We start from the raw sequence: 56,255 nt of genomic DNA on the forward strand, positions 1-56,255 counted from the left end.
CCTCGCGATCACGATGAATGACGAGGTGCCTCGGGCCTTCATCACCCGGGGAAAACGCCGCAAGGGCGTGAAGTACTTCGGTCCCTTCGCTCAGGTGTGGGCGATCAAGGACACCCTCGACCTGCTGCTCAAGGCCTTCCCGATGCGCACCTGCACAGCAGGGGTCTACCGGCGGGCCGAACGCAGCGGCAGGCCCTGCCTGCTCGGCTATATCGACAAATGCGCTGCTCCCTGCGTCGGTCAGATCAGCAAGGACGATCACAAGGACTTGGCCCGCAGCATCTCCGACTTCATGTCCGGAAACACCGGCCGGTTCATCAGCCACCGGCAGAAGGAGATGGCCAAAGCCGCGGCCGAACTCGACTACGAACGCGCGGCCGGTCTGCGCGACGAGATCTCCGCCCTGCAGAAGGTCCTCGACAAATCCGCCGTCGTCCTGTCGGTGAGCGCCGACTGCGATATCTTCGCCCTCGTCACCGAGGAGCTCGAAGCCTCCGTCCAGGTCTTCCATGTGCGCCAGGGTCGTATCCGCGGCCAACGCGGCTGGATCATCGAACGCTCCGATGATCACGCGCCCGCGGAACTGACCACCGACTACCTGCGACAGGCCTACTCCGGGCTCGACGCCGATGCCATTCCGAAGGAGATCCTCGTCGACACACTGCCGGCGGATCTGGAGTCCCTGGAGGCCTGGCTGAGCGAGCAGCGCGGTTCGCGGGTGACCGTGCGGGTACCCGAGCGCGGGGAGAAGAAGGCGGCCCTGGAGACCGTGGGGAAGAACGCGAAGGAAGCGCTCATCCAGCACAAGCTCAAACGCTCGTCCGACCTGACGACCCGCAGCCAGGCTCTCAAGGAGATCCAGGAGCACCTCGACCTGCCGGAAGCACCGCTGCGCATCGAATGCATCGACATCTCCCATACCCAGGGATCGAACGTCGTCGCCTCCCTCGTCGTGTTCGAAGACGGAATGGCGAAGAAGCGCGACTACCGACACTTCGCCATCCACGGTGAAGCCGCGGCCGACGACACGGCTTCGATGTACGACGTCGTCTCCCGTCGCTTCAGCCGCTACCTCGAACAGATGACCTCCGAGGAGCCCGATGAGCGCTTCGGCTATCGACCCAGCCTTCTCGTCGTCGACGGTGCCGGCCCGCAGGTTGCGGCAGCGACGCGGGCACTGACGGATCTCGGCATCGTCGACATCTCCGTCGTCGGTCTGGCCAAACGGCTCGAAGAGATCTGGATACCGGACGATCCGTTCCCGGTCATCCTCCCACGCAACTCCGAGGGGCTCTTCCTCATGCAGCGCTTGCGTGATGAGGCCCACCGCTTCGCCATCACCTATCACCGGTCGAAACGTGCGAAGGCGATGACGAGTTCCGTGCTCGACGACATTCCGGGTCTCGGAGAGTCGAAGCGCACCGCTCTGCTGCGCCATTTCGGATCTGTGAAGAAGGTCCGTGCTGCCACCGCCGAGGAGATCTGCGAGGTCAAGGGAATCGGTCCCTCCCTCGCCGCGAAGATCGTCACGGCTCTGGCCGACTGAGCTCTGCGATTCTGCCCTAGAGTAGTGCCGAGAGGTACAGTGCCCACCGACCGATCGGGCACGGACAGAGGAGGACGAGTGAGCGTGCAGGCCGAATCGAACGGATCCGACCACCCCATCGAGGTTGTGCTCGTCACCGGCATGTCCGGAGCAGGCCGCACCACCGTGGCCAATGTGCTCGAAGACATGGACTGGTATGTCGTCGACAACCTTCCGCCGCAGATGATGCGTCCGCTCGTCGAACTCGTCGCCCGTGCCGACGGCGCCCTGCCGAAGATCGCCATCGTCATCGACGCCAAAGGGCGCACCAAATACACCGAACTGCAGGAGACGATCAGCGATTTCGTCGATCAGGGTCTGTCCCTGCGCATCGTCTTCCTCGACGCCTCCGACGAAGTCCTCGTCCGACGTTTCGAATCGACCAGGCGGCCCCACCCACTGCAAGGGGAGGGGACCCTGCTCGACGGCATCGAAGCCGAACGTGCCGAACTCGAGTCCCTCAAACACCGCGCCGATATCATCGTCGACACCTCCGACCTCAACGTGCACCAGCTCTCCGCGGAGGTGCGCAAACGCTTCAGCGACGACGACACCCCGCCGCTGCGGCTGACGGTGATGAGCTTCGGCTTCAAATACGGCCTGCCCAAGGACGCCGACCACGTCGCCGACGTCCGCTTCCTGCCGAATCCGTACTGGATTCCCCATCTGCGCGGACACAACGGACTCGACTCCGATGTCGCAGCCTACGTCCTCGAGCAGAACGGCGCCGAGGAATTCATCGAACGCTATGCCGCAACCCTGTCCACCGTCGCCGAGGGATATCTGCACGAGGGCCGCGGCTACGCGATGATCGGAATCGGCTGCACGGGCGGCAAACACCGTTCCGTGGCGATCAGCGAAAGGGTCGGACGACTGCTGTCGGCCCAGACCGGGATCCCAGTGGCCGTGCGTCACCGCGATCTGGGAAGAGAATGACATGGAGACCGAAGATCTGCCCGTCATCTCCACGGGCGCACAGAAGGACGGTCCCAATATCGTCTCGTTCGGCGGAGGCCACGGACTCTACGCGGCGCTGAGGGCGTTCCGTCTGCTCACCGAAGACCTCACCGCGGTCGTCACAGTCGCCGACGATGGCGGATCATCCGGACGACTGCGCGACGAACTCGGCGGACTGCCTCCCGGCGATCTGCGGATGGCTCTGGCCGCACTCTGCGACGACGGCACATGGGGCCAGACCTGGCGTGATGTCATCCAGCACCGGTTCGAATCGACAGGTGAGCTGCACGGTCACGCGGTGGGCAATCTGCTCATCGCAGCACTGTGGCAGATCCACGGCGACCATGTGGCCGGCCTGGACTGGATGGCCCGGCTGCTGCGCGCTCACGGTCGAGTGCTGCCGATGTCTTCGGTGCCGCTGACGATCGAAGCCGATGTGAAGTTCCCGGGCTCCTTCCAGGTCGTGCGCGGACAGTCCGTGCTCGCCTCCACGATCGGCCACGTCGAGACCGTGCGCCTCGACCCGGCGGCTCCACCGGCCCGCTACGAGACGATCGAAGCCGTGGAGGAGGCCGAGGTTCTCAACCTCGGCCCCGGCTCCTGGTACACCTCGGTGATGCCGCACTTGCTCGTGCCTTCGCTGGCCGAGGCGATCGTGGCCTCGACAGCGGTGAAATCCCTCACGCTCAACCTCAGTTCCACTGACGGTGAGACGAAGGACCTGAGCCTCGGCGAACACCTCGTCTCCCTCCACCGTCATGCCCGCTCACTGACCTTGGACTATGTTCTCGTCGACGAGGCGGCCACCGAACTCGAACCCGACCTGCCGCAGCGGGCCGAGGACATGTTCGGAGCGAAACTCTGGGAACGTCCCCTGCGCTCACGGAGGCAGGGACAGCATGACAGCCTCAAGCTGGCGGCATGCTACCGTGACATGTTGTTGGACGCCGGGATCGGCGTCGCCGAGCAGTGGTAGAACTTCAGGTGCAGGAGGACGAGCTATGGCACTGACCGCTCAGGTCAAGGACGAGTTGGCGCGAGTGAAGATCACTCGCACCTCCGCCCGCAAGGCCGAGGTGTCCTCGATCTTCCGCTTCTCCTCCGCCCTCCACCTCGTCAACGGCTCGATCGTCCTCGAAGCCGAACTCGACACTGCCCAGGCCGCCAAACGGCTGCGAGCGGAGATCAAGGATCTCTACGGTCAGCATGCCGACATCGTCGTCATCAATGCCGCCGGAATCCGCCGCTCCAACCGCTACCTGCTGCGCGTCACCCGTGACGGGGGAGCACTGGCCCGCCAGACCGGACTCGTCGACAACCGCGGCCGTCCCGTGCGCGGACTGCCCTCGGCCATCGTCAACGGCTCCGTCGCCGATGCCGAAGCCGCCTGGCGCGGAGCCTTCCTCGCCCACGGATCACTGACCGAGCCGGGGCGTTCCTCGGCGTTGGAAGTCACCTGCCCCGGCCCCGAGGCGGCTCTTGCCCTCGTCGGCGCAGCCCGCCGACTCGGACTGAGTGCGAAAGCCCGCGAGGTCCGGGGAGTCGACCGCGTCGTCATCCGCGACGGCGACGATATCGCCGCGCTGCTCACCCGCATGGGCTCCCACAGCGCCGTGCTGGTCTGGGAGGAACGGCGGATGCGCAGGGAGGTCCGCGCGACCGCGAACCGCCTGGCGAACTTCGACGATGCGAACCTGCGTCGCTCGGCACGGGCCGCCGTGGCCGCCGGTGCCCGGGTCGAACGCGCCCTGGAGATCCTCGGCGACGACGTCCCCGAACACCTCCGCTACGCCGGTCAGCTTCGCGTGACACACAAACAGGCGTCCCTCGAAGAGCTCGGTCAGCTCGCCGACCCGCCGATGACGAAGGACGCGGTGGCCGGCCGGATCCGCAGGCTGCTGTCCACTGCGGACAAGCATGCGGAAGAACTGGGAATTCCCGGCACCGAAGCCAGTCTGACCCCGGAAATGCTCGAGGATCGCTAAGATCGAGGCATGAGACGAATCGCCATCAACGGCTTCGGCCGCATCGGCCGTGCCCTGTTCCGTCTGTCCCTCGAACCCGATGCTGATTTCGAGGTCGTGGCCATCAACGATCTCACCGATACGACGACCCTGGCTCATCTGCTCTCCCACGACTCCGTGTGGCCTCGCTTCGACCATGATGTCGACGCCGCCGAGGAGGCGATCATCGTCGACGGACGAGAGATCGCGGTGACGAGCCAAGCCGACCCGTCCGCCATCGACTGGAGTTCGCACAAGGTCGAACTCGTCGTCGAATCCACCGGACGCTTCACCCGGCAGGACCAGGCCGAGGCCCACCTCGGCGGCACCGTGCAGACCGTCGTACTCTCCGCCCCCGGAAAGGACGTCGACGCGACCCTCGTCATGGGCGTGAACGAAGACACCTTCGATCCGTCCGCGCACTCCGTCGTCTCGAACGCCTCGTGCACGACGAACTGCATGGCCACCGTCGTCAAGGCGCTCGACGACGCCCTCGGCGTCGAATCCGGTCTGCTCAACACCGTTCACGCCTACACAGGCGACCAGATGCTCGTCGACGGACCCCACCGGGACCTGCGTCGCGCCCGAGCCGCCGCCGTCAACATCGTGCCGACCACGACCGGAGCCGCACGCACCGTCGGCCGCGTCATGCCCCACCTCGAGGGCAAGCTCGACGGACTCGCCGTGCGTGTACCCGTGCCCGCCGGATCGATCATCGACTTCACCTTCACCACCTCCAAGAGCGCCGACCGCGACGAGGTCAACGCGATCCTCGCCTCCGCCGCGGACGGATCGCCCTACCTCGACTTCTCCACCGACGAACTCGTCTCCAGCGACATCGTCGGCACCACCGCATCGGCGATCGTCGATTCCAAGCTCACGATGGTGCTGGGCGACCAGATCAAGGTCGTGGCCTGGTACGACAACGAGTGGGGATACACGAACCGACTCAAAGACATGGTCAGCTACATTCTCAGCGAAAGGGACTCATGAGGACATTCGACGATGCGGGCATCTTCGCCGGACACACGGTGCTCGTCCGCAGCGATCTCAACGTGCCGATGGACGACGGCACGATCACCGACCGCGGTCGCATCCTGGCCTCGGCCGGAACGATCAGGTCCCTCGCTGAGGCGGGAGCCAAGGTCATCGTGATGTCGCATCTGGGCCGGCCGAAGGGAGAACCGGATCCGCAGTTCTCACTGGCCCCGATCGTCCCCGAACTCGCCGAAGCCATCGGCCGTCCGGTTGCCTTCGCCGCCGACACCGTCGGTGACGATGCGCAGACGAAGGCCGCAGCCCTGTCCGACGGTGACGTGCTGCTGCTGGAGAACCTGCGCTTCAACCCGGGCGAAACGGCGAAGTCCGATGCCGAGCGCCACGAATTCGCCACCCAGCTGGCAGCGCTGGCCGACGATTTCGTCTCCGACGGGTTCGGCGTCGTCCACCGCAAGCAGGCTTCGGTCTACGACATCGCCGGCCTCCTCCCGCACTATGCCGGCTCACTCGTGCGTGCGGAAGTCGAGGTCAGCGACAGGCTGCTCAACAACCCCGAATCCCCGTTCACCGTCGTCCTCGGCGGTTCCAAAGTCTCGGACAAACTCGGCGTCATCGACAACCTCATCGACCGCGCCGACAATCTGCTCATCGGCGGGGGAATGGTCTTCACCTTCCTCGCCGCACTCGGTCATGACATCGGGTCGAGCCTGGTCGAGAAGGACCGCATCGACGACGTCGAGGGCTACCTCGAACGCTCCCGGTCCGGTGGTGCACGCATCGTCCTGCCCACGGACATCGTCATGGCCGCCTCCTTCGCCGCCGACGCCGAGCACTGGGTCCGGCCCGTCGCCGAACTCGAAGGCACTCCGGCCGGAGGCGACGGCCTCGGCCTCGACATCGGCCCCGAATCGGCGCGCGCCTATGCCGAGATCATCGCAGGCTCGACCACTGTGTTCTGGAACGGGCCGATGGGCGTCTTCGAGTTCCCGGCCTTCGCCGCCGGCACCAAAGCCGTAGCCCAAGCTCTGGCCGACGAAGGCAGCAGCGGGGGACAGAGGCTGACCGTGGTCGGCGGCGGCGATTCCGCAGCCGCCGTGCGCAGCCTCGGCTTCGCCGATGACGCCTTCGGCCACATCTCCACCGGCGGAGGTGCCAGCCTCGAATATCTCGAAGGCAAGACCCTGCCCGGACTCGACGCACTCGGATGAGGAAGACAGACACCATGAGCGACCGCACCCTGCTGCTGGCAGGCAACTGGAAGATGAACCACGATCATCTGGAGGCGATCTCCGCTGTCCAGAAGCTCGCCTGGGCACTCGAGGACGCCAAACTCGACGACAGCGACTGCGAAGTCGTCGTCATTCCGCCGTTCACCGACATCCGTTCGGTGCAGACACTCGTCCAGGGGGACAAGCTGTGGCTGAAGTACGGTGCCCAGGACGTCTCCCAGCACGCTCCCGGAGCGCATACCGGAGAGATCGCCGCATCGTTCCTCTCCCGCCTCGGCTGCAGCTACGTGGTCATCGGCCACAGCGAACGCCGTGCCGACAACCACGAGACCAACGAGGTCGTGGCCGCGAAGATCAAGGCCGCACTTTCGGCCGAACTCACACCGATCCTCTGCGTGGGGGAGTCGCTGGAACAGCGGCAGGAGAAGAGCCACGTCGAGTTCACCCTCGGACAGCTCGACGAGTCGCTGGTCGGATTCGACGCAGGCGACCTCTCCGGCCTCGTCATCGCCTACGAACCCGTCTGGGCGATCGGCACCGGAGAGACAGCCACTGCCGCCGATGCCGCCGAGATGGCATCGGCGATCCGCGCACGCATCGGTGAGAAGTATGGCGAGGCTCTTGCCCAGACCACCCGCATTCTCTACGGCGGGTCGGTCAAGGCCGACAACGTCGCCGAAATCGTCGCCTCCGCGGACGTCGACGGCGCACTGGTCGGAGGTGCGAGCCTCAGCGGTCCGGACTTCGCCGCTTTGTGCAAGGCCGCGGTCGCGAAGTAGACTGACAGACGCATCATTCGACGAAACACTCGACGAAACATAGGTTGAATCCGACGTGGAAATCCTCAACATCATTCTCATCGCGCTGCTCGTGCTCACGAGCATCTTCCTCACCCTGCTGATCCTCATGCACAAGGGCAAGGGCGGTGGCATGTCCGACATGTTCGGCGGCGGAATGTCCTCGTCGCTGGGATCCTCGGGCGTCGCGGAGCGCAACCTCAACAGGTTCACGACGCTCATGGCGATCATCTGGGCGGCCTGCATCATCCTGCTGGGCGTCCTCACTCGGTTCAACTCCTGAGCCATCGTGGCCCGCTGATGCCGAGACCGTGAGACTCCGACACCGAGGCGACGCCCCGGTGGACGAATGAGAAGGACCCCGACCGAATCGGTCGGGGTCCTTCTCTGTTCGTGCCCTGTCCCTCGCTCCGGCGGATCAGTGCCGTTTCAGGCAGATCAGTCGTGGCCGAAGTGGTGGCGCGGGCTGATCGACCCGATCGCCTCCCGCAGCTGTTCGAGCCCACGAGAACGATCAAGCAGGTGCAGACGCACCACGGGTCGGCCTTTCTCACTCAGCACCGCCGCATCGCCGGCGGCCTGGGCGCGCTGCAGCTGAGCGAAGCCGAAGTCGCGTCCCGGCACCAGCAGGTCAGTGCGAGCCTCACCGGTGATCTGGAGGAACACTCCGTTCGGATGACCGCCCTTGTGGTACTGGCCGGTCGAATGCAGGTAGCGGGGGCCGAAGCCGAAGGTCGTCTGCACTCCGGCATGTGTGGACACGAGCGGACGCAGATCTGCAGCCTCGGCATCGGCGATCCGATCGAGGTAGGCCTGAATGCCGACATATCCGTACTCGTCGACCTGCGAGAACAGCTCCTCCAGAGCTCCGACGAGATCAGTGGCCTCGTCGACGACGTCGAGAACGTCGATGTCTCCCTCACGGAACCGCGGCTGCTCCGTCGAACCCGAGTCCGGTCCGTCGAGCAGATGCCTGGCCTGTGCCTTCGCGGCCTCCACATCAGGCTGGTCGAAGGGATTGACCCCGATGCTGTATCCGGCGATGGCCGTGGCGTATTCCCAGAACAGGAACAGCTCGCCCAACCCACCGGTGATCGTCGCTTCGAATCCGGACGGCGCACCCAGCTCCGAGTCATCGGCTGCCGGCCCGAGCAGGCACAGGAGTGCGTCTGCGCGTGCATCGGAGAACCCGATGTCGGCAGGGGAATCGACGACGACGGGAAGGATGCCCTGACCGTCCTTGCCGAGGGATTCGGCGATGAGCTGCTCGACCCAGGCCCCGAGCCCGTTCAGCTGCTCGGCGGTCTCGGCGAGGACGAGCTTCTCCGTCGTCCGGGCGTGGGCGATGCTCAGCCAAGCGCCGAACCGCAGTGCAGGATTGTCCAGACCGTCGGCAGACAGGTCGGCGGCGGCCGCGGCGGACTCTGCGACGATCCCGCGCACATCGGCACCGGCCAGACCCGCGGGGACGAGTCCGAAGGCCGAGAGAGCACTGAAGCGTCCGCCGACCGTGGGGTCGACGAGGAAGGTCGCAAGGAAGCCCTGATCGGCGGCCAGCGTCTCGAGTTCGGTTCCCGGATCGGTGATCGCGATCATCCGGGACGCCGGATCGACGCCGATCGATTCGAAGGCCGCGGCGAAGCTGCGGCGGATCGAATCCGTCTCCACCGTGGTTCCGGACTTCGACGCGATGATGAGGACCGTGTGTTCGAGATCGGTGCCGATCGCCTCGGCGACCTGATTGGGATCCGTCGAGTCGATGATCTCGAGTCGGACACCGGCCGTCTGAGCCATCACCTCGGGAGCGAGCGATGATCCGCCCATTCCGGCCAAGCTGATCGTGCGCAGACCCTGCTCCTGCAGACGCAACCGCAGGGATTCGATCTTATCGAGCAGATCTGCGGCGTTCTGCGGAAGATCCACCCAGCCCATCCGGTCCGCGGCGTCGGCGGCCCCGTCGAACAGTTCCGCATCCTTGGCGCTCAGCCGGGAAGCCAGGCCGGCCTCGATGAGACGCGCGGCCTCTGCCTCGAACTCCTCATCGACGGGAACAGAGAGTGAGAGCTTCATGAGCGGTCCAAAGCCGTACGGATCGTTTCCTGGAGTTCGGTCCAACTGACGTTGAACTTCTCCAGCCCCTGCTCTTCGAGCACGGTCATGACCTCGGCGTAGTCGATGCCCAGTCGTGCCAGAGCGTCGAAGACCTCGTCGGCGGCACGGTAGTGCTCGGACGTGATCTGGCCGGTGACCTCACCGTGGTCGGCGAACGCCTCCAGAGTGGGTTCGGGCATCGTGTTCACGGTGTTCGGTGCGATGAGCCCGGTCACGTACATCGTGTCGGCGTAGTCGGGATTCTTCACTCCGGTCGAAGCCCACAGCAGACGCTGCGGACGGGCCCCGGCGAGTTCGAGGACTCGGAAGCGTTCGGAGGTGAACAGCTGCGAGTGGATCTCATGGGCGAGCACGCAGTTCGCGATGCCCGCCTTGCCCTTGAGCTCCACGGCCTTCGGGTCGTCGATGGAGTCGAGACGGGAATCGATCTCGGAGTCCACCCGGGAGACGAACACCGAGGCCACCGACCGGATCGTCGAGAGGTCATGGCCGGCGGCGCGGGCCTTCTCCAGCCCCTGGAGGAAGGCTTCGACGACGTGGCGGTAGCGGGTCAGGGAGAACACGAGCGTGACGTTGACGCTGATCCCGGCCGCGATCGTTTCGGAGATCGCGCGGAGTCCCTCCTCGGTGGCCGGGATCTTGATCATCGCATTCGGTTCGCCGACCCGTTCCCACAGGGTCTTCGCCGAGGCGACGGTCGCTTGCGCATCATGGGCCAGCGGGGGAGCGACCTCGATCGACACGCGACCGTCTTCGCCGTTCGTGGACTCGAAGACCGGACGGAACAGGCGGGCTGCCTCGGCGACATCCGCTGTGGTCAGTGCCTCGATGGCCTCATCCACATCGGCACCGGAGGCACCGAGCTCGGCGACCGCAGCGTCGTAGTCGTCGGCTGCCGAGATCGCGTTCGCGAAGATCGTCGGGTTCGTCGTCACACCCGTGACGGAGGATTCCGCGATGAGGCGGGCGAGATCCCCGGATTCGAGTCGGGTGCGGGAGAGGTCGTCGAGCCAGATCGAGACTCCGGCCGCGCTGAGCTGCTGGAGACGTTCACTCATGCTTCCGCCTTTGCTGCGTTGATGGATTCCTTTGCTGCGTCGACGACGGCCGAGGCCGTGATGCCGAACTTCTCGTACAGGGTCTGGTAGTCCGCGGATGCACCGAAATGTTCGATGGACACGGCACGACCGGCATCGCCGAGGTACTTGTGCCAGCTCATCGCCGAGGCGGCTTCGATGCTCACGCGTGCCTTCAGCGTTCGCGGCAGCACAGTGGCCCGGTAGTCCTCCGGCTGAGCGTCGAACCATTCCTGGCACGGCATGGAGATGACGCGAGCGGCTGTGCCCGATGCCTGCAGAGCTTCGGCGGCCTCGAGAGCGATGGCGACCTCGGAACCGCTGGCGATGATGGCCACCTCGGGCTGGTCACCGGTATCGGTGAGCACATAGCCGCCGCATGCGGCCTCGGAGGCGGGGGCGTACTTCTCACGGTCGAGGACCGGCACGGCCTGTCGGGTCAGCACGAGTCCGCTGGGGCCGTCGGTGCGTTCGAGGATCTTCCGCCATGCGACCGCGGTCTCGTTCGCATCGGCCGGTCGGACGAGGTCGAGGCCGGGGATCGCCCGCAGCGCGGAGAGGTGCTCGATCGGCTGGTGGGTCGGTCCGTCCTCACCGAGGCCGATCGAATCGTGGGTCCACACGAACAGGTTCGGCAGCTGCTGGAGGGCAGCCAGGCGCACGGCCGGCCGCTGGTAGTCGCTGAAGACGAGGAACGTGCCGTTGTACGGGCGGGTTCCGCCGTGCAGGGCGATGCCGTTGCCGATGAGACCGGCGGAGAACTCGCGGACGCCGAAGTGGATATTGCGTCCGTACTCGTGGCCGGAGAATGCACCCGTGGAGCGGTGAGCGGGCAGGAAGCTCGGCTCACCCTTGATCAGAGTGTTGTTCGAGCCCGCGAGGTCGGCGGAACCGCCCCAGAGTTCGGGCATGGTCTCGGCGATCGCATTGAGAACCTGACCGGACGCCGCGCGAGTGGCGATGCCCTTCTCGCTGGCTTCGAAGACCGGGAAAGCCGCATCGAGGCCGGCGGGCAGCTCGCGCTTGGACAGACGGTCGAAGAGGGCGGCGTTGTCCGGGTTGGCGGTGCGCCATTCGGCGAAGGACTTGTCCCATTCGAGGTGGGCGGCACGACCGCGGTCCAGGGCCTGACGAGTGTGAGCGAGAACCTCGTCGTCGACGGCGAAGGTCGACTCCGGGTCGAAGCCGAGGACCTCCTTGGTCGCCCGGATCTCGTCCTCGCCGAGGGCCGCACCGTGAGACCCGCCGGTGTTCTGCGCGTTCGGGGCCGGCCAGGCGATGATCGTGGACAGGCGGATGAACGAGGGGCGGGAATCCGCGCGAGCAGCCTCGACGGCGGCGTGGAAGGCTTCGATGTCCTCGTGGTAGTCACCGCCGGCAGTGAAGTCGACGTGCTGGACGTGCCAGCCGTAGGCGGCGTACCGGGCGGCCGTGTCCTCGCCGAAGGCGATCGCGGTGTCGTCTTCGATGGAGATCTTGTTGTCGTCCCAGATCACCAGCAGGTTCGACAGCTCCTGCGTCCCGGCCAGCGATGACGCCTCACCGGACACTCCCTCTTCGAGGTCGCCGTCCGAGGCGAGCACGACGATGTTGTGGTCGAACGGTGAGCTGCCGGGAGCCGCCTCGGGGTCGAAGAGTCCGCGTTCACGGCGAGCGGCCATGGCCATGCCCACGGCCGAGGCCAGTCCGGAGCCCAGGGGCCCCGTGGTGATCTCGACGCCGGCGGTGTGGCCGACTTCCGGGTGCCCCGGGGTGAGCGAACCCCATGTGCGCAGCGCCTTGAGGTCGTCGAGCTCGAGCCCGAACCCTGCCAGGTAGAGCTGGACGTACTGCGTGAGCGAACTGTGACCGCAGGAGAGGACGAAACGATCACGGCCGACCCAAGTCGGGTCGGCCGGGTCGTGAGTGAGTCCGTGCTGATACAGGTAGTGTGCGATGGGCGCCAGGCTCATTGCGGTGCCCGGGTGCCCGTTCCCTGTCTTCTGCACCGCATCCGCGGCGAGGAGGCGGGCAGTGTCGACTGCGCGATTGTCGAGTTCAGTCCAGGACAGAGTTGTCATGTCGTCGAGCGATCCTTCGTTCGTCTGAAGAGCGTGCATTCAAACTCTACCCGTCGGATGCCTGAAGCGCCGCCCCTGTTCACCCGCCGTGCTGAGAGGGAGCGAGACATTTAGGCTACCGACGGGTAAAGTGTGGTCTCGCGCACAGTTGCGGGTTCGACATCCAATGGCTGCTGTGTGCTGCGGAGACCGAAAATGGACTGTGCCTGACTGGAGGGATGACAGGGTGAGCAAAGGTGCTGATCCCGTGATCAATGCCGCCGTCGCAGACAGCGGGGACCAGCGATCCGATCGGCCGGCGGGCAGGCGCCCCGACTTCGCCGAGGTGGCCGAACAGACGAGGGGGCTCCGTCGGCTGATCTCCCGGATCGGCACGGCGTGCCCGGTGTTCTTCGCCGTGGCTACCGTCGCCGTGTCGTCGGCGATCGCCCAGCCGCTCCGCGGCACCGTCGACGTCGGGGAGCTCGGCCTGTGGACGTTGGGCACACTCCTTCTGCTCACCCCCTTCGCGGCAGCGCTGGCCGTGATGCTCAATGCACGGCGCGGCGGACTGGTGTGGACGACCGCCCTCGTCTACTCCGTCATCACCGGATTCATCGGCCTGTGCGTCGATGCGAATCTCCTCCGCACGGATCCGCAGTCGGCCTCGCTGAGCTTCATCTCAGTGCTCATCGTGCAGGTCGTCGTGCTTGCTCCGGTGTGTGCGGCGGTGGCCTTCCTCGTCCGCATCGTCAGTGACTCGACTCGCCTGCGCGCGACTGGCAAAAACTTCGACAACAGGTAGAATCTAGGGCGTGAGCAAACTTCGTCAGAACCGGGAAGAGCAGAGTGAACGACCTCTGCAGAGGGCCATCGACGAGCAGAGCCTCGCTACCCGACCGCGTTCGATCATCAGCGCCTATATCGCGCTGACCAAGCCGCGCGTCATCGAGCTGCTCCTCGTCACGACCGCGCCCGTGATGTTCCTGGCCGCTCAGGGACTGCCGAACATCTGGCTGGTCATCAACACCCTCATCGGCGGAGCCGCTGCTGCGGCGTCGGCCTCGGTCTTCAACTGCTACGTCGACCGTGACATCGACGCGAAGATGGAACGGACGAAGGACCGTCCCCTTGTCACCGGTGAGATCAGCCCCCGTTCTGCACTCATCTTCGCTTTCGTGCTCGGCATCGGTTCGATCTTCTGGCTCGGCGGATTCACGAACTGGGTCACGGCGGGACTCACCGCCTCGGCGATTCTGCTCTACGCAGTCTTCTACACCCTCGTCCTCAAGCGCCGCACCTCACAGAACATCGTCTGGGGCGGCGCTGCAGGCTGCATGCCCGTGCTCATCGGCTGGTCGGCCGTGACCGGAGGAATCGCGTGGGAGCCCGTGCTGCTCTTCCTCGTCGTCTTCTTCTGGACCCCGCCGCACTACTGGCCGCTGGCGATCAAGTACAAGGCCGACTACGACGCCGCCGACGTGCCCATGCTGCCGTCGAAGGTTCCGCCGACATCCGTCGGCCGTCAGATGATCCTCTACACCTGGGCGATGATCGCCTGCTCACTCGCGCTCATTCCCGTCGCTCCGATGGGTCCTGTCTACACGATCGTGGCCGTCGGCGCCGGAGTCTGGTTCCTGTGGTCGTGCTACTCGCTGGTCTCCCGTGCCAAGCAGGGTAAGGACGGCACCTCGCTCAAGGCGATGAAGGTCTTCCACGGTTCGATCACCTACCTGTCACTGCTCTTCCTGGCAGTGGCCATCGACCCGTTCGTGCCCACCCTGATCCCCGGTATCTGGTGATTCGCCGAAGAACCCGCTGATCCATTCGGCCCAGTTTGAGTTGGATAGCACAGATTTGAAACAGTGCTATCCAACTCAAACTGGGCCGTTGTGCGTCTGTGCCTTGCGCTTCGGGTCGGAACGCAAATTCTCAGCCGGCGTTGACGAGGTCGTCGATGACGATCTTCTTCATCTGCATGAGCGCCTGAGTCTGTGCCGGACCGGTCATCAGCTCGCCGAAGTTCGCGGGAACGATCTGCCAGCTGACTCCGAAGCGGTCCTTGAGCCAACCGCACTGTTCGTGCTCGGGTGACGCCGACAGTTGCGACCAGTAGTGGTCGATCTCGGCCTGGCCCGCGCATTCGACGGTCAGCGAGATCGCCTCGTTGAATGTGAACACTGGTCCGCCGTCGAGGCAGATGAACTCTGTGCCGTCGAGGACGAACCGGCCGGTCAGGACCTTCCCGCTCATCCCCCTGAAGTGTTCGTCGAGGGATTCGTCGGGATAGCGTTCGATGGACAGGACGCGCGAATCGGGGAAGACGGAGCAGTAGAACTCCATGGCCTCCTCGGCGCAGTCAGGAAACCACAGACACGGAACGATCGGGACTGACATCGGTGCTCCTCGGGTATGCGCTGTCGAGGACGGCAACGCTTGCCGCAATCGTAGCCGACAGGCCGACCATGTGTAAGGCCACGAGCAGTTCGGGAACACCGAGGAAGTACTGGACGTAGCCGATGATTCCCTGGGCCACCTCGACGACGAGAAGCACGGTCAGCGGGGCGACCATCGCCGTCTGCGTCTTCTTCCGGGCGACGACGAGAGCGGAGATCGTGGTGATGACGAGCAGCCACACCGGCGCGGCGTGCAAGCGGGTGACCCAGATGTTGTCGAGGTTGTTGCGGGTCGAGATCGTCGAACCCGAATGGGGCCCGGCCCCCGTGGTGAGCACGCCGAAGACGACGATGATCGCGGTGAGACCGAGGATGATCCACCCCAGAGTCGGCAGCGGAGCCGCGGCCTTGGTGCCCAGCCGCACGCCGGTGTCATAGGTGCGGCGGACGAAGTAGGCGGCGACGCCGACAGCGACGGCCGAGGGCACGAAGTGCCCGGCGACGACCCAGGGATTGAGCTTCGTCCACACGGTGATTCCGCCGACGACGGCCTGGACGGGCACGATGGCCAGCAGGCCGATATTGAGCCAGAAGAGATCCGGGCGCTGCTTCCGGTGCCTCCACAGCATGAGCGCAATGCACACGCCGAGGATCGCCAGCGCCACAGCCAGCAGGCGGTTGCCGAACTCGATGGCGCCGTGGATGCCCATCTCGCTGGTGGCCACGAGCGAATCCGGGGTGCACTTCGGCCAGTCCGAACAGCCGAGCCCGGAGCCGGTGAGCCGGACGATTCCGCCGGTCAGGATGATCCCTGCCTGGGCGATGAGCATGGCCCAAGCGGCGATGCGGATCTTCTTGGTGACCACTTCACTCCTCATTCGAAACGGAACCACCTGCGTGCCGCAAGCGTTCCCACAAGCCCCCATACCAGGAGCACGATGATTGCTTTGATGTCTGTGCCGCCGTGTCCGATGGCGGACCGCATGGCGTCGCCGAGCGCACCGGAGGGCAGGTAGCCCACAACCGTTCCCCATTCTCCCGGATGTGCGATGACGAGGCCACCGACGCCCGCCATGAGCACCCAGATGAGGTTCGTCGACGCCAGAGTCGCCTCGGCGCGGACTGTGCCGGCCATGAGCAGACCGAGCGAGAGCAGCGCGGCGGTGCCGAACAGCGTGGCCAGGATGAGTCCGAGGATGTCGACGGGACCTCGGAAGCCGAGAATCGCCGCCGCGGCGAAGACGAGTGCGTACTGGATGAGAACGACGACGATGACGGCGCCGAGTTTGCCGAGGATGAGTCCGTTCGTCCCCAGCGGAGTCGTCGCCAGCTGCCGGAGAACCCCGTAGCGGCGGTCGAAGGCGGTTGCGATCGCCTGCCCGGTGAATGCGCTGGAGGCCAGGCTCAGGCTCAGCGCCCCGGGGACGGCGATCGACAGCGGATCGGTACCGGCCTCGATGACCCCGAGCCCGGTGAGCAGGGGAGTCTTCGCGAGGAAGACGAGCAGACCCAGCGGGAAGATGATTGAGAGCAGCAGTTGTTCGCCGTTGCGCAGAACGGACAGGGTCTCGAACTTCGCCTGCGAGACGATGCGTGTCGAGGTCATCGCAGCGGCCTCCCGGTAAGATCGAAGAAGACGTCGGACAGGGACTGCCTCTGCATGCCGATGTCCGTGATCTGCAGTCCCGCCTCGGCGACGGCAGTGCACGCAGCCGCGATCTGGCTCGCAGTCGGTGCTCCGTCGAGGGAGATGAGTGAGCCCTGCGCCGAGGCGGGACCGAGCTCGGTGAGCCGATCGACGAGGGCGGCGGGGACGGGGGAGTCGAGGCGTATCGTCAGCGACCGTGACCCGGCGGAGGCGCTGCGCAGCTCCTCTGGCGCTCCCTGAGCGATGATCCGTCCCCGATCGATGACGACGACCTCGTCGGAGAGCTCCTCGGCCTCGGCGAGGTCGTGGGTGGTGAGGACTACGGCGACTCCGCGGTCGGCGAGATCGCAGATGAAGCTGTGGACGACCTCGCGAGCCTGCGGGTCGAGACCGGCGCAGGGTTCGTCGAGGAAGACAAGGCGCGGCCGTCCGATGAGGGCCGCGGCCAGTGCGACTCGCTGCTTCTGTCCCCCGGAGAGCCTGCGCATCGTACGTCCGGCGAAGTCGTGGAGACCCAGCGGTTCGGCGAGTGCGTCGACCGGTACGGGATTCTCATAGAGGGTGGAGAGGTGCCGCAGCACCTGCAGGGGCTTCGAGCTCATCGGCAGTCCGCCGTCCTGGAGCATGACCCCGGCCAGCTGCGACGTCGTCGCGTGTTCGGCGACGGGGTCGTGCCCGAAGATCTCGACCGTGCCCGATTCGGGACGGCGGGTGCCCACGGCCAGGGAGATGGTCGTGGATTTTCCCGCGCCGTTGGGTCCGAGAACGCCGAGGACGGATCCGGACTCGGCCGTGAGGTCGATTCCGTCGACGACACGGTGGGTGCCGTAGGAGTACTGGAGACCGCGAATGGTCAGGGCCGGAGATGACACCAGGCTATTCTACGACGCGTCGAAACGGGTGTCGAAACCGCAGGTGTCCACGCGCGACGCGGGCGGTGGTTAGGCTCACCTAGTTTTACGAAACAAATTACGCAACAATATTGTTGTGTTAGTCAAGGAGGTGGATTATGGCTGCAAACGACACGGAAGATCGCCGAACCCGGCAGAAGGTCTTCCAGTCGGTGCTCGACGAAGGTCCGATCACTGCTTCGTCTTTGGCCAAAGCCCTCGAGCTGACTCCCGCGGCGATCCGTCGTCACCTGGACGCGCTGGAGAGTGAGGGCCTTCTCGAGGTCCGTGAACTCGCCGGCAAACAGGCGGGCAGGGGCCGACCGGCCCGGCACTATGTGGTCACGACGGCCGGACACGATTCGGTCAGTCATTCCTACGACGAGTTGGCCGTGAACATCCTGCGCTTCATGGAGGACAAGCACGGCAGATCGGCAGTGGAGGGCTTCACGGAAGACCTCGTGAGCCGACTGCGGGAGCGACTCGGACCGGAACTCGAAAAGCGCGGCGGCACCACAGTGGCGTCTCGCTCACGTGCACTTGCCGCCGCACTCACACGGGAAGGGTACGCCGCCTCGGCGACCCCGGTCGCGGCCGGAACCCCGTTGGAGGCGATGCAGCTGTGCCAGGGACACTGCCCGATCCAGGCCGTGGCGGCGGAGTACCCGGAGATCTGCGAAGCAGAGCTCGCGATGTTCTCCGACTACCTCGGTGTCGACGTGCGGCGGCTGTCGTCGCTGGCCCAGGGCGACCATGTGTGCACCACCCACATTCCGACTTCGGAACTGACCAGACCACTCATCCACAGCAATGATCGACCTCAAGGAGGTTCACGATGACTGACACAGGAAATCGGATCATCGATGCGAATCCCGAGCTCAAAGACCTCGGGCAGTACGCATACGGTTGGCACGACGAGAACGATGCCGGCGCGACCGCGACCCGCGGCCTCAGCGAGGAAGTCGTCCGCAACATCTCGAAGCTCAAGGACGAACCGGAGTGGATGCTCAAGCGTCGACTCAAGGCTCTGCGTCTGTTCGACAAGAAGCCGATGCCGAACTGGGGCGCCGACCTCACCGGAATCGACTTCGCGGACATCAAGTACTTCGTTCGCTCCACCGAGGGGCAGGCGACGTCCTGGGAGGACCTGCCCGAGGACATCCGCAACACCTATGACAAGCTCGGCATCCCCGAGGCCGAGAAGCAGCGCCTCGTCGCCGGTGTCGCCGCTCAGTACGAGTCCGAGGTCGTCTACCACCAGATCAACGAGGAGCTCGAGGCTCAGGGTGTCATCTTCATGGATACCGACACCGGCCTGCGCGAGCACCCGGAGATCTTCGAAGAGTACTTCGGGTCGATCATTCCGTCCGGTGACAACAAGTTCGCCGCTCTGAATACCGCTGTCTGGTCCGGCGGCTCCTTCGTCTACGTCCCCAAGGGCGTCCACGTCGAGATCCCGCTGCAGGCCTACTTCCGCATCAACACGGAGAACATGGGCCAGTTCGAGCGCACGCTCATCATCGCCGACGAGGGTTCCTCGGTCCACTACGTCGAGGGCTGCACCGCTCCGATCTACAAGACCGACTCCCTGCACTCGGCCGTCGTCGAGATCATCGCGAAGAAGGATGCGAAGGTCCGCTACACGACGATCCAGAACTGGTCGAACAACGTGTACAACCTCGTCACCAAGCGCGCCATCGCCGAAGAGGGCGCCTCCATGGAATGGGTCGACGGCAACATCGGCTCGAAGGTGACCATGAAGTACCCGGCCATCTGGCTCACCGGTGAGCACGCCCGCGGCGAGACGCTGTCCGTGGCCTTCGCCGGCGAGGGACAGCACCAGGACACCGGTGCGAAGATGGTCCACGCCGCTCCGCACACCCATTCGTCGATCGTGTCGAAGTCCGTGGCCCGCGGCGGCGGCCGCGCCGGCTACCGCGGACTCGTCCATGTCCACCCGGGCGCCGAAGGCTCGTCGAACAACGTCCTCTGCGACGCCCTGCTCGTCGACAACGTCTCCCGTTCGGACACGTACCCCTACATCGACATCCGCGAAGACGACGTCACACTCGGCCATGAGGCCACCGTGTCGAAGGTCAGTGAGGATCAGCTCTTCTACCTCATGTCCCGCGGCATGGAGGAGACCGAGGCGATGGCGATGATCGTGCGCGGCTTCGTCGAGCCGATCGCACGCGAACTCCCGATGGAGTACGCCCTCGAACTCAACCGCCTCATCGAACTGCAGATGGAAGGCGCGGTCGGCTGAGACCCGACCCGGCGCCCACTGCACTCAAAGGAGTAAATCTGTGACTGATACCACCAACCCGCTTGGCCTCTCGGAGCATTCGCACGGTTCCGAGGTCCAGGTGCCCGATTCGAAGCGCGATGCGCGCACGCGCAGCTTCGATGTCGCCGACTTCCCCGTGCCCACCGGCCGGGAGGAGGAATGGCGCTTCTCTCCCGTCCGCAAGTTCAGCGAGTTCTTCGAGGACACCGCCACCGAGGCGAAGCTGAAGTTCGAGTCGGATCTGCCCGCGGGCCTGTCCGTCGAGGAGATCTCGCTCGAGTCAGCCCAGGAACTGGGCATCCTCGAGCCCGAGGACCGCGCCGCGGCCGTCGCCGCCAACCGCGCCTCTGCGGTGACGCACTACTCGGTCCCCGCGGACACCGAACTCGAGCGGGCCGCGATCATCCACGCGGACGGCACCGGTGAGGCGCTCGGCCACGGCCATGTCGTCGTCACCGTCGGCGCGAATTCGAAGGCGACCATCGTCGTCGAACACGAGGGACTGGCCCGGTACTCCGAGCTCGTCTCCCTCGTCATCGGCGATGGTGCGGACGTGACCTTCGTATCGCTGCAGCTGTGGGACGACGGCTCCCAGCACCTCGGTCAGCACGACGCGATCGTGGGCAAGGACGCGAAGTTCAAGCACATCCACATCACCCTCGGCGGTGACGTCGTGCGCCTGAACACGAACGTGCGCTACTCGGCAGCCGGGGGAGAGGCCGAACTGCTCGGACTCTACTTCGCCGATGCCGGTCAGCACCTCGAGCACCGCACCTACATCGACCACAACACGCCGAAGGCCCAGTCGAACGTCCATTACAAGGGCGCACTGCAGGGCAAGGACGCGCGCAGCGTGTGGATCGGCGATGTGCTCATCCGTCCCGAGGCCCTCGACATCGACACCTACGAGCTCAACCGGAACCTCATCCTCACCGATGGCGCCCGGGCCGACTCGGTGCCGAACCTCGAGATCGAGACCGGAGACATCGCCGGTGCAGGCCACGCCTCCTCGGTGGGTCGCTTCGATGAGGAGCACCTGTTCTACCTCATGAGCCGCGGCATCCCCGAGGACGTCGCTCGTCAGCTCGTGGTCCGCGGATTCTTCAACGAAGTGATTCAGAAGATCCAGGTGCCCGAGATCGAAGACGTGCTCAACGAACGCATCGAAGACGAATTGTCCCGGAGTGTTCTGTGACCATGATCGACGTGGCGGCCACCGACGAGGTGGCCCCCGGCGGCACCATGCGCATCGAGGTCGGCGAGTACGAGATCTGCATCGCACGCGACTCCGACGGCACGATACACGCCATCGACGACCTGTGCACCCATGGTGAGGTGTCGCTGGCCGAAGGAGACGTCGAGGACTGCACCATCGAATGCTGGCTGCACGGCTCGCAGTTCGATCTCAACACGGGCAAGCCGGTCAATCCGCCGGCGTTCGAACCCGTCGCGGTCTATGACTGCAAAGAGATCGCCGGCCGCATCCTCGTCGACCCGAACACCACCCTGAACTGACTCAAGACCGAAGAAGAAGGATCATTATGTCCACTCTCAAGATCGAAGACCTGCACGTCGGTGTCAACACCGATACCGGTCTCAAGCCCATCCTCAACGGCATCGACCTCGTCATCAACACGAACGAGACCCATGCCATCATGGGCCCCAACGGCTCCGGCAAGTCGACCCTGGCCTACGCTCTGGCCGGTCACCCCAAGTACGAAGTGACCTCCGGTTCGGTCACCCTCGACGGAGAGGACGTCCTCGAGATGTCCGTCGACGAGCGTGCCAAGGCCGGACTGTTCCTGGCCATGCAGTACCCCGTCGAGGTTCCCGGCGTGACCGTGACGAACTTCCTCCGCTCGGCCAAGACCGCCATCGACGGTGAAGCTCCGAAGCTGCGCAACTGGACCAAGGACCTCAAGCAGGCCATGGAGAACCTCCGTGTGGATCCCGCCTTCGCCTCGCGCAACGTCAACGAAGGCTTCTCCGGCGGCGAGAAGAAGCGTCACGAGATCCTGCAGCTCGAGATGCTCAAGCCGAAGTTCGCCGTCCTCGACGAGACCGACTCCGGCCTCGACGTCGACGCGCTGCGCATCGTGTCCGAAGGCGTCAACCGCGTCAAGGACGCCACCGACGTCGGCATCATGCTCATCACCCACTACACGCGCATCCTCAACTACATCAAGCCCGATCACGTCCACGTGATCATCAAGGGCAAGGTGGCCGAGGAAGGCGGACCGGAACTGGCCGAACGCCTCGAGAACGAAGGCTACGACCGCTTCTTCACCGCCGGCGTCTGATGTTCTCACGTCTGAGGGGCGACTTCCCGATCCTCGATGTGAGGGTCGGGGAGTCGCCGCTGTCGTATCTCGACTCGGGAGCGACATCGCAGAAGCCGCAGTGCGTCATCGACACCTTCGTCGAGTACTTCCAGCAGCGCAACGCCGCCGTCCACCGAGGTGCGCACTCCCTGGCCGTCGAGGCCACGGACGCCTTCGAGAACGGTCGGATCGCCGCTGCCGGACTCGTCGGCGGGACACCGGAACAGGTGTGCTGGACGAAGAACGCGACCGAGGCGCTCAACATCATGGCCCTCGGCATGGATCGGGCCAGCCATGGCTTCGGGGGAGACGACGCAGAGCGTTTCGCCCTCGCCCCCGGTGACTCGATCGTCGTCACCGAGATGGAGCACCATGCGAATCTCGTGCCGTGGCAGCAGCTGGCTGCCTCCACGGGAGCACAGCTGCGCTGGCTGCCGGTCACTGACTCCGGTGAACTCGATCTGACCGATCTCGACACGATGGTCGACGAATCGACGAAGGTGCTCGCGTTCACGCACGTCTCCAACGTCCTCGGCACGATCAACCCGGTCGACCGCCTCGTGGACCGGGCCCGCGCCGTCGGAGCCTACGTCGTGCTCGACGCCTGCCAGTCCGTTCCGCATATGCCTGTGGACTTCGTCGACCTCGACGTCGACTTCGCCGCGTTCTCCGCTCATAAGGCACTCGGCCCCACCGGCCTGGGCGCGCTGTGGGGCAAGTCCGAACTGCTCGACGCTCTGCCGCCGGTGCTCACCGGCGGATCCATGATCACCACGGTGACCATGGAGGAGACCGAGTTCATGCCCGCTCCGCAGCGGTTCGAGGCCGGCACTCAGCCGGTCGCCGAGGTGGCGGCTTTCGCGACAGCGATCGGATACCTCACCGAGGTGGGGCTGGACAATGTTCTCGAGCATGAGAAGGAGCTCGCCCGAGTCCTCCTCGACGGGATCGGCCAGATCCCCGGAATCCGCATCCTCGGCGAGTCCGAAGACCGGATCGGAACCGTGGCCTTCGACGTCGACGGCGTGCACGCCCACGATGTCGGACAGTATCTCGACTCGCAGGGCATCGCCGTGCGGGTGGGCCACCACTGCGCTCAGCCGCTGCACCGCCGCTTCGGGGTCACCGCCTCGACGCGGGCGAGCACGTACCTGTACAACAACGTCGAAGACTGCACCCGCTTCCTCACCGCTCTGGCGGAAGTGCGGCCCTTCTTCGGAGTCGGCTGAGGAGGGGAGCGAACCGATGAGCACACAGATGCAGCAGCTCTACCAACAGGTGATCCTCGACCAGTCGCGGGCACGCATCGGCAACACCGAACTGCTCCGTGATGCCGCAGGGTCACCGCACGGATATTCGCATCAGGTGAACCCGACGTGCGGCGATGAGATCGAGCTCGAGACCGAACTGCGTGAGGACGGCACGATCGCGGTGAGGTGGATCGGCGACGGCTGTTCGATCTCGATGGCCTCGGCCTCGGTGCTGTCGGAGCTGGCCGCCGAATCCTCCGTCGCGCAGATGCTCGAGATCGAAGGCGCGTTCCACGAACTCATGCATTCACGTGGGACAATGGAGGCGGATGAGTCGATTCTCGGGGACGCCGCGGCGTTCACCGGAGTGTCGAAATTCCCGGCCAGGATCAAATGCGCTCTCCTGGCATGGATGGCGTTCAAGGACGCACTCAACCAAGCACAAGCAGCTCGTGAGGAGAAACACAATGCCTGAAGTCATTGACGCACCGCAGAATGCCAGCGTCGACGAAGTGCGCGAGGCGATGATGGACGTCGTCGATCCCGAGCTCGGTGTCAACATCGTCGATCTCGGCCTCGTGTACGGACTCTCGGTCGAAGACGACGGCACCGCCGTGATCGAGATGACCCTGACCTCGGCAGCCTGCCCGCTGACCGACGTCATCGAGGACCAGACCGCACAGTCGCTCGAGGGAATCGTGCCGGCCTACCGGATCAACTGGGTCTGGATGCCGCCATGGGGTCCGGAGAAGATCACCGAGGACGGCCGCGAACAGATGCGTGCCCTCGGCTTCAATATCTGATCCGACACCGACGACGTTCGGTTGTCTGCGTCCCCGCGGGGACGCAGACGAACACCATCGCCGAGGCGGGGCGACCTGAGAAGGTCAGCCCCTCCTCGGCGATCGTCGTCCGATCCGGCAATCGTGTCCGGGCGGGGTCGCGGAGATCACCGCCCCACGGACCGAGAACCCGAGAGCGGCGTGAAAGAATGGAATCCGACTTTCCAAGGAGAACCATTGACGATCATCGCTGCCGCCGACGGATCCGCGCTCGGCAACCCCGGACCCGCCGGGTGGGCCTGGTACATCGACGACACCTCCTGGCATGCCGGCGGGTGGAAGAACGCGACGAACAACCGCGGTGAGCTCATGGCCGTCCTCGACCTGCTCCGGTCGACCGCGGACAGCGACGACGAGCTGAAGATATACTGTGATTCGCAGTACGTCATCAACGCCCTGACCAAATGGATGCCGGGGTGGAAACGCAAAGGGTGGAAGAAGGCCGATGGAAAAGAAGTCCTCAACAAGGACCTCTTAGCGTCTCTCGATGAGGCACTGAGCGGGCGGACTGTCGAGTTCGAGTGGGTCAAAGGACACAACAACCACGAACTCAATGAGGCCGCCGATGATCGCGCACGTGCGGCTGCCACCGCCTTCCAAAAGGGCACGTCCGTGCCGGAAGGCCCAGGATACGTCCCCGCGGGGACGTCGACCGCGACGGCCGACGATGATCCGGCAGACGACCCGACGGAACCTGTTGCTCAGGACGATGTTTCCGTCGAGCCCGTGACCGCAGCGGCCGGGCCGGACACCACTGTCGTGTCCTGTCGTGTGCCGTCCTCAGTCGCAGATGAACTCGTCGCCCGGGCAGAGGCCCGCGGCATCCACCCCCAAGAATTTCTGGCCGAACTCATCGGCCGCAGTTTGGAGACAGAATGATTCAGGCCTCCGGCCTCGAAGTCGCCGTCGGCGCCCGCACCCTCATGTCCGAGGTGTCCTTCCGCGTCGACAAGGGCGACCGAGTCGGTCTCGTCGGCCGCAACGGCGCCGGCAAGACGACCCTGACCAAGGTGATCATGGGCGGACACCCGGCGCAATCCGGTTCCGTGTCGATCTCCGGCACCGTCGGCTATCTGCCGCAGGATCCGCGCAGCGGTGACCTCACCGCCACCGGAATGGAACGCATCCTCTCGGTGCGCGACCTCGACGTCCTCGTCAAGCGTCTGCGCAAGGCCGAACGGCAGATGGCCTCACCGGACGAGAAGGTGGCCACGAAGGCCATCGACCGCTACCCGCGCATCGAAGCGGAGTTCATCGCCGCCGGCGGCTATGCAGCCGAATCCGAAGCCTTCGCGATCGCCGCGAACCTCGGCCTCGACGAGGCCCTGATCAGCCAGGAGATCGGGACGCTCTCCGGCGGTCAGCGCCGCCGTGTGGAACTCGCCCGGATCCTGTTCTCGGCCCCGGACACGATGATCCTCGACGAGCCGACGAACCACCTCGACGCCGAATCCGTGCTGTGGCTGCGCGACCACCTCAAGGCCTACTCCGGTGGTCTGATCATCATCAGCCACGACCTCGATCTCATCGACGAAGTGGTCAACAAGGTCTTCTTCCTCGACGCCACCCGTCAGACCATCGACATCTACTCGATGGGCTACCGGCTCTACCTCAAACAGCGTGAGGACGATGAGCGGCGTCGCCGCCGCGAACGTGCCAATGCCGAGAAGAAGGCCGCGGCGCTCAACGCCCAGGCGAACAAGATGATGGCGAAGGCGACGAAGACCGTCGCCGCCCAGCAGATGGCCAAGCGTGCCGACCGACTGCTCGCCGGTCTCGAGGACGAACGCGCCACGGAGAAGGTCGCGAATCTGCGCTTCCCGGCCCCGGCCGACTGCGGACGTGTGCCGCTGACGGCCGAAGGACTCTCTCGCAGCTTCGGTTCGACCGAGGTGTTCACCGGTGTCGACCTCGCTATCGACAAGGGCACACGAGTCGTCGTACTCGGCTACAACGGCGCCGGAAAGACGACGCTGCTGCGTCTGCTCGCCGGACTCGACGAACCCGACTCCGGAGAAGTCGTGCCCGGACACGGCCTCAAGCTCGGCTACTACGCGCAGGAGCATGAGACCCTCGACCTCGAACGCACAGTGCTGGAGAACATGTCGCGGAACTCTCCGCATCTCGATGACACCGCGGTGCGCAATGTGCTCGGTTCGTTCCTCTTCAGTGGTGACGATGTGCACAAACCCGCCGGGGTCCTCTCCGGCGGCGAGAAGACGCGTCTGGCTCTGGCGACCCTCGTGGTCTCGAGCGCGAACGTGCTGCTGCTCGACGAGCCGACGAACAACCTCGATCCGGCCTCCCGCGAGGAGATCCTCTCGGCGATCCGCCGCTATGAAGGTGCGATCGTGCTCGTCACCCACGATGAGGGTGCGGTGTCCGCGCTCGACCCCGACCGCGTGCTGCTGCTGCCCGACGGCGACGAGGACCTGTGGAACGACACGTACCTCGATCTCGTCACGCTCGCCTGAGCAAGTTCACTTTGAGCGGAAGCGCTCCTCGAACAGGGCATCCTCATCGGCTTCGGCCTGCCCGCGCACGGTGGGCGAGGCCCAGCGGTTGCGGCCATAGCGGCTGCCGGGCTGGCTGATCTTCGCGCCCGCGTCGAGGGCGGCCTTGTCGATGACGACCATTTCGTTCTCGACAGCGCCGTGCTCGACCGCCTCGGCGGCTGCCTTGCGCTCACGTCGGGCCGAGATGACCACGGCGATGATGATCATGATTCCGAAGGCGAACCACTGGAGCATATAGGACAGGTGGTTGCCCGGATCGAGCTCGGGCATCGGCAGCGGGGTCAGCCCCTCTTCCGGGGCACCGCCTGTCTCCGCCGGTGAGGCCTCGACGTAGACATGCGAATAGGCATCGTCCATTCCCGGAATGCGCGCGGGATCGATGGCTTTGATGAGGCCCTTCGGGTTCTCATCCTCGGATCCGTCCTGAGCGGGACGCAGATGGGCGACCACGGTCTGCTGACCCCGTGGAGCGGGCGGCACGGAATCCTGTTCGGCGGTGAAGCCGCGGATGACGGCGATCGTCGATCCGCCGGTGATCTCGAACGGAGTCACCACATAGAAGCCGGGTTTGTCTTCGACCGTCCGGTTGCGTGCGAGGACGGTGTCCTCGTCGGAGAACGATCCGGTCAGCTCCACCTGGGTCCACTCATCGGTGGTCTCCAGCGTCGAATTCGGTGTCGAGAGCACCGAGGTGATGTCGACGGGTTCGGCGGAGTAGTTCGTGGTGATCGTCGCGATCTCCTGCTCCCGCTGATCGCGGCGGTCCTTCTGCCACAGGGCGAGGAACACGCAGGCGATGATGACGATGATCGCCATGGCGATGTATTTGAGCCAGCGTGCGGAGAAGAGGAAGGAATAGCGGCTCAACCTGCGTCCTCCGGAATCTCGTCGACGGAGACGTCGGTGATGAAGAAGTCGCGCAGAGTCAGGAAGTCACGCAGATAGTCGAGGTGCTCATCACAGGCCAACCACGTCTTCTTCCGCTCGGGAGTGTGGACGCGGGGATTGTTCCACAGCAGGGCGCGGGTCGCGAACGCCCGGCATTCCTTCGCGGAACACTGCAGCTGCTCGCTCAAGCCTGGTCCCTCCTGTCCTCGTCGTTGTCGTCGACGGTCTCACCTTGGACGGTGTCGCCCGGGACCGTCTCGCCCCGGATCGTTTCGTGTCGGTGATCCGCGCCTGGACCTGTCTCGTCAGGGGCGCTGCCTCGGGTATCTGAGCCGCCTCGGGGATCTGCACCGTCGACCGTCTCGTCATCGGCCGTCTCCCCTCCGAGAGTGTCGCCGGAGATCGTCTCACCGCGCGCCGGCGGCAGCTCTGTCAGCGGGGCCTGTTCGAGCAGGGCGGAACGATCATCTCGGGTGCGTTCGCGGCCCGCATTGGCGAAGATCACCGCAGGGTAGGGGAGGACGACCGCCCCTGCCACGCAGATCCACATGAGGATGTGCATATCTGCGACGAAAGCGAAATAGGCGGCCACGAAGCAGACCGTCCTGATGCCCATGGTGATCGAATACTTGATGATCCGAGACCGCATATCGTCATCAAGGGCGGTGTCTGCCGTTGTGATCTGCTGAGCGTGCCTGACCATATCCTTCTTCGATCGATGACTGCCAAACATGATACTCGTCCTTTGTGAGAGTCGTATCCATCGGCCAAAGGACAGGATAGGTTTGTCCACGATAGATTTGAAGAACACAGTCGATCAACAGGAGACCAACGTGTCAGAACCACGCACAGTCCTCGTCACCGGCGGCAACCGCGGAATCGGTCGCACCATCGCCGAGGAATTCCTCGCCCAGGGGGACAAGGTGGCAGTCACCTCCCGCAACGGTCAGGCCCCGGAGGGAGCGCTGGCCGTGGCCGCCGATGTCACCGACAGCGAATCGATCGATCGGGCGTTCACCGAGATCGAGGAGAAGCTCGGTCCCGTCGAGGTCGTCGTGGCCAATGCCGGAATCACCGCCGACAATCTGCTCATGCGGATGAACGATGACGAATTCGAGTCCGTCATCAACACGAACCTCACCGGTGCCTTCCGCACCGTCAAGCGCGGAATCACCGGGATGATCCGCGCGAAGAAGGGCCGCATCGTCCTCATCTCCTCGGTGTCGGGTCTCTACGGCGTGCCCGGTCAGGCGAACTACTCGGCCTCGAAGGCCGGTCTCGTCGGCTTCGCCCGCTCCATCACCCGTGAGGTCGGCTCCCGCGGAATCACCGCCAATGTCGTCGCCCCGGGCTTCATCCGCACTGATATGACCGATGAGCTCAGCGAGAAGCAGCGATCAGAGTACCTCGCCACCATCCCGGCGAAGCGATTCGCCGAACCCGGTGAGGTCGCCAAGGTCGTCCGTTGGATGGCCTCCGATGAAGCCGCTTACATCTCCGGTGCCGTCATCCCCGTCGACGGCGGACTGGGCATGGGCCACTGACTCAGACGGCGCTGAGCCGGTCACAACCGGATCCTCGGCCGCAGACGATGCGGCCCCGCCGGGCCGCAGCCCGTAGACTTCGATACAGGGACACCGCCCGAAGCGGCGTCATGCACACGCAACCACCTTCCTTTCGAAAGGACCACCATGGGAATTCTTGACGGAAAGCGCATTCTCGTCACCGGCGTGCTCACCGAGGCGTCGATCGCCTTCGCCGCTGCTCGCATCGCACAGGAGCAGGGAGCCGAGGTCATTCTCTCGAGCTTCGGTCGCCAGATGAAGATCACTCAGGTGATCGCCGAACGCCTACCCGAGACTCCGCAGGTCATCGAACTCGACGCCACGAACGAAGAGGACCTCGCGGCCCTGCCCGAGCGCCTCGGCGGCAACATCGACGGAATCGTCCACGCCATCGCCTTCGCTCCGAAGGACGCCCTCGGCGGAGTCTTCCTCGACACCCCGTGGGACTCCGTGTCCGCGGCCATCCACGTCTCCGCCTACTCGCTCAAGGCCATCGCCGTGGCCGCGAAGCCCGTGCTCAACAAGGGCGCCGGAATCGTCGGACTGACCTTCGACGCGACCATCTCCTGGCCGGTCTACGACTGGATGGGTGTGGCCAAGGCCGCCTTCGAATCGACCGCCCGCTACCTCGCCAAGTACGTCGGCGAAGACGGCGTGCGCGTCAACCTCGTCTCCGCGGGACCGCTGAAGACCACCGCCGCAACTTCCATCCCCGGCTTCGGCACGCTCGAAGACATGTGGGGCGACCGCGCACCCCTGGGCTGGGACCAGAAGGACACCACTCCTGCCGGCAAGGCCATCGTCGCCCTGCTCTCCGACTGGTTCCCCGCCACTACCGGCGAGATGATCCACGTCGACGGCGGATTCCACTCCACCGGCGCCTGAGACCACTCATGCCTGTGCTCATCCTCGCCCGCCACGCCAAGGCGGAAGCGCACGGTCCGACCGACTTCGAACGGTCCCTGGATGCGAAGGGTCTGGCTCAAGCGGTCGAGGCCGGAGCCGAGATCGCCGAGCGCTGGTCACCCGATGTGGCCATCGCCTCGGCGGCCAGGCGCACCGTGCAGACCGGACAGGCTGTCGTCGAAGCCGTCAACCGCGCTCATGGAGGAACTCTCGACGAACCGGGTGACCTGACCCTGCGCGAGGATCCCTCGCTGTATTCCGGGTCCGTCCACGACTGGTTGGATGCGATCAACTCGATTCCCGCGGATGCGCAGTGCGCGTATATCGTGGGCCATCAGCCGACCGTCGCCGAGGTGGTCGGCCACCTCAATCCGGAAGGCGGGGTTCCCGATACGTTCCGTCCCTCGTCGATCGCGGTCTTCGACCTCGAGAGCTGGGACGTGGAGCCGGGACACTACCCGGCCCCGCAGATCCGGGTCTTCCACGGAGTCTGAACGCACCGTCTGACCGACGCGATCTGTCGACAAGACGGCTGTGGCGCTGACGAAACATTCGTCAGCGCCACAGGCGTCTTCGGTCAGTCAGCGCTCAACGGCGCCGGTGCCACACCCTCGGACGGATCGCTCACACGTCTGCACGCGCAGCGACCAGGTCGATGACGGCTCGCAGGTCGCGTGTCTCCACGGACGCGTCCGCTGCGGCGACGAGAGCCGGCTTCGCACAGAAGGCGACTCCGAGACCGGCGGCTTCGACCATGCCGATGTCATTGGCGCCGTCACCGATCGCCACCGAGGCGGCACGATCGTATCCGCCGGCTGCGAGCAGATCCTCGAAGATCTCGGCCTTGGCGTTCGGGTCGATGACACGGCCGTTCGTCCGCCCGGTCAGCAGCCCGTCATGGATGTCGAGTCCGTTGGCGAAGACGTCGGTGATGCCCAGCTGTGCGGCGACGGGAGCAATGATGGCGGTGAAGCCGCCCGACACCAGAGCCACCTGGCCACCCGAGGAGTGCACTGCCGCGACCAGGTCGGCGGCTCCCTCGGTGAGGGTGATCTGCTCTCGCACCTCATCGAGCACGGTCTCCGGCAGCCCGCTCAGCAGGGCGACCCGTTCGGCCAGGGATTCGGCGAAGTCGAGGTCTCCGGCCATGGCGCGTTCGGTGATGTCGGCGACCTTGTCTCCGACCCCGGCATGGGCGGCGATGAGGTCGATGACCTCTTCGTTGATGAACGTCGAGTCGACGTCCATGACGAGCAGTTGGACGGGGATCTGGGAGGCGGTGGCCTGAGGCGTCTCATTCACCCCTTCATCGTAGCCACTGCCATGATGTAGTCCGCGGCGGCGGGGTGCAGCTGAGACAGCAGCGCACCGAACTCTGGCGGGGCGACGGTCGCAGGTGCGAGCACGGTGCGCATCCGGTGGTGGATGTCGAGGGCGGCGTAGATCGCTCGGGAATCCGCCTCAGTGGGGATGAGCCGGGAGATCGGGTGCATCGTCGACAGCTCCTCTTGCCAGTCACGCCACGGCCCCTGCCGCCAGTCCTCGGGAACGTCGATGGTCTCGACGAGGCGTAAGCCCTCCATCACCAGCAGGCGCAGACGCCGCAGCGCCTCGGGGGCGGACCCGACCGTGACGGGGCGGAAGACGGTGGGCGCACAGGCGATGATCTCGACGTTCGCCTCGGCGCCGATGAGGGCGATCGCCGCCTGCTCATCGCCGCGATGGAGGACGACGGGGGCGGTGTGGCGTCCGACCTTCGTCCGGGCGGTGCGATCGACCGGGGGAGTCGCATGCGGCAGAGACGGGTGGTGCAGCGCCAAGCGCGCATGGGTGATTCCCGAGGCGGCCGCCTCAGCGATGAAGAGCAGCAGACCGGTGGGAACGACCGAGTCGAAGACCTCATCGAAGACGATGAGAGGAACATCACGATCATCGTCGAGGAACGCAGAGGTCACCTCGTCAGGGGGCAGGGTCGAGCGCAGACGGTGGTTGAGGGCCAGGGTCAGCAGCAGTGAGTCGGTCGTGAGGTCCATGTCGAACCAGGATAGACGGCTCGTCTGCGATAGAGTCTGAAGATATGAGTGAAGTCCTGAATCTGGATTCTGTGTCCGTGCGCCGGGGGACGAATTTCCTCCTCGACGATTTCTCGCTGACCGTCGCCGAAGGCGAGCACTGGGCAGTGCTCGGACCCAATGGTGCGGGCAAGACGACCCTGCTCGAAATCGCGGCCGGTCGCATGCATCCGACGACGGGTACGGTCAACATCCTCGAGGAGCAGCTCGGCCGCGTCGATGTGTTCGAGCTGCGCCCGCGCATCGGGTATGCCTCGACGATTCTGGCCAACCGCATTCCGAGTTCCGAAGCGGTCCTCGATACCGTGCTCACCGCCGCCTACGGCGTCACTGGACGTTGGGTGGAGGAGTACGAGCAGGACGATATCGAGCGTGCCCGCGATCTGCTGGCCGCGTTCCACATCACTCACTTGGCCGATCGCACCTTCGGTACGCTGTCCGAGGGCGAGCGCAAGCGTGTGCAGATCGCGCGCGCGCTCATGACCGACCCGGAGCTTCTGCTGCTTGACGAGCCGGCGTCCGGACTCGACTTCGGCGGGCGTGAGGAGCTGCTCGGCGCACTCTCGGAGATCCTGTCATCGAAGTGGGCGCCGGCCACGATCATGGTCACCCACCACGTCGAGGAGATTCCGGAGGGCATCACGCATGTGCTGCTGCTGTCCGAGGGCACCGATCTGGCCGCAGGTCCGATCGAGGAGACCCTGACGGCGGAGAACCTTGCGGCGACCTTCGGCATCGACGTCAAGCTCACCCGGGACGGTCAGCGCTACCACGCACGTTCCGCCCTCTGAGCATGGAGTTTCTGGCGAACCTGAGCCTCGAGCCGTGGCAGATCGGCCTTGTCATCGTCGCCGGAATCGCGGCAGGAGGCATCAACGCCGTCGTCGGCTCCGGAACGCTCATCACCTTCCCGGCGCTCGTCGCCTTCGGAGTGCCGCCGGTGGTGTCGACGATGAGCAACGCTGTCGGTCTCATCCCCGGCAATATCGCCTCCTCGTTCGGATACCGTGAAGAGCTGCGAGGGCAGTGGAAACGGATTCTCGGATACGTTCCCGCCTCTCTGCTCGGGTCGCTGACCGGTGCGTATCTGCTGCTGCACCTGCCCGAGGATGCTTTCGAGACGATCGTGCCGGTCCTCCTCGTCGTGGCCTTGATCATGGTGGTCGGGCAGCCGTACCTCTCCCGCTACCTGAAGAACCGGTCCCTGCGCCGGGCCGAGGCTGCCGGCGTCGAGCATCGGGCCGCCAGGGCGGGGGATCGCCTGTCCACGGGCCGGTACATCGTCGTGCTCATCGTCGTCTTCCTCACCGCGATCTACGGCGGCTACTTCGCCGCCGCCCAGGGCATCATCCTCATCGCCCTGCTCGGTCTGCTGCTGCCCGATGATTTGCAGCGACTCAACGGGCTGAAGAACGTCCTCGTCCTCGTCGTCAATACGGTCTCGGCAAGCACGTACATCATCGTCGGCCACGACCGGATCAACTGGATCGCCGTTGTCTGCATCGCCATCGGCTCACTCATCGGCGGGTACTTCGGTGCCCGAATCGGGCGGAAGTTCTCGCCCGTACTGCTGCGCGCCGTCATCGTGGCCCTCGGACTCGTCGCGATCTGGAGGATCCTCACGCTGTGAACGGAGTTCCGCTGTGAACGGGAGCACGCTGTGAACACTCCGGCCAAGGCACCCATGACCCGCCAGCAGGTCATCGATCGGTCCGCTGAGCTCGGGATCGTCGTCGAGCGTCTGCGCTTCTTCGACGAAGCGGACCTGACTTCTGGAAGCCAGGGCGATGATTCCGGCGATGCCCTGCACGGGCGCCTCGAGGGCATGCGCGACTACACGCAGCTGACCGATGTCGCCCTGCGCAGCGTGCGTGAACCCGCCGAGGGGCTGTTCATCGCCGAATCCTCGAAGATCATCCGCCGCGCTCATGCAGCCGGCCTCTCGCCACGGTCGTTCCTCACCAGCCCGAAATGGCTGTTCGACCTGGCCGACATCATCTCTGAGAGCAATGTGCCGATCTTCATCGGCACGGATGCCGCTGTGGAGTCCCTGACCGGATTCCACCTCCACCGAGGAGCTCTGGCCGCCATGGGCCGACCGGCCCTTCCCGACCCCGCGGCCTTGGTCGCCGATGCCAAGCGAATCGTCGTCATCGAAGACATCGTCGACCATACGAACGTCGGCGCCATCTTCCGTTCTGCGGCCGCATTCGGCGTCGACGCCGTGCTCGTGACCCCGCGCTGCGCGGATCCGCTCTATCGCCGGTCGATCCGTGTGTCCATGGGCACGGTGTTCCAGGTGCCGTGGACGCGCATCGACCCGTGGCCTGCCGGAATCTCTGCCCTGCACGACGCCGGCTTCCACGTGGCTGCCCTGGCACTCGACGATGATTCTGTGGGGCTGCGCGACTTCGCCGCCTCGGCACCGGAGCGCACCGCAGTCGTCTTCGGCACTGAAGGCGAAGGACTCCGGCGATCGACGATCGCCGCCTGTGACTCGACCGTGATGATCCCCATGAGCGGGGGAGTGGACTCCCTCAACGTCGCGGCCGCCTCGGCGGTCACCTGCTTCGCCCTGCAGGACGAGTGAGTCGTATCAGTGGCGCACTTTGACGTTTGATTATGAGCAATTCGATTGAGCTGTATCCGACCGCTGACGGTGACACCGCGCTCGAGGTGCGCACTGATTCCGATACCGTTTGGCTGACACGGCATCAGCTTTCGCATCTGTTCGGACGTGATGTGAAGACGATCGGCAAACATATCAACAACGCTCTGCGGGAGGAACTCGACGGTGAGCCAACTGTCGCAAAATTTGCGACAGTTCAGAAAGAAGGCGCCCGAACCGTCACACGTATGGTTGAGCACTACAGCCTCGACATGGTCCTGTCGGTGGGATTTCGAGTGAAGTCGTCGGAAGGAGTGCGATTTCGCCGTTGGGCAAACGATGTCCTTCATCGCTATGCGATCGAAGGAGCCGCCGTCAACCTACGGCGGTTGTCAGAATTGGGAAAGATTGTCAGCGTGCTGACGAGGTCGCAGGACGAATTGGTTGCGGGGGTTGCCGACGTACTGTCAACGTACCTGCCAAGTCTCACCATGCTCAGAGATTATGACGAAGGATACTTGTCGTCGAAATCGAGCTCCGTGCCTGGATGAGAATTGACCCTGGAAGCAGCATGCAGAATCATCGGCGGACTGTCATTGGCATTTCCCGACGACAAATTGCTGGGGAGGGAACGAGGCGATGCTCTAGGGGCTGTCATCGGGGCGATCTATCAGGGGTTCGGAGACCACGAACCCTATCCGACCGCCGAAGAGAAGACCACCCCCTCTCCGACGGCAACAAGCGCAGCGCCGCGGCGCTGTTCGTCACCTTCCTTGACCGCAACGGCGCGCTGATCGACCCCGATGGCAACAGGCGAGTCGACAACAATGCGCTGGCAGCGATGACGCTGCTGGTCGCGATGAGTGAACCTTCCGAGAAGGAACTGATGATCGCGCTCATCATCCGTATGATCGTCTCAGAAAGACAGTGATCATTCCCGCAGTCATGACGGAGAGGACCCCAGTGGACCGCAGCACCCTAGCCCTTGCTCTTGAAGCCGGACGGATCACCGGGGAGGTCGCCACACCGAGAGAGAACAACCTCTCGCACATCCACCGGTTCCTCGACCAGGAACGCCAATTCGACTTCGGCGTCGAACTCACCCGCGACTGGGACTATGACTCAGTGTTCGCGCTCATGGTCGAACGCTGCGGCCTGCGGCCCGATCCCGAGTTCGTCGAAGGCGTGGACACGATCTCCACCGAAGGCTGCATCGACGCTCTGGAGAAGCTCGCCGAGGCGGTCGGCCAGGTCGCCCGCGCCGGCGGCCGGATCCTCTTCGCCACCGGACATCCGGCAGGACTGCTGCCCGTGCATATGGCAATTGCCGCCGCGGCGAAAAACGCCGGCGCCGTCATCGACACCCATGATCACTTCATCCCGGTCCCGGAGATCGGCGGCGACGTCCGTCAGATCCACAATGTGTGGACCTGGCACCAGCATGGCGGCAGCCCGCACACCCACCTGGCTGAACCGATGCATGCGCTGCTCAACGACTTCGCCGCCCGCGGCGGGTCGGCCCCGGACCTCGTTGTGGCCGATCATGGTTGGGCTGGTGCTGCCTCGAGCCGGGGACTGCGAACTATCGGCTACGCCGACTGCAACGATCCCGCCCTTTTCGTCGCCGAGGCGCAGGGGCAGATCGAAGCCACCATCCCCTTGGACGATGATGTGGTGCCAAACCTCTACGCCCCGCTCATCGACTACGTCATCGAACGAGCGGGACTGAACTGACGGGCAGCATCTGGCTGACGGACGGCGCGGGACCGAGCGCCACGGTCAGCCGATCTCGTTCGCGAGATCCTCGATCACCTCGGCGCCGGGCAGGGACGCGAGTGCGGATCCGGAGAGGAGCAGCTTGGAGCCGCGGATACCGGAACCGATGATGAGTTCGTCGGCCTCCGCAACGCGGGAGTCGATGAGCACCCGATAATTCTCCGGCAGGCCGATCGGTCCGATGCCGCCGTACTCCATCCCCGATTCGTTCACGGCGCGTTCGAGCGGCAGGAACGAGGCCTTGCGGACATCGAGGAGCTTCTTGACCCGCTTGTTGACGTCGGCGCGGGTGTTCGCCAGCACCATGCAGGCGGCGATCCGCTCCTCGCCGCCCCGCGAGCCGGCGACGAGAACGCAGTTCGCCGAAGTGGCCGGAGGCAGATCCGTGGCATCGAGGAGAGCAGCGGTATCGGCGATCTGCGGATCGATATCGAAGACGTCGACATCGCCGGAGACCGTGGACAAGGCGGCGGCCGTCGATTCGGCCATGAGTTCGGTGGCGGTGGCGGCGGGTCGGAGAGTGAACTGAGTGGAGAGGCGTTCCTTCGTGGTCATGGCCACAGTTTAGGAGATCCGTGTCGAATCGCTTTGTCCGGGCCCATCAGTTAGAATCGATTGTCGCTCCGTGTCCGGTTCCTACGGTTCGGAGCGTGTCCAGCAGACGAATTCGGGCACTGGCAGATGAGTTCAACTCATATCAGGCGCCTGAAAGAATTCAGCAGAGGTAAGAAAATGAAGAAGGACATCCACCCGGAATACGCGCCGATCGTGTTCAACGATCTGGCTTCCGGCACCAAGTTCCTCACCCGCTCCACCGCTAAGAGCGAGAAGACCATCGAGTGGGAAGACGGCAACACCTACCCCGTGATCGACGTCGAGATCTCGTCCGCTTCGCACCCGTTCTACACGGGCAAGCAGCGCATCCTCGACTCCGCCGGCCGCGTGGAGAAGTTCAAGGACCGCTACAAGGGCTTCGGCAAGCGCTGATCTCGGGCGTTCCCAACAGCTTCATACAGATTGCCCCGCACACCGACCAGGTGTGCGGGGCAATCTGCTGTCTGCGGGCCGCAGTGTCCGTTACGACAGTTCTGTCCGTTACGACGGCTCCGCGGAACCGTGCCAGGGTTGCGTCCCCGCGGGGACGCAACCGAAGCACCGATGATCAGTCGACGGTGACTGAGACCTCGGAGGAGGGACTCACCCGTGCCGCCGGATGGTAGAGCGAAGCGACGCCGGTGGCATTGTCGAGGCAGTTCGCGATTCCGTGAGCGACCTTCTCCTTGGCGGAGACGACGGCGTCCTTGATGTCGAGACCGGTGGCGATTCCTGCCGCGATCGAGGAGGCGAAGGAGCATCCTGCGCCGTTGACGAGCTTGTTGTTGACCTTGCGCGAGCGCAGAGTCGTCACGGTCTCACCGTCGAAGAGGATGTCGATGGCATCGTCCCCGGCGAGACGGGCTCCGCCCTTGACGACGACGTTCTTCGCGCCCTGCCCGTGGATGATCTTCGCGGCCTCGACCATGCCCTCGACGGAGTCGATGGGGACGACCCCGGCCAAGGTCGCAGCCTCTTCGAGGTTCGGGGTGACGACGGTGGCCAGAGGCACGAGGTTCTCGACGAAGAGATCCTTGAGATCGACCATGGTGCCTGCGCCCTTGCACACGAGCACAGGATCGAAGACGTACGGCAGAACATTGGTCTTCAGCTCTTCGGCGAGGACCAGTGCCGAGTCGACGGAGCCGAGCATGCCGGACTTGATGGCGGTGAACTCGTGCACGGCCAGCGTCGATTCGAGCTGACGGGTGACGACCTCGGGCTCGATGAACTCGAGGACATGGGCGAATCCGTCATCGGGATCGAAAGTGACGATGCAGGTGACGACGGCAGTGCCGAAGGCCCCGTATTCGTCGAACATCTTCAGATCTGCTTCGAGTCCGGCTCCGCCGGAGACATCGGATCCGGCGACAGTGAGCACCTTTGCGGTCATAGTGGTCCTTTCAGGTAAAGCGTTCGCGAAGAAGTCTACGCGGGTTCAGGCCCCTGCGTAGCCGTGTTGACGCCAGGCTTCGTAGATGGCGATGGATGCCGAATTCGCCAGGTTGAGCGAACGGCGTGCCGGAAGCATCGGAATCCGCACAGTCATATCCACATGCTCGTCGTTGACGACTTCGTCGGGCAGTCCCGTCGACTCGCGTCCGAAGAGGAGGACATCACCGTCTTGGTAGTCCACCTCGGCGAAGGAATTGTCCGTATGCGTGCTGAACGCGATCACCCGACGTTCGCCGAGGTGGCCCCAGAGTTCGTCGATCGAAGGATGGACGGTGACATGGGCGAGGTCGTGATAGTCGAGACCGGCTCGGCGCAGCTTCGCGTCGGAGAGGTCGAAGCCGAGGGGCTCGACGAGATGCAGATGGGCTCCGGTGACCGCGGCGAGCCGGATGGCGTTTCCGGTGTTGCCGGGGATCTCGGGAGTGTGGAAGACGATGTCGATGTTCATATCACCCTCATCTTCTCACCTCAGAAGCCGGCCTTACGAACGAGGAGGTAACCCTGCCTGGTCGTCTCCGGGAAGCGACCGGTCCGGTCGGGTTCGCGTTCGAGGCGGGTGGCAGGAATGAAGCCGTGCGGTTCGAGCGCGGTGAGAACGTCATCGATCGAGCGGCGGTGGAAGTCGAGATCGACCTCGAAGCCGGCGAGATCGGAGAAGTGATCGACCCGGTCCCCGAGCTGGAACGCCAGCTGGAACCAACCGCCCGGACGAAGGACACGGGCCGCCTCGGCGAAGGTGAGGACAAGCTCATCGTCCGGGACGTGGATCGTCGAGTACCAGGCGGCGAGACCGGAGAAGGACTCATCGGCATAGGGCAGGGCTGTCATCGACCCGACGTCGAACTGATGCGTCGGATAGAGGCCCTGCGCGAGTTCGATCATGGCAGGGGAGAGGTCGAGTCCACGCGGTTCGAGTCCGAGGGCGGCGAGGAATGTGGTGATGCGACCGGGCCCGCAGCCCAGGTCGAGGACCTCCGTCGAGCCGGTGCCGAGGACGAGCTCGGAGAAGGCCCCGAGGACGGCGCGGTCATGCGGTTTGGCGGTGAGCTCATCGGCGACCCATTCCGTGTAGGTCCGGGCGATCGCATCATAGGAATCACGCGTGGCCGCTTCGCGGGACGAAGTGCCGTTTGTGCCGTCGGTCATGACGCCACCCTACCCTGACGCACTGACGCGAGCGCGTCGGCGGGAGCAGGTTGCGGTGGCTTCGGCAGGTGTGCAGCCATCACCAGCAGAAACGAAAACGAATCGAAGATGACCAATGAATAATCAGTTCAGCTTGTATTAGAGGAAATTCTCGTGTCAGTGCCGAGTTCTAGAGTGGGAGCACGGTCGGTGGTCATGGGGGCTGCGGGGCCGAACGGCACGAGGAGCGAAGCCATGCACAACGAAGATCAGGTCGATCCGTGGGGCGAGGACATGGAATGGGAAAGACGTGTGAGGGAAGCGGCCGTGGCCTCGGCAAGCCAGAGCGGAATTCCGTCCGCTCAGGCATGGGCAGGCTCGGGCCCGAGGGGCAAGGGACAGCAGACCACGGCTCGGTGGGATGAGACAGGAGCGAGTTCGGCTGCACAGGAATCGACCCGACCGCGCGCAGCCGAGACCGCGGAGCTCGAGGGGTTGAGCGTCGATCCGAAGGACTATGGAGGGGCTGACGCCGATGTGGACCCCAGCACCCTCACCTGTGAGCAGATCGTGACGGATATCCGGCGCAACATCTCATGCATCTCCTTCTGCCATGCCCGCGTCATCACCCTCATCGACGAGGTCGAGAGACGGGGATTGTGGGCGGAATGGGTCGGTGTGAAGACCCTGACCGAGTGGGTGATGCATGTGGCGTCGGTGAGCATGCACACGGCTCGCGAGTATGTGCGCGTGATGAAGGCTCTGCGGGAGCTGCCGAAGGTGAAGAAGAGTCTGGCGGGCGGTGATGTCAGCTTCTCAAAGGTGAGGGAAGTGACCCGGCTGGGGGAGCGGATCGGCGACGATGAGGCGCTGCGTCTGGCCACCCTCGCCACCGGCAGTCAGATCAGTCGGATCTCGCAGAACTACCAGCAGCTGGCCGACAAGATCGACAACGGCCCGTTCCCTCTGTACCTGGCTCAGGACAGTGTGAGCATGCGTCAGGTGGCACCCGGTCGGACCCGGATCACGATCGAACTCGAGGATGACGACGCCGCAGAGATCGCCGCGATGCTCGACGCCGCCCGCCAGGTTCTCGAACGTCCCGTCCATGACGGCGGTTCCGATGGGGAGGGGGCTGCGGGCGAGGGCGGCAAAGCGGACGAGGCTCCTTATGAGCCGGTCTCCCAGGTCATGTGCCTGATGGAGATCATCCACGCCTTCCCTCGTGCCGAGTCCACGGGTTCGATCGACGCCGATCGTGCCCGACTGCTCGTTCATGCCTCCGCAGAGGTGATCACCCGCAGCGGCGCCACGATGGAAGCCGCGCCCGCGTTCAAGCCCCCTCTGCTCAGCATCCCCGCAAAGCCGACCGCCGTCTGCGTCCCCGCGGGGACGGAAGGCGAACCGGACGGTCCGGCAGGAGTCGAGGCAAACGTCCCCGCGGGGACGCCGAGCGGAGGCGCGGATACGACCTGCCGGATCGAAGGGTTCGGCGGTATCACTGCGGCGACGGCGGAGCGCCTGAGCTGTGAGGCGCTGATCAGCGGGGCGATCAAGGATGCCGGAGGTGACGTCCTCATGCTCGGGCGCTCGAAGCGTCTGGTGAGCAGACGACAGCGAATGGCACTGAGCGTGCGTGATGTCTGCTGCCAATTCCCCGGCTGCCGTGCCCGCAGGCGATGCGATGCCCACCATATCCGCCCCTGGTCGCAGGGCGGGAGGACCGATATGGACAATCTCATCCTGCTCTGTCGCAGACATCACACCGTGGTACACAAATACCAGCTGCGCATCGAACGCACCGGAGCGGACTTCGCTGGAGCGATGCGCGGTCCCGCCGCCTTTGCCTTCTACTTGCCCGACGGCTCCCAGCTGCTTCCTCTGGAAAGCCGAGTGAGGGGACGGATGATGTTCAACACGGCGGTTCGCGTTGCCAAGGTCAGGCAGATCACGAAAGCGGCCGATCCCGGCACCGTCGGCGGCGGCTACGGCTTTGACCTCGGCCTCTGTATCGCATGGATGTTCGATGCCGAATGGCGACACGCCCGGGAAGGCAAAGCTGTTGTCTGAATCTTGCCAATTTAGAACACCAGTTCGATAATGGATGTCATGTCAGCAGCACCGGTCATCGAACAGCTCAGTCGGGAGACGGGGATCTCCACGGCTGCGGCACTGTTCGACAAGATCCCACCCCATCCGGTGGATCCTGTGCTCTCTCCGCTGTTCCGTCGCGGCGGTCTGCCGCGTGGGGAACTCGTCACCGTCACCGGTGAGCTGTCGCTGAGCTGCGGCCTGGCGACGATCGCTGCGGCGACCCGGGAACAGAAGTGGTGTGCCGGCATCGGGCTCGGCGAACCGTCCGTGTCCTCGATCGCCGACCTCGGTGTCGATCTCGACCATTTCGTCAACCTCGCGACCCCTGGTGAGGACTGGCTGCGAGTGGCTTCGATCCTCATCGAATCCTTCGACATCATCCTCGTCGACCCCGGCTTCGCCCCGAGTGCTTCGGAACGGGCCCGACTCCTGGCGAAGATCCGTGAACGACGAATGAGCCTCATCAGCCTCCGACCTCTTTCCGGCAGTACGGAGCAGATCGAGATCACCGACACCCGCTGGTCGGGTGCCGAACACGGTCACGGCCGTCTGCAGTCCTGCCTCGTCCGTGCTCGTTCACAGACGGGAACCCACCGGTTCCTGCTGCCGGGACCGTCAGGAACTCCCGCCAGCGTCCCCGCGGGGACGCTGGAAGTGGTGGCAGACGGCGGAGCGTCCAAGGCCCCGACAGCGGATCTGGGCACAGATCCGGCCACGGGCACGGACGACGATCCTCGGTGGTCGACGATCAGACAGCTGCGGCAGGTGATCAGCCATGTCGGATGAGTCCGGCCGCACCCTCGTGCTTACCGTTCCCGACTGGCCGGCGGTGGCCGCAGCGGTCGAACACGACATCGCACCGGGCCGCCCTGTCGCGGTCCTCCACGCCGGCAAGGTCATCGCCGCCGATGCTCCGGCCCGTGCCGCCGGAATCACCGCCGGGAACAACAAACGCGCCGTGGGATACCGCTGTCCGGAAGCCCACATCGCGGTCTGGGACGAAGAGGCCGACAACCGACATTTCAGTGCCGGCGTCGGTGCCCTCGACAACCTCGTCGCACGGTTCACCCTGCTCAGCCCGGGAACATTGGCGATCCCTCTCGACTCGCTCAGACACGGCTACGCCGACGAAGCCGATGCGGTCGAGACACTGGTCTCGGCGCTTGTCGATGACACCGGATGGGAGTTCTTCCCCGGGATCGCCGACACCGTCTTCGCCGCGGTCCTCGCCGCCGGACAGGCGCGCCGCGTCGAACCCGGACAGACCGTGGACTTCCTCTCCGCCCAGCCGATCACCACCCTGGAATACGCCGGCGCCGAGGCGACCGCGCTGATCGAGGTCTTCCTGCAGCTGGGGCTGCGCACCCTCGGTGACCTCGCCCGCCTCGCGACCAAAGACGTGAACGCACGCTTCGGCGCCTTCGGTCGGCATCTGCACGACCTGGCCTCCGGGCGGGCAGGAGCCCCGCTCGCCGATCATGTCCGCGGCGAACAGCTCGACGTCGAACTCGACCTCGATGCCCCGACGACCCGCAGCGATACCCTCGGCTTCCTCGCCCGCCAGCTCGGTGCCGACCTGCTGGGCAAGGTGCGCAGACAGGGGCTGGTCTGCACCCAGATCACGATCGAACTCGATGCCGCGGGCGGCCAGTCCTCGTCCCGGACCTGGCGGATCGAGGACATGCAGGAGAATGCGATCGCCGACCGCCTGCGGTGGCAGGCCGAAGGCTGGCTGGCGGGAGTGGGCCGGGGTTCGCCTCCGGGACAGAATCCCCGCACGGCACAGCCTGACCCGCAGGAACTCGACATCGTCGACGAGCCGGCACCCGACGCCGAGGACTTCTCCGACGACGGCATCATCGCGCTGCGCCTCATCGCGGCCGAACTGACCACCCCGATCGGTGCCACACGCAGCCTGTTCGACGAGAACACCGGGCAGATCACCCATACGCTCGAGCGTCTACAGGGACTGTTCGGTCCCGATGCCGTCCTGGTTCCGGGCATCCAAGGCGGGTGGGACCCGGCAGAGACGAACCTGTGGACCCCGTGGCAGCAGGCGGCCGTCCCCGAACGCAGCCCCGGCGCTCCCTGGCCCGGTGCTCTGCACGCACCCCGTCCGACGACCGTCGAACACTCCGCCGTCGACGTGCTCGCCGCGGACGGCTCACCGGTGGAAGCACGCCCCTCGGGTCTGGGTGCGGCCCCGGCGACGATCAGATTCCCCACCGGGCAGACCGAGACCATCACCGACTACTCCGGTTCCTGGCCCATCGAATCCGGATGGTGGGACCCGAACCGAGCCGTCTACCGCACCCGGCTGCAGGTGGTCACCGATGCCGGCCGTGCCCTTCTGCTGAGCAAAGAGCACGGTCAGTGGTACCTCACCGGCCGTTACCGCTGACCGGCAACCTGCCGACCAACGACCCCAGCCGAGAGAACGACCCCACTTGAGAGGAGGAGATCCCGATGGGATTCTCGAACCCGCGCACACCGTGGTCGAAGCTGGCCCGCCGCCTCGAGGGCAAGGACATCCCGTCCTCCCCGGCGGACAAACAGCCTGCTGGTGAGAACCCGGCAGGAAAACAGCCTGTCGACAAGCACGCCGACGGCTCCGATGCTCCTGCGTTCTCCCGCCCCGACCGCTACCAAGTCTCGGTCGGCCCCGGCGGTTCGGACGGACGCAGCCGCTATCAGGAGCCGGCAGGCGCCGGCAGCGCTCAGGGACCGAACCGCGGACCGGGACTGCTGCGGAAGCAGGTCGACTGGGCGGAGCTGCATGTGCACTCCCAGTTCAGCTTCCTCGACGGAGCCTCCGACCCCGAAGAACTCGCCGCCGCCGGCGCCGCCGCCGGGCTGAGCTCCCTGGCGCTGACCGACCACAACGGACTCTACGGTGCCGTCCGCTTCGCCCATGCCGCCGCCGAGGCGGGACTGGACACCGTGTTCGGCTCCGAACTGTCCATCGGGCTGGCCGAGAAGATCCCCGGACAGACCGACCCCGATGCCACCCACCTGCTCGTCCTCGCCCGCAGCGTCGAGGGCTACCGCCAGCTCTCTCAGGTCATCACCGAGGCGAACCTGCGCGGTGAGAAGAACCGTCCGCTCTTCGACCTCGAAGAACTGGCTGCAGAGGACGGAGACTGGATGATCCTCACCGGCTGTCGCAAAGGACCGCTGCGACGAGCCTTGGGCGACGATGACGGCGGGCTCAGCGCTCTGCGCGAACTCACCGCACTCTTCGGACCCGACCGGGTCGCCGTCGAACTCAGCCGGGACGGAACCCCGGATGACGACGAGAGGCTGCGCCACCTCGGCGATCTGGCCCAGCGGACGGGCCTGCCGATCATCGCCAGCAATGCCGTCCACTTCGCCACCCGGGCCGAGTGGAAGTCGGCTCAGGTGCGCGCCTCGGTGCGGTCGCGGAAGTCCCTGGACGAACTGGCCGGATGGCTGCCGGCGACGGCAAGCGCACGCATCCACACCGGCCAGGAGATGCTCGCGCGATTCCCGCGGCAGGCTGTGGACAATGCGGTGCGGATCGGTCAGGACTGCTCCTTCGTCCTCTCCTCGGCCCGCCCCGATCTGCCGAAGGCGCCGATGCCCGATGAGACCGAGGGGGAGACGTATCTGCGTGGCCTCATCGCCGAACGCGGCCGCACCCGCTACGGATCCCGAGCAGAGCACCCGCGGGCCTGGGAGCAGCTGGACCGGGAGATGGACATGATCGCCCAACTGGGCTTCTGCGGCTACTTCCTCATCGTCTTCGACATCACCGAGTTCTGCCGCAATATGGGCATCTTCTGCCAAGGCCGGGGTTCGGCGGCGAACTCCGCGGTCTGCTACATCCTCGGCATCACCGCCGTCGACGCCGTCAAACACGGACTGCTCTTCGACCGGTTCCTGTCCCCGGACCGCAAGGGGTACCCGGACATCGACATCGACATCGAATCCGGCCGCCGCGAAGAGGTCATCCAATACGTCTACGACCATTTCGGTCGTGACCGGGCCGCCCAGGTCGCCAATGTCATCACCTACCGTGCGAAATCGGCTATCCGGGACGCCGCCTTCAGCCTCGGCTATGCCCCCGGCCAGCAGGATGCGTTCTCGAAGTCGAGCAACCGGTGGTCGAGCCTGCCCGATGCCGAGGACTCACCGGTGCCCGCACCGGTGCTCAAGGTCGCCGAGGATCTGCTCGGCTCACCGCGCCATCTGGGCATCCACTCCGGCGGGATGATCCTGGCCGACCGTGCCATCGGTGAAGTCGTGCCGATCGAGAAGGCGACGATGGGCCACCGCACCGTCGTCCAATGGGACAAGGACGACTGCGCGGCCATGGACCTGGTCAAGTTCGACCTGCTCGGTCTGGGCATGCTCACTGCCCTGCACGAGATGGTCGGACTCGTCCACCGTCATACTGGGGTCCTCATCGACCGGGCGGAGATCGATGACGACGACGAAGCCGTCTACGAGATGCTCTGCCGTGCCGATGCGATCGGGGTCTTCCAGGTCGAATCCCGCGCCCAGCTGGCCACCCTGCCCCGGCTGCGCCCGGAGAAGTTCTACGACTTGGCCGTGCAGGTCGCCCTCATCCGACCGGGGCCGATCCAAGGCGGCTCCGTCCACCCCTATATCCGCCGACGGCAGGGTCTGGATGAGGTCGAATACCTCCACCCGCTGCTCGAGAAGTCCTTGGCCAAGACCTGCGGGGTCCCTCTGTTCCAAGAGCAGCTCATGCAGATGGCCATCGACGTCGGCGGGTTCACCGGGGCCGATGCCGACCGGCTGCGGCAGGCCATGGGCTCCCGTCGGTCGGAGAAGCGGATGGCCGAACTCGCCGAGAAGTTCCGTACCGGAGCCATGGAGCGCGGAGTCGACGCGGAGACCGCCGAGACGATCTTCTCCACCATCGCGGCCTTCGCGAACTACGGATTCCCCGAATCGCATGCCATCAGCTTCGCGAACCTCGTCTATCAGTCCGCCTGGTTCAAATACCATCACCACGCCGCCTTCACCGCCGGTCTGCTGCGCAGCCAGCCGATGGGCTTCTACTCCCCGCAGTCGCTCATCGCCGATGCCCGCCGGCACGGAGTGCCGATCCTGCCCGTCGACATCCGCCGGTCCCAGGCGGCCACGGACCTCGAACGGGTCACAGAGGCCGGGGATGGGGACACCGCCTCAGCGGGGGAGGACAAGGACACGACCGCCTCGGCGGGGGAGCTGGGGATCCGCTTGGGACTGGACACGGTCGCGCATGTCGGCTCCTTCGCCGAGGTGATCGTGACCGAACGCGAGATCGCTCCCTTCGCCTCGGTGGCGGACCTGGCCGAACGCACCGGCATCGGCAAGCAGGCCCTGGAATCGCTGGCCACGGCCGGGGCCCTGTCCGGATTCGACCTCGACCGACGGCAGGCCCTGTGGCTGGCCGGGGGAGTCGCCGGTGCCCATCCGGGGCTGCTGCCGGGAACGGCGAGCGTGGACTCGGCGCCGAGCCTGCCGACCATGGACGCCTTCGATACGACCTTGGCCGAACTCTTCTCCACCGGGATCACCGTCGACGGCTACCCCACGGAGATGATGCGCGAGACGCTGAGCGCCCGCGGATACTCATCGACCGCGGATGCGGCGCGTGCGGCGGACGGAACCCGGATGACGGTGGCCGCGATCGTCACCCACCGGCAGCGCCCGGCCACCGCCTCGGGGATCACCTTCATCAACCTCGAAGACGAATTCGGGATGCTCAACGTCGTAGCCACGGCCGGGCTGATGAAACGCTTCCGCACGGTCGCGACCTCCCGCAACGCCCTCGTCGTCACCGGACTCATCCAGCGCGGGGGAGACGTGGTCAGCCTCTACGCGCACAAACTCGTCCCCCTCGAGGTGCAGCTGCCGACGAAGGCGCGGAACTTCCGGTGAACGTCGGCACTGCCAGATGACAGCTGCACGGCACGGTGTGACGAAACATGACACACGATGACGCCAACATGACACACAGGCGGGTGCCAGCCGGCGAAGTCGATGACAGTAGACACATCACATCGCCTCAACCAGCGACACCGCCACCGCACTCATACAGGAGAGTCACCATGACCCAGGCATTCGAAACCCGTCAGATCCATGCCGGACAGGTTCCCGATCCGACCACCGGTTCGCGCGCCCTGCCCATCCACCAGACCACCTCGTTCGTGTTCAACGACGTCGACCACGCCGCAGCGCGCTTTGCGCTGACCGACGTCGGCCCCGTCTACAGCCGCCTGACGAACCCGACGAACGAGGTCGTCGAGAACCGCATCGCCGATCTCGAAGGCGGCGTCCACGCCGTCCTCACCGCCTCGGGCCAGTCCGCGGCATTCCTCGCGATCACGAACGTCGCCGGAGCTGGTGACCACATCGTGGCCAGCTCCAGCCTCTACGGCGGAACCGTCAACCTCCTCGACGTCACCCTGCGCAAGCTCGGCATCGAGACCACCTTCGTCAATGTCGACGACCACGAGGCGTGGAAGAACGCGATCCAGGACAACACGAAGCTCCTCTTCGGCGAGGTCGTGTCGAACCCGCGCTCAGACATCCTCGACATCGAGGCGATCGCCGGAATCGCTCACGATGCCGGTGTGCCGCTGATCGTCGACAACACCCTCGCCAGCCCCTACCTCGTGCGTCCGATCGAACACGGTGCCGACGTCGTGCTCCACTCGGCCACGAAGTACCTCGGCGGCCACGGCAACTCCGTTGCCGGTGTCCTCGTCGACAGCGGCAACTTCGACTACGGAGCACAGCCGGAGAAGTTCCCCGGCTTCAATGAACCCGACGCTTCCTACAACGGACTCGTCTTCGCTCGCGACCTCGGCGCCGACGGAGCTTTCGGAGTGAACGTGTCCTTCGGACTCAAGGCTCGCGTGCAGGGCCTGCGCGACCTCGGACCCTCGCTCAGTCCGACGAACGCATTCCTGCTGGCCCAGGGCATCGAGACCCTGAGCCTGCGCATCGAGCGCCACGTGGAGAACGCGAACAAGGTCGCCGCCTACCTCGAGGCTCACAGCCAGGTCGACCGCGTCGCCTACGCCGGACTCGAGTCGAGCCCCTGGAACGGACTGGCCAAGAAGTACCTGCCGAACGGCGTGGGTTCGGTGCTCGCCTTCGACATCGCCGGCGGATACGACGCCGCTGTGGCCTTCGTCGACGCCCTCGAACTGCACTCGCTGGTGGCGAACATCGGCGACGTCCGCTCGCTCGTCATCCACCCGGCCTCGACCACGCACGCTCAGCTCGACGAGGAAGCCCAGAAGGCGGCCGGAGTCAACCCGGCACTGGTCCGCCTGTCCGTGGGCATCGAAGGTGTCGACGACATCATCGGCGACCTCGACAAGGGCTTCGCGGCAGCTGCGGCGAAGGCGCAGACCGCGGCCTGAGATGACCACCCAGAGCACTTCCGTCGAACGGATCCTCGGCTTCGGCACGGACTCGGGACACACCTTCGGCACGGTCGAGATCGCCTATGAGACCTTCGGCGCCCTCAACGCCGACCGGTCCAATGCGATCCTCATCGAGCATGCTCTGACCGGCGACACCCGCGTCACCGAATGGTGGGCGGGTGTCGTCGGGCCCGGGGAAGCTGTCGACACCGACAAGTACTTCGTGGTGTGTGCGAACTCCCTCGGAGGCTGCTCGGGAACGACCGGGCCGCAGTCGTCCTATGATGACGGTCTGGCCTACGGCTCCCGATTCCCTCGGGTCTCGATCCGCGACATGGCACGCCTGGAGCACAATCTCGCCCAAATCCTCGGCATCGACTCCTGGGTCGCCGTCATCGGCGGATCCATGGGTGGTGCGCGAGCGCTCGAGTTCGCTCTGTTGGACAGCCGGAAGGTCCGCAAATGCGCGGTCATCGCCGCACCGGCCTTCTGCGAAGCCGACCAGATCGCCTGGGCGATGATGCAGGAACGCGCGATCGAACTCGACGCCGACTACTACTCCGGAGACTATTCGGCCGTCGGCAGCTTCCCCAGTCATGGGCTCGGACTGGCCCGGCAGATCGCGCACCTGACGTATCGCAACGATGCCGACCTCAATGAACGCTTCTCCCGTCGGCTGCGTTCGGAGGACTACTACGAGGTGACCTCGTACCTGGACCATCAGGCCAAGAAGCTCACCGCCCGGTTCGATCCGCACAGCTATATCGTGCTCACACGTGCCCTGCGCGACCATGATGTGCGCCGAGGTCGCTCCTCCGACCTCACGGTCGCACTGGCCGACGCCTGCACCGACAACCTCGTGGTCTCCGTGTCCTCGGATCGGCTGTTCCCGCCGGAACAGGTGGGCATCCTCGCCGAGGCGCTGCCGGGGAGAGTGCGACACCACATCATCGACTCCCCGGTCGGTCACGACGGGTTCCTCACCGAGACAGAGAAGATCTCCGCGGTGCTCGCCGACTTCCTCGCCGACTGAGACAGTCGGGCCTGCTGGCAGCGAGCACCGTCGCCAGCCGGCGACCCGAATCTCCCCAAGCACCAGAAGACCCCCGCAGACCGTTCGCTGCGGGGGTCTTCTGGTGTGCCCGGATCACGGGCCTGCGGTCACCGTGCGGCGGCCTTCGCCTTCTTCTTCGCGGCCTTGCGCAGCTGCTTCTCGTCGACCGGGAAGTCCTGACGAGCCCGCGCCCGACGGTAGTAGTCGGCGGCCTCTGCCTGACGCTCGGCTTCGACGCCGGAGGCGATGGTGGCCCGACGGTGGACATCCGAGTAGCCGAATGCTTCGACGAGGTCGAGGGCATTGGCGGCAAGCTTCTTGCACAGACGGTTCAGCGTCTCGTTGATCTGGCGTGCACGCGACATCGGCAGGCGACCGTACATGAGGTGCCAGGCCATGTGCTTCTCGATCAGTCCGAGACCGTAGGTGTCACGCAGACGACGGAAAGCCTTGGCCTGATCGGCGTCGGTCTGCTCCTTCATCTTCTCGTCCAGCGCCTTCCACTTCTCGAGCTCGACATAGGCGCGTGCCATCTCGATGAGCTCATGCTGGTGGACGTTGAACAGATCGGCCGCCTGCGCGGCCGGCATCTTCGTCGCAGGTCGCAGTGCCTGAGCGACTCCGGCGACCATGACCTCCAGTCGCGTTTCGAGCAGTGTCCGCTGCAGGCGTCCCGACCTGATCCGCTTGTCGCCGAGGTTCGGGGTCAGCGCATCCGAGATCGCCCGTCCGGCATTGGCCAGACCGGTGCGGTAGAGCGTATGCTCGGCGGCCTGGGTGCCGATGAAGCGGGCGGCTCCGCCGACGTCGAGGTTCGCGAATTCCTTGGCATAGTCGCCGAGGAGGCGCTTGGCCACGAGCTGCAGCAGCACCGTGTTGTCGCCTTCGAAGGTGACGTAGACGTCGAGGTCGGCGCGCAGCCCCACGAGGCGGTTCTCCGCCATGAATCCGGCACCGCCGCAGGCCTCACGGCATTCCTGGATGACGTCGAGCGCCATCCAGGTCGAGTCGGCCTTGAACGCAGCCGCCCGGGTCTCGAGCAGAGCCCGGTTCTCCTCGGAGTCATCGGCTCCGGCGAAGACCTCTTCGAAGGAGGTCAGCAGCTTCTCGTGCGCGAACGCCGAGGCGTAGACGGCGGCGAGGGCCGGCATGAGGCGACGCTGATGTTGGCCGTAGTCGAGCAGAGTCGTCTCGGCGAAGTCATCGCCGGCCGTGAACTGCTTGCGTTCGAGTCCGTAGCGCACGGCGATGTCGAGCGCGATCTTCGATGCGACCACGGAGGCGCCGTCGAGCGAGACCCGGCCCTGGACCAGGGTGCCGAGCATCGTGAAGAAGCGGCGTCCCGGCGATTCGATGGGGGAGGAGTACGTGCCGTCGGCGGTGACGTCTCCGTAGCGATTGAGCAGGTTGGTGCGCGGGATCCGCACGGAGTCGAAGGCGAGGCGACCATTGTCGACTCCCTTGAGCCCGCCCTTGTAGCCGTCGTCTTCGATCGAGACTCCCGGCATCGGCTCACCGGCCTCGTCGCGGACGGGCACGAAGAAGGCATGCACCCCGTGCTTGACACCCTTGGTGATGAGCTGAGCGAAGACGACGGCGGCCCGGGCATCGCGGGCGGCGTTGCCGATGTACTCCTTCGTTGCGGCCCGGAAAGGGGTCTCGATGACGAACTCTTCGGTCGCCTCATCGTAGGTGGCGGTGGTCGCCACGTTCGCCACATCGGAGCCGTGCCCGATCTCCGTCATCGCGAACGAACCCAGCAGACGGCCGGACTGAGCGTCGAGCAGCCACTTCTGATGCTGCTCCTTGTCGCCGAGATGGAGGATCGCTCCGCCGAAGAGTCCGAACTGGACGCCGGCTTTGATCTGCAGGCTCGGGTTGGCCGTGACGGTCTCTTCGAACCCGGCGACGTTCGTGGCGTGTTCGTTCTTTCCGCCCATCTCCGGTGACAGCCCGGTCATCGGCAGCCCGGTCTCGGCCATCATCATGACCCCGTCTAGGGTCTTCGCTCGTGCGGTGTCGAGATCATCGGCCGGATCGTCATGGGTCGACGGCTCTTCGGCCAGGGTCCGCCCGCGTCGGCGAGCTTCTGCCCAATGTCCGTCGAGGACGTCGTTGATGGCTTTCGGGTCAAGAGACAGCTTCATTGTTCTACTCCTCGTTGTTCGGGCAGGGTTGCCCAGAGCCAATGGGTGATGGTGGTGGCGAATTCCTCGGGCCGGTCCGGTCGGGACAGCCACGTCTCGGTGGCGGCGCGGACGAAACCGATCGCTCCGGCCGACCACAGCCGAGCCTGTTCGCCGCTCAGGCCGAGGCGTTCGGCCAGCTGCCCGGCAATTGAATTGAAGAAACCGCCGGTCTCCTCGGGCGCGAACCGGTTGACCGCGGTGTCGCAGAAGCGATACACGTTCGGAGAATTCGCGGCGAGCGTGACGAATGCGCGGATCATCGCGGCCAGGGACTCCTGCGCCGCGGCTGAGCCCTCGCCCTTCGCCGAGGCGGCCGCGGCCTCGTCGAGAGACCGGACGATGACGCCCATCGCCCATTCGCCCATGGCCGCCTGCAAACCTGCCCGGTCGGTGAAGTATCGGTAGAGCACCGACTTCGACGTCCCGGTCGCGTCCGAGATCTGTTCCATCGACATATCGTCGCCGTACTCGTCGACGACGAGCCGCACGGAACGCAGAAGTTCGCGACGACGCTCATCGCGATGCTTCTGCCATCTCGTCGAGCGACCGTCTGTGATCGATTTCATGTAACCGACAGTATCAGGTACTGTCGGTATCGGCTAAATCAACCACTCGGAGGTGCACATGTCCGCTCCCAACAACCGCGCCGTCATCCTCGGCGGCAACCGAATTCCCTTCGCCCGCTCGAACAAGCAGTACTCGAAGGCCACGAACCTCGATATGCTCACCTCGGCCATCGACGGGCTCGTTGCCCGCTTCGGACTGGCCGGAGAGAACATCGGCGAGGTCGCCGGAGGTGCAGTCCTCAAGCATTCGAAGGACTTCAACCTCACCCGGGAAGCCGTGCTCGGCTCCGCCCTGGCACCGACGACCCCCGCCTTCGATCTCGGTCAGGCCTGCGCCACCGGCCTCGAAGCCGTGGTCAGCCTCAACAACAAGATCAATGCCGGGCAGATCGAATCCGGAATCGCCTCGGGCGTGGATTCGACGTCCGACGCTCCGATCGTCATCAACGATTCGATGCGCGAGATCCTCCTCGAGCTCACCCGTGCGAAGACGATGGTGCAGAAGGCGAAGATCGCCTCCCAGATCCGCCCCGCCTACCTCGCACCGCAGGCTCCGAGCACGGGCGAACCGCGCACGGGCTTGAGCATGGGCGAGCATCAGGCGATCACCACCGCCGCCTGGGGCATCAGCCGACAGGCCCAGGACGAACTGGCCGTGGCCTCCCACAAGAACCTCGCCGCGGCATGGGAATCCGGCTTCTTCGATGACCTCACCACCCCGTACCTCGGGGTCAGCCGCGATACGAACATGCGTGCCGACTCGACCGTGGAATCCCTGGGGAAGCTCAACCCCGTCTTCGGCAGGAAGCTCGCCACCGAGGCGACCATGACCGCCGGCAACTCGACTCCGCTGACCGACGGCGCCTCTTCGGTGCTGTTGGGCAGTGAGGATTGGGCAGACGAGCACGGCTTCACCCCGTTGGCGCGCCTCGTCGATGCCGAAGCCGCCGCCGTCGATTTCGTCGACGGCGACGAAGGTCTGCTCATGGCCCCTGCCTACGCAGTTCCGCGGCTGCTGGCCCGCAACGGGCTGACCTTCGATGACTTCGATGTCTTCGAGATCCACGAGGCATTCGCCTCCACCGTGCTCTCGCACCTGGCCGCCTGGGAATCCGAAGAGTTCTGCAAGGATAAGGTCGGTCTCGATGCGGCGCTGGGCACCATCGACCGCGACAAGCTCAACCCGCTGGGCTCGAGCCTGGCCGCCGGCCACCCCTTCGCGGCCACCGGCGGACGCATCATCGCCAGCACCGCCAAGCACCTGAAGACCACCGGCAAGAAGCGCTCCCTGGTCTCGATCTGCGCCGCAGGCGGACAGGGACTCACTGCGATTGTGGAGGCAGCATGAAAGACACCTATCTCTCCCTCGTCAACGGACCGCTGAAGCAGGTGGCCAAAACCCTCGGTCTGCCGCAGCCGGTCGAACTCAACCGCTTCGGCTCCACCCCGGCGTCCTATGAGAACAAACCGGTCCTCATCCTCGGCACCGGTCCCGGAGCCCAGGGGCTGGCCGATCAGCTGCTGGAGAACGGACTCGAGGTCCGTCGCAACGCCCAGACCGGCGAGAAGCTGCGGGCCGTCATCGCCGTCCTCGACGACGCGCAGTCCCCGGCTGACCTGTCACCGGTCGTCCTCGAGATCGGCGCCGCCCTGCGTTCACTGGCCGCCTGCGGTCGAGTGATCACAATCTCGACGGCACCGGATGCGCAGAGCCAGACACCGGAGCAGGCCGCCACCGCCCAGGGCATCACCGGCTTCACCCGGTCGGTCGCCCACGAGATGCGCGCCGGCGCGACCGCCAACGGAATCCTGCTCGACGGCGTCGACCTCACCGCACCCTCGGTGAACGCGGCCCTGTGGTTCCTTCTCTCGGGCAAATCCGCTTATGTCTCCGGCCAGTTCCTCACGGTGTCTTCGGACGCCGGTCAGCGGCTGAGCCTGGACGAATTCATGTCCACCGGTGACGCCGGCCCGCTGGCCGGTCGCACTGCCGTGGTCACCGGTGCCGCACGCGGAATCGGAGCCGCGATCGCCGAGAATCTCGCCCGCGACGGTGCCTACGTCATCGGCGTGGACATGCCGCAGGCAGGTCAGGCGCTGGCGCAGGTGATGAACAGGATCGGCGGCAAGTCGCTGCAGCTCGACATCACCGCAGCCGATGCCCCGGACAAGATCACCGAGGCGCTCGGGGCACCCGTGGACATCCTCGTCCACAACGCCGGCATCACCCGCGACAAGATGCTGGCGAACATGGACGCGGCCAAATGGGATTCTGTCATCGCCGTCAACATCGCCGCGCAGACGATGATCAATGCGCGCCTGGCGGAGAAGGGACTCTTCGCCGACGGCGCCCAGGTCGTCTCCCTGGCCTCGACCTCGGGAATCGCGGGCAACCGCGGCCAGACGAACTATGCGACCTCGAAGGCCGGCGTCATCGGACTCACGGCCGCCTCGGCGGAGGACTTCGCCGCCCGCGGGGGAGCGATCAACGCGGTGGCACCCGGCTTCATCGAAACGGATATGACCGCGAAGATGCCGACACTCACACGCCAGGTCGCGCGCCGTCTCTCGAGCCTGCAGCAGGGCGGGCAGCCGGTCGATGTGGCCGAAGCCATCGGCTTCCTCGCATCCAGCGGTGCCCGCGGCATCAACGGACAGACGCTGCGCGTATGCGGTCAGAACATGGTGGGTGCATGATGGCGGATTCGATGCTCCCCATCTATGCCCGTGCCCTGCTCAAGACCCTGCCGGTGGGCCCGCGCACCGGTCCGGAGCTGCCGGACCATGCGATCGATCGCAGCATTCCGCTCGAACCGGTCGCCTATGCGGGCTTCGCCCACGTCGTCGGTCACGGTCTGGACGATATCGTCCACCCCGGCTACCTGCACATCCTCGGCTTCCCGCTGAGCATGCAGCTGCTGGCCGACCCCGAAGTGCCGCTGCCGATGATGGGGATGGTCCACATCCACAATCGCGTCGATATGCATTCGCAGGCCCGCCTCGGCGA

General features: G+C 65.4%; 57 protein-coding genes (2 of these 57 only partly in view). 39 read left to right on the forward strand and 18 right to left on the reverse strand.

The window, feature by feature from the left end; genetic code table 11:
• From uvrC to secG, 8 genes are all read left to right on the forward strand, one after another.
• Window positions 1–1,546, forward strand: the 3' portion of a protein-coding gene (gene uvrC / locus ACU4IU_RS17885; RefSeq protein WP_446657498.1) for an excinuclease ABC subunit UvrC. The gene continues 314 nt to the left of window position 1, outside the view; the window shows 1,546 of its 1,860 coding nt (coding positions 315–1,860); its start codon lies beyond the left edge, outside the window; the stop codon is at window positions 1,544–1,546.
• 84 nt (window positions 1,547–1,630) lie between these two features.
• Window positions 1,631–2,521: an RNase adapter RapZ gene (gene rapZ / locus ACU4IU_RS17890; RefSeq protein WP_373284074.1), complete on the forward strand. Its 891-nt coding sequence runs from the start codon at window positions 1,631–1,633 to the stop codon at window positions 2,519–2,521.
• A gap of 1 nt (window position 2,522) precedes the next feature.
• Window positions 2,523–3,518 carry a gluconeogenesis factor YvcK family protein gene (locus ACU4IU_RS17895; RefSeq protein WP_101544310.1) on the forward strand — a complete coding sequence of 332 codons (996 nt, stop codon included), beginning with the start codon at window positions 2,523–2,525 and terminating at the stop codon, window positions 3,516–3,518.
• Between the two features lie 25 nt (window positions 3,519–3,543).
• A complete protein-coding gene (gene whiA, locus ACU4IU_RS17900; RefSeq protein WP_139467292.1) occupies window positions 3,544–4,527 on the forward strand; it encodes a DNA-binding protein WhiA in 984 nt (327 codons plus the stop codon).
• Window positions 4,528–4,536: 9 nt separating this feature from the next.
• Window positions 4,537–5,538 carry a type I glyceraldehyde-3-phosphate dehydrogenase gene (gap, locus tag ACU4IU_RS17905; protein WP_446657499.1) on the forward strand — a complete coding sequence of 334 codons (1,002 nt, stop codon included), beginning with the start codon at window positions 4,537–4,539 and terminating at the stop codon, window positions 5,536–5,538.
• A complete protein-coding gene (locus ACU4IU_RS17910; protein WP_446657500.1) occupies window positions 5,535–6,752 on the forward strand; it encodes a phosphoglycerate kinase in 1,218 nt (405 codons plus the stop codon). Before gap ends, ACU4IU_RS17910 begins: the two co-directional genes overlap by 4 nt.
• Window positions 6,753–6,766: 14 nt before the next feature.
• Entirely contained in the window at window positions 6,767–7,552 is a 786-nt protein-coding gene (gene tpiA / locus ACU4IU_RS17915; RefSeq protein WP_446657501.1) for a triose-phosphate isomerase, read from the forward strand.
• Between the two features lie 55 nt (window positions 7,553–7,607).
• Window positions 7,608–7,853 carry a preprotein translocase subunit SecG gene (gene secG, locus ACU4IU_RS17920; RefSeq protein ID WP_101544300.1) on the forward strand — a complete coding sequence of 82 codons (246 nt, stop codon included), beginning with the start codon at window positions 7,608–7,610 and terminating at the stop codon, window positions 7,851–7,853.
• A 155-nt stretch (window positions 7,854–8,008) separates the two neighbouring features.
• Here secG and ACU4IU_RS17925 read toward each other — a convergent pair whose 3' ends face one another.
• From ACU4IU_RS17925 to tkt, 3 genes are read right to left on the reverse strand one after another with little or no spacing between them, the layout of a single operon-like run.
• Window positions 8,009–9,640, reverse strand: a complete 1,632-nt coding sequence (locus ACU4IU_RS17925) for a glucose-6-phosphate isomerase (RefSeq protein ID WP_446657502.1) — start codon at window positions 9,638–9,640, stop codon at window positions 8,009–8,011.
• A complete protein-coding gene (gene tal, locus ACU4IU_RS17930) occupies window positions 9,637–10,740 on the reverse strand; it encodes a transaldolase (RefSeq protein ID WP_446657503.1) in 1,104 nt (367 codons plus the stop codon). The genes ACU4IU_RS17925 and tal overlap by 4 nt, the downstream gene beginning before the upstream one ends.
• Window positions 10,737–12,818, reverse strand: coding sequence for a transketolase (tkt, locus tag ACU4IU_RS17935; protein ID WP_446657614.1), 2,082 nt, complete (start codon window positions 12,816–12,818; stop codon window positions 10,737–10,739). The genes tal and tkt overlap by 4 nt, the downstream gene beginning before the upstream one ends.
• Before the next feature lie 226 nt (window positions 12,819–13,044).
• On the opposite strand from tkt, the gene ACU4IU_RS17940 reads away from it, so the two are divergent.
• Both ACU4IU_RS17940 and ACU4IU_RS17945 read left to right on the forward strand, forming a co-directional pair.
• On the forward strand, window positions 13,045–13,602 hold the full coding sequence (locus tag ACU4IU_RS17940; RefSeq protein ID WP_446657504.1) for a hypothetical protein: 558 nt from the start codon (window positions 13,045–13,047) through the stop codon (window positions 13,600–13,602).
• Window positions 13,603–13,612: 10 nt separating this feature from the next.
• Window positions 13,613–14,599, forward strand: coding sequence for a heme o synthase (locus ACU4IU_RS17945; protein ID WP_101544292.1), 987 nt, complete (start codon window positions 13,613–13,615; stop codon window positions 14,597–14,599).
• 130 nt (window positions 14,600–14,729) lie between these two features.
• Here ACU4IU_RS17945 and ACU4IU_RS17950 read toward each other — a convergent pair whose 3' ends face one another.
• Genes ACU4IU_RS17950 through ACU4IU_RS17965 form a run of 4 tightly spaced genes read right to left on the reverse strand, consistent with a single transcriptional unit; the run spans window position 14,730 to window position 17,713 of the window.
• Complete coding sequence (locus ACU4IU_RS17950) at window positions 14,730–15,194, reverse strand: VOC family protein (protein WP_446657505.1); 465 nt, start codon at window positions 15,192–15,194, stop codon at window positions 14,730–14,732.
• Complete coding sequence (locus tag ACU4IU_RS17955; RefSeq protein WP_446657506.1) at window positions 15,157–16,059, reverse strand: COX15/CtaA family protein; 903 nt, start codon at window positions 16,057–16,059, stop codon at window positions 15,157–15,159. The genes ACU4IU_RS17950 and ACU4IU_RS17955 overlap by 38 nt, the downstream gene beginning before the upstream one ends.
• A gap of 8 nt (window positions 16,060–16,067) precedes the next feature.
• The gene (locus ACU4IU_RS17960) at window positions 16,068–16,799 is read right to left on the reverse strand and encodes an ABC transporter permease (protein ID WP_446657507.1); all 732 of its coding nucleotides are present in this window, start codon (window positions 16,797–16,799) and stop codon (window positions 16,068–16,070) included.
• Window positions 16,796–17,713 (reverse strand): ABC transporter ATP-binding protein, encoded by a 918-nt coding sequence (locus ACU4IU_RS17965; RefSeq protein ID WP_446657508.1) that lies wholly within the window; start codon window positions 17,711–17,713, stop codon window positions 16,796–16,798. The genes ACU4IU_RS17960 and ACU4IU_RS17965 overlap by 4 nt, the downstream gene beginning before the upstream one ends.
• Window positions 17,714–17,850: 137 nt before the next feature.
• Between ACU4IU_RS17965 and ACU4IU_RS17970 the strand changes: the two genes are divergently transcribed.
• The 10 genes from ACU4IU_RS17970 (at window position 17,851) to ACU4IU_RS18015 (ending at window position 26,905) form a co-directional block, all read left to right on the forward strand.
• Window positions 17,851–18,570: a helix-turn-helix transcriptional regulator gene (locus ACU4IU_RS17970; protein WP_139467280.1), complete on the forward strand. Its 720-nt coding sequence runs from the start codon at window positions 17,851–17,853 to the stop codon at window positions 18,568–18,570.
• Window positions 18,567–19,997 (forward strand): Fe-S cluster assembly protein SufB, encoded by a 1,431-nt coding sequence (sufB, locus tag ACU4IU_RS17975; protein WP_039207512.1) that lies wholly within the window; start codon window positions 18,567–18,569, stop codon window positions 19,995–19,997. The genes ACU4IU_RS17970 and sufB overlap by 4 nt, the downstream gene beginning before the upstream one ends.
• Window positions 19,998–20,037: 40 nt before the next feature.
• Window positions 20,038–21,213 (forward strand): Fe-S cluster assembly protein SufD, encoded by a 1,176-nt coding sequence (gene sufD / locus ACU4IU_RS17980; RefSeq protein WP_376905651.1) that lies wholly within the window; start codon window positions 20,038–20,040, stop codon window positions 21,211–21,213.
• Window positions 21,210–21,533 carry a non-heme iron oxygenase ferredoxin subunit gene (locus tag ACU4IU_RS17985; RefSeq protein ID WP_139467278.1) on the forward strand — a complete coding sequence of 108 codons (324 nt, stop codon included), beginning with the start codon at window positions 21,210–21,212 and terminating at the stop codon, window positions 21,531–21,533. The genes sufD and ACU4IU_RS17985 overlap by 4 nt, the downstream gene beginning before the upstream one ends.
• Window positions 21,534–21,559: 26 nt before the next feature.
• Window positions 21,560–22,318: a Fe-S cluster assembly ATPase SufC gene (gene sufC / locus ACU4IU_RS17990; RefSeq protein WP_139467277.1), complete on the forward strand. Its 759-nt coding sequence runs from the start codon at window positions 21,560–21,562 to the stop codon at window positions 22,316–22,318.
• Window positions 22,318–23,568 carry a SufS family cysteine desulfurase gene (locus tag ACU4IU_RS17995; RefSeq protein WP_172169599.1) on the forward strand — a complete coding sequence of 417 codons (1,251 nt, stop codon included), beginning with the start codon at window positions 22,318–22,320 and terminating at the stop codon, window positions 23,566–23,568. The genes sufC and ACU4IU_RS17995 overlap by 1 nt, the downstream gene beginning before the upstream one ends.
• Before the next feature lie 16 nt (window positions 23,569–23,584).
• Complete coding sequence (sufU, locus tag ACU4IU_RS18000; protein WP_446657509.1) at window positions 23,585–24,064, forward strand: Fe-S cluster assembly sulfur transfer protein SufU; 480 nt, start codon at window positions 23,585–23,587, stop codon at window positions 24,062–24,064.
• Window positions 24,057–24,392, forward strand: coding sequence for a metal-sulfur cluster assembly factor (locus tag ACU4IU_RS18005; RefSeq protein WP_025778421.1), 336 nt, complete (start codon window positions 24,057–24,059; stop codon window positions 24,390–24,392). Before sufU ends, ACU4IU_RS18005 begins: the two co-directional genes overlap by 8 nt.
• Before the next feature lie 216 nt (window positions 24,393–24,608).
• Window positions 24,609–25,310, forward strand: coding sequence for a ribonuclease H family protein (locus tag ACU4IU_RS18010; protein ID WP_172169593.1), 702 nt, complete (start codon window positions 24,609–24,611; stop codon window positions 25,308–25,310).
• Window positions 25,307–26,905, forward strand: coding sequence for an ABC-F family ATP-binding cassette domain-containing protein (locus ACU4IU_RS18015; protein ID WP_092013696.1), 1,599 nt, complete (start codon window positions 25,307–25,309; stop codon window positions 26,903–26,905). The genes ACU4IU_RS18010 and ACU4IU_RS18015 overlap by 4 nt, the downstream gene beginning before the upstream one ends.
• 6 nt (window positions 26,906–26,911) lie before the next feature.
• On the opposite strand, the gene ACU4IU_RS18020 is transcribed toward ACU4IU_RS18015, so the two are convergent.
• Genes ACU4IU_RS18020 through ACU4IU_RS18030 form a run of 3 tightly spaced genes read right to left on the reverse strand, consistent with a single transcriptional unit; the run spans window position 26,912 to window position 28,568 of the window.
• Complete coding sequence (locus ACU4IU_RS18020) at window positions 26,912–27,814, reverse strand: SURF1 family cytochrome oxidase biogenesis protein (RefSeq protein ID WP_446657510.1); 903 nt, start codon at window positions 27,812–27,814, stop codon at window positions 26,912–26,914.
• Window positions 27,811–28,023, reverse strand: a complete 213-nt coding sequence (locus ACU4IU_RS18025; protein WP_101544269.1) for a hypothetical protein — start codon at window positions 28,021–28,023, stop codon at window positions 27,811–27,813. The genes ACU4IU_RS18020 and ACU4IU_RS18025 overlap by 4 nt, the downstream gene beginning before the upstream one ends.
• Window positions 28,020–28,568: a DUF3099 domain-containing protein gene (locus ACU4IU_RS18030; RefSeq protein ID WP_446657511.1), complete on the reverse strand. Its 549-nt coding sequence runs from the start codon at window positions 28,566–28,568 to the stop codon at window positions 28,020–28,022. The genes ACU4IU_RS18025 and ACU4IU_RS18030 overlap by 4 nt, the downstream gene beginning before the upstream one ends.
• Before the next feature lie 100 nt (window positions 28,569–28,668).
• Between ACU4IU_RS18030 and ACU4IU_RS18035 the strand changes: the two genes are divergently transcribed.
• The 3 genes from ACU4IU_RS18035 to ACU4IU_RS18045 all read left to right on the forward strand — a co-directional run bounded on the left by ACU4IU_RS18035 (window position 28,669) and on the right by ACU4IU_RS18045 (window position 30,800).
• Window positions 28,669–29,379, forward strand: coding sequence for a beta-ketoacyl-ACP reductase (locus ACU4IU_RS18035; RefSeq protein ID WP_139908064.1), 711 nt, complete (start codon window positions 28,669–28,671; stop codon window positions 29,377–29,379).
• 147 nt (window positions 29,380–29,526) lie between these two features.
• Complete coding sequence (gene fabI, locus ACU4IU_RS18040) at window positions 29,527–30,285, forward strand: enoyl-ACP reductase FabI (RefSeq protein WP_101544266.1); 759 nt, start codon at window positions 29,527–29,529, stop codon at window positions 30,283–30,285.
• An 8-nt stretch (window positions 30,286–30,293) separates the two neighbouring features.
• Window positions 30,294–30,800, forward strand: coding sequence for a SixA phosphatase family protein (locus ACU4IU_RS18045; RefSeq protein WP_420095870.1), 507 nt, complete (start codon window positions 30,294–30,296; stop codon window positions 30,798–30,800).
• Between the two features lie 130 nt (window positions 30,801–30,930).
• On the opposite strand, the gene serB is transcribed toward ACU4IU_RS18045, so the two are convergent.
• Window positions 30,931–31,608: a phosphoserine phosphatase SerB gene (serB, locus tag ACU4IU_RS18050; protein ID WP_446657512.1), complete on the reverse strand. Its 678-nt coding sequence runs from the start codon at window positions 31,606–31,608 to the stop codon at window positions 30,931–30,933.
• Window positions 31,605–32,339 (reverse strand): hypothetical protein, encoded by a 735-nt coding sequence (locus ACU4IU_RS18055; protein WP_446657513.1) that lies wholly within the window; start codon window positions 32,337–32,339, stop codon window positions 31,605–31,607. The genes serB and ACU4IU_RS18055 overlap by 4 nt, the downstream gene beginning before the upstream one ends.
• Window positions 32,340–32,383: 44 nt before the next feature.
• Here ACU4IU_RS18055 and ACU4IU_RS18060 point away from each other — a divergent pair, with 44 nt between their 5' ends.
• The 6 genes from ACU4IU_RS18060 to ACU4IU_RS18085 are packed head-to-tail and all read left to right on the forward strand — an operon-like array spanning window position 32,384 to window position 36,720.
• Window positions 32,384–33,169, forward strand: coding sequence for an ABC transporter ATP-binding protein (locus ACU4IU_RS18060; protein WP_139908060.1), 786 nt, complete (start codon window positions 32,384–32,386; stop codon window positions 33,167–33,169).
• A 2-nt stretch (window positions 33,170–33,171) separates the two neighbouring features.
• On the forward strand, window positions 33,172–34,008 hold the full coding sequence (locus tag ACU4IU_RS18065) for a sulfite exporter TauE/SafE family protein (protein WP_446657514.1): 837 nt from the start codon (window positions 33,172–33,174) through the stop codon (window positions 34,006–34,008).
• Window positions 34,009–34,062: 54 nt separating this feature from the next.
• Window positions 34,063–34,968, forward strand: a complete 906-nt coding sequence (locus tag ACU4IU_RS18070; RefSeq protein WP_446657515.1) for a TrmH family RNA methyltransferase — start codon at window positions 34,063–34,065, stop codon at window positions 34,966–34,968.
• A gap of 32 nt (window positions 34,969–35,000) precedes the next feature.
• Window positions 35,001–35,537 (forward strand): virulence RhuM family protein, encoded by a 537-nt coding sequence (locus ACU4IU_RS18075; protein WP_446657516.1) that lies wholly within the window; start codon window positions 35,001–35,003, stop codon window positions 35,535–35,537.
• A gap of 20 nt (window positions 35,538–35,557) precedes the next feature.
• Window positions 35,558–35,917, forward strand: coding sequence for a hypothetical protein (locus ACU4IU_RS18080; protein WP_446657517.1), 360 nt, complete (start codon window positions 35,558–35,560; stop codon window positions 35,915–35,917).
• Window positions 35,918–35,949: 32 nt separating this feature from the next.
• Window positions 35,950–36,720: a phosphatase gene (locus ACU4IU_RS18085; RefSeq protein ID WP_446657518.1), complete on the forward strand. Its 771-nt coding sequence runs from the start codon at window positions 35,950–35,952 to the stop codon at window positions 36,718–36,720.
• A 45-nt stretch (window positions 36,721–36,765) separates the two neighbouring features.
• Here ACU4IU_RS18085 and ACU4IU_RS18090 read toward each other — a convergent pair whose 3' ends face one another.
• Window positions 36,766–37,317, reverse strand: a complete 552-nt coding sequence (locus ACU4IU_RS18090; RefSeq protein ID WP_446657519.1) for a YbaK/EbsC family protein — start codon at window positions 37,315–37,317, stop codon at window positions 36,766–36,768.
• Window positions 37,318–37,494: 177 nt separating this feature from the next.
• Here ACU4IU_RS18090 and ACU4IU_RS18095 point away from each other — a divergent pair, with 177 nt between their 5' ends.
• A complete protein-coding gene (locus ACU4IU_RS18095; RefSeq protein ID WP_101544255.1) occupies window positions 37,495–37,749 on the forward strand; it encodes a type B 50S ribosomal protein L31 in 255 nt (84 codons plus the stop codon).
• A gap of 175 nt (window positions 37,750–37,924) precedes the next feature.
• On the opposite strand, the gene thiD is transcribed toward ACU4IU_RS18095, so the two are convergent.
• Genes thiD through ACU4IU_RS18110 form a run of 3 tightly spaced genes read right to left on the reverse strand, consistent with a single transcriptional unit; the run spans window position 37,925 to window position 39,957 of the window.
• Entirely contained in the window at window positions 37,925–38,749 is an 825-nt protein-coding gene (gene thiD / locus ACU4IU_RS18100) for a bifunctional hydroxymethylpyrimidine kinase/phosphomethylpyrimidine kinase (RefSeq protein ID WP_446657520.1), read from the reverse strand.
• A gap of 45 nt (window positions 38,750–38,794) precedes the next feature.
• Window positions 38,795–39,259: a tRNA (cytidine(34)-2'-O)-methyltransferase gene (locus tag ACU4IU_RS18105; protein WP_139467259.1), complete on the reverse strand. Its 465-nt coding sequence runs from the start codon at window positions 39,257–39,259 to the stop codon at window positions 38,795–38,797.
• Window positions 39,260–39,279: 20 nt separating this feature from the next.
• Entirely contained in the window at window positions 39,280–39,957 is a 678-nt protein-coding gene (locus tag ACU4IU_RS18110) for a methyltransferase domain-containing protein (protein ID WP_446657521.1), read from the reverse strand.
• Window positions 39,958–40,191: 234 nt separating this feature from the next.
• On the opposite strand from ACU4IU_RS18110, the gene ACU4IU_RS18115 reads away from it, so the two are divergent.
• The 6 genes from ACU4IU_RS18115 (at window position 40,192) to metX (ending at window position 50,472) form a co-directional block, all read left to right on the forward strand.
• The gene (locus ACU4IU_RS18115) at window positions 40,192–42,006 is read left to right on the forward strand and encodes an HNH endonuclease (RefSeq protein ID WP_446657522.1); all 1,815 of its coding nucleotides are present in this window, start codon (window positions 40,192–40,194) and stop codon (window positions 42,004–42,006) included.
• A gap of 39 nt (window positions 42,007–42,045) precedes the next feature.
• Window positions 42,046–42,816, forward strand: a complete 771-nt coding sequence (locus ACU4IU_RS18120; protein WP_446657523.1) for a porin — start codon at window positions 42,046–42,048, stop codon at window positions 42,814–42,816.
• Entirely contained in the window at window positions 42,806–44,431 is a 1,626-nt protein-coding gene (locus ACU4IU_RS18125) for a Y-family DNA polymerase (RefSeq protein ID WP_446657524.1), read from the forward strand. The genes ACU4IU_RS18120 and ACU4IU_RS18125 overlap by 11 nt, the downstream gene beginning before the upstream one ends.
• Before the next feature lie 65 nt (window positions 44,432–44,496).
• On the forward strand, window positions 44,497–47,943 hold the full coding sequence (locus ACU4IU_RS18130; RefSeq protein WP_446657525.1) for an error-prone DNA polymerase: 3,447 nt from the start codon (window positions 44,497–44,499) through the stop codon (window positions 47,941–47,943).
• 170 nt (window positions 47,944–48,113) lie between these two features.
• Window positions 48,114–49,436, forward strand: coding sequence for an O-acetylhomoserine aminocarboxypropyltransferase/cysteine synthase family protein (locus ACU4IU_RS18135; RefSeq protein ID WP_139467255.1), 1,323 nt, complete (start codon window positions 48,114–48,116; stop codon window positions 49,434–49,436).
• 1 nt (window position 49,437) lies between these two features.
• Entirely contained in the window at window positions 49,438–50,472 is a 1,035-nt protein-coding gene (gene metX, locus ACU4IU_RS18140; protein ID WP_139467254.1) for a homoserine O-acetyltransferase MetX, read from the forward strand.
• Window positions 50,473–50,600: 128 nt separating this feature from the next.
• On the opposite strand, the gene ACU4IU_RS18145 is transcribed toward metX, so the two are convergent.
• Together ACU4IU_RS18145 and ACU4IU_RS18150 are read right to left on the reverse strand one after the other, a co-directional pair.
• The gene (locus ACU4IU_RS18145) at window positions 50,601–52,640 is read right to left on the reverse strand and encodes an acyl-CoA dehydrogenase family protein (RefSeq protein ID WP_172169554.1); all 2,040 of its coding nucleotides are present in this window, start codon (window positions 52,638–52,640) and stop codon (window positions 50,601–50,603) included.
• On the reverse strand, window positions 52,637–53,248 hold the full coding sequence (locus ACU4IU_RS18150; RefSeq protein ID WP_139467252.1) for a TetR/AcrR family transcriptional regulator: 612 nt from the start codon (window positions 53,246–53,248) through the stop codon (window positions 52,637–52,639). The genes ACU4IU_RS18145 and ACU4IU_RS18150 overlap by 4 nt, the downstream gene beginning before the upstream one ends.
• A gap of 58 nt (window positions 53,249–53,306) precedes the next feature.
• On the opposite strand from ACU4IU_RS18150, the gene ACU4IU_RS18155 reads away from it, so the two are divergent.
• The 3 genes in view from ACU4IU_RS18155 to ACU4IU_RS18165 are tightly spaced (each overlapping or abutting the next) and all read left to right on the forward strand, a layout consistent with a single transcriptional unit that may run on beyond the window.
• Complete coding sequence (locus tag ACU4IU_RS18155; RefSeq protein WP_446657526.1) at window positions 53,307–54,596, forward strand: acetyl-CoA C-acetyltransferase; 1,290 nt, start codon at window positions 53,307–53,309, stop codon at window positions 54,594–54,596.
• Window positions 54,593–55,945, forward strand: a complete 1,353-nt coding sequence (locus ACU4IU_RS18160) for a 3-oxoacyl-ACP reductase (protein ID WP_446657527.1) — start codon at window positions 54,593–54,595, stop codon at window positions 55,943–55,945. The genes ACU4IU_RS18155 and ACU4IU_RS18160 overlap by 4 nt, the downstream gene beginning before the upstream one ends.
• Window positions 55,942–56,255, forward strand: the 5' end (the start) of a protein-coding gene (locus ACU4IU_RS18165) for a MaoC family dehydratase (RefSeq protein ID WP_446657528.1). 538 nt of this gene lie beyond the right edge of the window; only the first 314 of its 852 coding nucleotides appear in the window; its start codon is at window positions 55,942–55,944; its stop codon lies beyond the right edge, outside the window. Before ACU4IU_RS18160 ends, ACU4IU_RS18165 begins: the two co-directional genes overlap by 4 nt.

It is taken from the genome of Brevibacterium sp. CSND-B09 (genome assembly GCF_052906525.1).

Excerpts from the sequence above, each read along its gene's own strand:
- ACU4IU_RS17895 (WP_101544310.1), top strand. The coding sequence starts at position 2,523 with ATGGAGACCGAAGATCTGCCCGTCATCTCCACGGGCGCACAGAAGGAC.
- whiA (WP_139467292.1), top strand. The coding sequence starts at position 3,544 with ATGGCACTGACCGCTCAGGTCAAGGACGAGTTGGCGCGAGTGAAGATC.
- gap (WP_446657499.1), top strand. The coding sequence starts at position 4,537 with ATGAGACGAATCGCCATCAACGGCTTCGGCCGCATCGGCCGTGCCCTG.
- ACU4IU_RS17910 (WP_446657500.1), top strand. The coding sequence starts at position 5,535 with ATGAGGACATTCGACGATGCGGGCATCTTCGCCGGACACACGGTGCTC.
- tpiA (WP_446657501.1), top strand. The coding sequence starts at position 6,767 with ATGAGCGACCGCACCCTGCTGCTGGCAGGCAACTGGAAGATGAACCAC.
- ACU4IU_RS17925 (WP_446657502.1), bottom strand. The coding sequence starts at position 9,640 with ATGAAGCTCTCACTCTCTGTTCCCGTCGATGAGGAGTTCGAGGCAGAG.
- tal (WP_446657503.1), bottom strand. The coding sequence starts at position 10,740 with ATGAGTGAACGTCTCCAGCAGCTCAGCGCGGCCGGAGTCTCGATCTGG.
- tkt (WP_446657614.1), bottom strand. The coding sequence starts at position 12,818 with ATGACAACTCTGTCCTGGACTGAACTCGACAATCGCGCAGTCGACACT.
- ACU4IU_RS17950 (WP_446657505.1), bottom strand. The coding sequence starts at position 15,194 with ATGTCAGTCCCGATCGTTCCGTGTCTGTGGTTTCCTGACTGCGCCGAG.
- ACU4IU_RS17960 (WP_446657507.1), bottom strand. The coding sequence starts at position 16,799 with ATGACCTCGACACGCATCGTCTCGCAGGCGAAGTTCGAGACCCTGTCC.
- ACU4IU_RS17970 (WP_139467280.1), top strand. The coding sequence starts at position 17,851 with ATGGCTGCAAACGACACGGAAGATCGCCGAACCCGGCAGAAGGTCTTC.
- sufB (WP_039207512.1), top strand. The coding sequence starts at position 18,567 with ATGACTGACACAGGAAATCGGATCATCGATGCGAATCCCGAGCTCAAA.
- sufC (WP_139467277.1), top strand. The coding sequence starts at position 21,560 with ATGTCCACTCTCAAGATCGAAGACCTGCACGTCGGTGTCAACACCGAT.
- ACU4IU_RS17995 (WP_172169599.1), top strand. The coding sequence starts at position 22,318 with ATGTTCTCACGTCTGAGGGGCGACTTCCCGATCCTCGATGTGAGGGTC.
- sufU (WP_446657509.1), top strand. The coding sequence starts at position 23,585 with ATGAGCACACAGATGCAGCAGCTCTACCAACAGGTGATCCTCGACCAG.
- ACU4IU_RS18005 (WP_025778421.1), top strand. The coding sequence starts at position 24,057 with ATGCCTGAAGTCATTGACGCACCGCAGAATGCCAGCGTCGACGAAGTG.
- ACU4IU_RS18015 (WP_092013696.1), top strand. The coding sequence starts at position 25,307 with ATGATTCAGGCCTCCGGCCTCGAAGTCGCCGTCGGCGCCCGCACCCTC.
- ACU4IU_RS18030 (WP_446657511.1), bottom strand. The coding sequence starts at position 28,568 with ATGTTTGGCAGTCATCGATCGAAGAAGGATATGGTCAGGCACGCTCAG.
- fabI (WP_101544266.1), top strand. The coding sequence starts at position 29,527 with ATGGGAATTCTTGACGGAAAGCGCATTCTCGTCACCGGCGTGCTCACC.
- ACU4IU_RS18045 (WP_420095870.1), top strand. The coding sequence starts at position 30,294 with ATGCCTGTGCTCATCCTCGCCCGCCACGCCAAGGCGGAAGCGCACGGT.
- ACU4IU_RS18055 (WP_446657513.1), bottom strand. The coding sequence starts at position 32,339 with ATGGACCTCACGACCGACTCACTGCTGCTGACCCTGGCCCTCAACCAC.
- ACU4IU_RS18060 (WP_139908060.1), top strand. The coding sequence starts at position 32,384 with ATGAGTGAAGTCCTGAATCTGGATTCTGTGTCCGTGCGCCGGGGGACG.
- ACU4IU_RS18065 (WP_446657514.1), top strand. The coding sequence starts at position 33,172 with ATGGAGTTTCTGGCGAACCTGAGCCTCGAGCCGTGGCAGATCGGCCTT.
- ACU4IU_RS18070 (WP_446657515.1), top strand. The coding sequence starts at position 34,063 with ATGACCCGCCAGCAGGTCATCGATCGGTCCGCTGAGCTCGGGATCGTC.
- ACU4IU_RS18075 (WP_446657516.1), top strand. The coding sequence starts at position 35,001 with ATGAGCAATTCGATTGAGCTGTATCCGACCGCTGACGGTGACACCGCG.
- ACU4IU_RS18080 (WP_446657517.1), top strand. The coding sequence starts at position 35,558 with ATGCAGAATCATCGGCGGACTGTCATTGGCATTTCCCGACGACAAATT.
- ACU4IU_RS18090 (WP_446657519.1), bottom strand. The coding sequence starts at position 37,317 with ATGACCACGAAGGAACGCCTCTCCACTCAGTTCACTCTCCGACCCGCC.
- ACU4IU_RS18095 (WP_101544255.1), top strand. The coding sequence starts at position 37,495 with ATGAAGAAGGACATCCACCCGGAATACGCGCCGATCGTGTTCAACGAT.
- thiD (WP_446657520.1), bottom strand. The coding sequence starts at position 38,749 with ATGACCGCAAAGGTGCTCACTGTCGCCGGATCCGATGTCTCCGGCGGA.
- ACU4IU_RS18105 (WP_139467259.1), bottom strand. The coding sequence starts at position 39,259 with ATGAACATCGACATCGTCTTCCACACTCCCGAGATCCCCGGCAACACC.
- ACU4IU_RS18110 (WP_446657521.1), bottom strand. The coding sequence starts at position 39,957 with ATGACCGACGGCACAAACGGCACTTCGTCCCGCGAAGCGGCCACGCGT.
- ACU4IU_RS18115 (WP_446657522.1), top strand. The coding sequence starts at position 40,192 with ATGCACAACGAAGATCAGGTCGATCCGTGGGGCGAGGACATGGAATGG.
- ACU4IU_RS18120 (WP_446657523.1), top strand. The coding sequence starts at position 42,046 with ATGTCAGCAGCACCGGTCATCGAACAGCTCAGTCGGGAGACGGGGATC.
- ACU4IU_RS18125 (WP_446657524.1), top strand. The coding sequence starts at position 42,806 with ATGTCGGATGAGTCCGGCCGCACCCTCGTGCTTACCGTTCCCGACTGG.
- ACU4IU_RS18130 (WP_446657525.1), top strand. The coding sequence starts at position 44,497 with ATGGGATTCTCGAACCCGCGCACACCGTGGTCGAAGCTGGCCCGCCGC.
- ACU4IU_RS18135 (WP_139467255.1), top strand. The coding sequence starts at position 48,114 with ATGACCCAGGCATTCGAAACCCGTCAGATCCATGCCGGACAGGTTCCC.
- metX (WP_139467254.1), top strand. The coding sequence starts at position 49,438 with ATGACCACCCAGAGCACTTCCGTCGAACGGATCCTCGGCTTCGGCACG.
- ACU4IU_RS18145 (WP_172169554.1), bottom strand. The coding sequence starts at position 52,640 with ATGAAGCTGTCTCTTGACCCGAAAGCCATCAACGACGTCCTCGACGGA.
- ACU4IU_RS18150 (WP_139467252.1), bottom strand. The coding sequence starts at position 53,248 with ATGAAATCGATCACAGACGGTCGCTCGACGAGATGGCAGAAGCATCGC.
- ACU4IU_RS18155 (WP_446657526.1), top strand. The coding sequence starts at position 53,307 with ATGTCCGCTCCCAACAACCGCGCCGTCATCCTCGGCGGCAACCGAATT.
- ACU4IU_RS18160 (WP_446657527.1), top strand. The coding sequence starts at position 54,593 with ATGAAAGACACCTATCTCTCCCTCGTCAACGGACCGCTGAAGCAGGTG.